Source organism: Rhodococcus sp. NPDC059179, assembly GCF_042754885.1.
Classification (GTDB): domain Bacteria; phylum Actinomycetota; class Actinomycetes; order Mycobacteriales; family Mycobacteriaceae; genus Rhodococcus_G.
In genome coordinates this window covers 215,677-271,368 of sequence record NZ_JBHZBV010000004.1, presented here as the reverse complement: position 1 = coordinate 271,368, position 55,692 = coordinate 215,677, and the positions used below count along the sequence as shown (strand labels likewise).

56 protein-coding genes (2 of these 56 cut by a window edge) are annotated in these 55,692 nt (G+C 69.7%); 34 read left to right on the top strand and 22 right to left on the bottom strand.

What is annotated here, in order from left to right:
- The 5 genes from ACFXMV_RS11800 to proB form a co-directional block, all read left to right on the top strand.
- Positions 1 to 2,475, top strand: the 3' portion of a protein-coding gene (locus ACFXMV_RS11800) for a translation initiation factor IF-2 N-terminal domain-containing protein (protein ID WP_378499096.1). 540 nt of this gene lie to the left of the window's left edge; the window shows 2,475 of its 3,015 coding nt (coding positions 541-3,015); its start codon lies off the left edge, out of view; it ends in the stop codon at positions 2,473 to 2,475.
- 208 nt (positions 2,476 to 2,683) lie between these two features.
- Complete coding sequence (rplU, locus tag ACFXMV_RS11795) at positions 2,684 to 2,995, top strand: 50S ribosomal protein L21 (RefSeq protein WP_378499097.1); 312 nt, start codon at positions 2,684 to 2,686, stop codon at positions 2,993 to 2,995.
- A gap of 28 nt (positions 2,996 to 3,023) precedes the next feature.
- Positions 3,024 to 3,287 carry a 50S ribosomal protein L27 gene (rpmA, locus tag ACFXMV_RS11790; RefSeq protein WP_005248077.1) on the top strand — a complete coding sequence of 88 codons (264 nt, stop codon included), beginning with the start codon at positions 3,024 to 3,026 and terminating at the stop codon, positions 3,285 to 3,287.
- 131 nt (positions 3,288 to 3,418) lie between these two features.
- On the top strand, positions 3,419 to 4,879 hold the full coding sequence (obgE, locus tag ACFXMV_RS11785; RefSeq protein ID WP_378499098.1) for a GTPase ObgE: 1,461 nt from the start codon (positions 3,419 to 3,421) through the stop codon (positions 4,877 to 4,879).
- Positions 4,876 to 6,000 carry a glutamate 5-kinase gene (gene proB / locus ACFXMV_RS11780; protein ID WP_378503027.1) on the top strand — a complete coding sequence of 375 codons (1,125 nt, stop codon included), beginning with the start codon at positions 4,876 to 4,878 and terminating at the stop codon, positions 5,998 to 6,000. Before obgE ends, proB begins: the two co-directional genes overlap by 4 nt.
- Here proB and ACFXMV_RS11775 read toward each other — a convergent pair.
- Together ACFXMV_RS11775 and ACFXMV_RS11770 are read right to left on the bottom strand one after the other, a co-directional pair.
- Positions 5,997 to 6,842: an NAD-dependent protein deacetylase gene (locus tag ACFXMV_RS11775; RefSeq protein ID WP_378499099.1), complete on the bottom strand. Its 846-nt coding sequence runs from the start codon at positions 6,840 to 6,842 to the stop codon at positions 5,997 to 5,999. The two genes, proB and ACFXMV_RS11775, sit on opposite strands and share 4 nt — an antisense overlap.
- A gap of 40 nt (positions 6,843 to 6,882) precedes the next feature.
- Positions 6,883 to 7,050 carry a hypothetical protein gene (locus ACFXMV_RS11770; protein ID WP_378499100.1) on the bottom strand — a complete coding sequence of 56 codons (168 nt, stop codon included), beginning with the start codon at positions 7,048 to 7,050 and terminating at the stop codon, positions 6,883 to 6,885.
- Positions 7,051 to 7,122: 72 nt separating this feature from the next.
- On the opposite strand from ACFXMV_RS11770, the gene ACFXMV_RS11765 reads away from it, so the two are divergent.
- Both ACFXMV_RS11765 and ACFXMV_RS11760 read left to right on the top strand, forming a co-directional pair.
- Entirely contained in the window at positions 7,123 to 7,296 is a 174-nt protein-coding gene (locus ACFXMV_RS11765; RefSeq protein ID WP_378499101.1) for a hypothetical protein, read from the top strand.
- Between the two features lie 850 nt (positions 7,297 to 8,146).
- Positions 8,147 to 8,815: a M23 family metallopeptidase gene (locus tag ACFXMV_RS11760; RefSeq protein ID WP_378499102.1), complete on the top strand. Its 669-nt coding sequence runs from the start codon at positions 8,147 to 8,149 to the stop codon at positions 8,813 to 8,815.
- 37 nt (positions 8,816 to 8,852) lie between these two features.
- Here ACFXMV_RS11760 and ACFXMV_RS11755 read toward each other — a convergent pair whose 3' ends face one another.
- From ACFXMV_RS11755 to ACFXMV_RS11725, 7 genes are all read right to left on the bottom strand, one after another.
- Positions 8,853 to 9,776: a D-isomer specific 2-hydroxyacid dehydrogenase family protein gene (locus ACFXMV_RS11755; RefSeq protein WP_378503026.1), complete on the bottom strand. Its 924-nt coding sequence runs from the start codon at positions 9,774 to 9,776 to the stop codon at positions 8,853 to 8,855.
- 24 nt (positions 9,777 to 9,800) lie between these two features.
- Positions 9,801 to 10,199, bottom strand: a complete 399-nt coding sequence (locus ACFXMV_RS11750) for an ectoine synthase (protein ID WP_378499104.1) — start codon at positions 10,197 to 10,199, stop codon at positions 9,801 to 9,803.
- A 13-nt stretch (positions 10,200 to 10,212) separates the two neighbouring features.
- Positions 10,213 to 11,475: a diaminobutyrate--2-oxoglutarate transaminase gene (gene ectB, locus ACFXMV_RS11745; protein ID WP_378499105.1), complete on the bottom strand. Its 1,263-nt coding sequence runs from the start codon at positions 11,473 to 11,475 to the stop codon at positions 10,213 to 10,215.
- A complete protein-coding gene (ectA, locus tag ACFXMV_RS11740) occupies positions 11,472 to 12,008 on the bottom strand; it encodes a diaminobutyrate acetyltransferase (RefSeq protein ID WP_378503025.1) in 537 nt (178 codons plus the stop codon). Before ectA ends, ectB begins: the two co-directional genes overlap by 4 nt.
- Before the next feature lie 120 nt (positions 12,009 to 12,128).
- Positions 12,129 to 14,237, bottom strand: a complete 2,109-nt coding sequence (locus tag ACFXMV_RS11735; protein ID WP_378499386.1) for a DEAD/DEAH box helicase — start codon at positions 14,235 to 14,237, stop codon at positions 12,129 to 12,131.
- 34 nt (positions 14,238 to 14,271) lie between these two features.
- A complete protein-coding gene (locus ACFXMV_RS11730) occupies positions 14,272 to 15,138 on the bottom strand; it encodes a ribokinase (protein WP_378499387.1) in 867 nt (288 codons plus the stop codon).
- Positions 15,139 to 15,147: 9 nt separating this feature from the next.
- The gene (locus tag ACFXMV_RS11725; protein ID WP_378499388.1) at positions 15,148 to 15,822 is read right to left on the bottom strand and encodes a helix-turn-helix transcriptional regulator; all 675 of its coding nucleotides are present in this window, start codon (positions 15,820 to 15,822) and stop codon (positions 15,148 to 15,150) included.
- An 87-nt stretch (positions 15,823 to 15,909) separates the two neighbouring features.
- On the opposite strand from ACFXMV_RS11725, the gene ACFXMV_RS11720 reads away from it, so the two are divergent.
- Positions 15,910 to 16,344, top strand: a complete 435-nt coding sequence (locus ACFXMV_RS11720) for a hypothetical protein (protein WP_378499389.1) — start codon at positions 15,910 to 15,912, stop codon at positions 16,342 to 16,344.
- A complete protein-coding gene (folE, locus tag ACFXMV_RS11715) occupies positions 16,341 to 16,964 on the top strand; it encodes a GTP cyclohydrolase I FolE (RefSeq protein WP_378499390.1) in 624 nt (207 codons plus the stop codon). Before ACFXMV_RS11720 ends, folE begins: the two co-directional genes overlap by 4 nt.
- A 10-nt stretch (positions 16,965 to 16,974) precedes the next feature.
- Here folE and ACFXMV_RS11710 read toward each other — a convergent pair whose 3' ends face one another.
- Positions 16,975 to 18,369, bottom strand: a complete 1,395-nt coding sequence (locus ACFXMV_RS11710) for an amino acid permease (RefSeq protein WP_378499391.1) — start codon at positions 18,367 to 18,369, stop codon at positions 16,975 to 16,977.
- 71 nt (positions 18,370 to 18,440) lie between these two features.
- On the opposite strand from ACFXMV_RS11710, the gene ACFXMV_RS11705 reads away from it, so the two are divergent.
- From ACFXMV_RS11705 to ACFXMV_RS11655, 11 genes are all read left to right on the top strand, one after another.
- Positions 18,441 to 19,733: a glutamate-5-semialdehyde dehydrogenase gene (locus ACFXMV_RS11705; protein ID WP_378499392.1), complete on the top strand. Its 1,293-nt coding sequence runs from the start codon at positions 18,441 to 18,443 to the stop codon at positions 19,731 to 19,733.
- Positions 19,734 to 19,781: 48 nt separating this feature from the next.
- A complete protein-coding gene (locus ACFXMV_RS11700) occupies positions 19,782 to 20,660 on the top strand; it encodes an AAA family ATPase (protein WP_378499393.1) in 879 nt (292 codons plus the stop codon).
- 31 nt (positions 20,661 to 20,691) lie between these two features.
- Positions 20,692 to 22,134 (top strand): VWA domain-containing protein, encoded by a 1,443-nt coding sequence (locus ACFXMV_RS11695; RefSeq protein WP_378499394.1) that lies wholly within the window; start codon positions 20,692 to 20,694, stop codon positions 22,132 to 22,134.
- A gap of 107 nt (positions 22,135 to 22,241) precedes the next feature.
- On the top strand, positions 22,242 to 22,916 hold the full coding sequence (nadD, locus tag ACFXMV_RS11690; protein ID WP_378499395.1) for a nicotinate-nucleotide adenylyltransferase: 675 nt from the start codon (positions 22,242 to 22,244) through the stop codon (positions 22,914 to 22,916).
- Positions 22,916 to 23,350 carry a ribosome silencing factor gene (gene rsfS, locus ACFXMV_RS11685; protein WP_378499396.1) on the top strand — a complete coding sequence of 145 codons (435 nt, stop codon included), beginning with the start codon at positions 22,916 to 22,918 and terminating at the stop codon, positions 23,348 to 23,350. The genes nadD and rsfS overlap by 1 nt, the downstream gene beginning before the upstream one ends.
- Positions 23,347 to 24,015, top strand: a complete 669-nt coding sequence (locus ACFXMV_RS11680) for a histidine phosphatase family protein (protein WP_378499397.1) — start codon at positions 23,347 to 23,349, stop codon at positions 24,013 to 24,015. The genes rsfS and ACFXMV_RS11680 overlap by 4 nt, the downstream gene beginning before the upstream one ends.
- The gene (gene octT / locus ACFXMV_RS11675) at positions 24,005 to 24,778 is read left to right on the top strand and encodes a diglucosylglycerate octanoyltransferase (RefSeq protein ID WP_378503024.1); all 774 of its coding nucleotides are present in this window, start codon (positions 24,005 to 24,007) and stop codon (positions 24,776 to 24,778) included. The genes ACFXMV_RS11680 and octT overlap by 11 nt, the downstream gene beginning before the upstream one ends.
- Positions 24,779 to 24,782: 4 nt before the next feature.
- Positions 24,783 to 25,685, top strand: a complete 903-nt coding sequence (locus ACFXMV_RS11670) for a DegV family protein (RefSeq protein WP_378503023.1) — start codon at positions 24,783 to 24,785, stop codon at positions 25,683 to 25,685.
- 69 nt (positions 25,686 to 25,754) lie between these two features.
- Complete coding sequence (locus ACFXMV_RS11665) at positions 25,755 to 26,594, top strand: ComEA family DNA-binding protein (protein WP_378502120.1); 840 nt, start codon at positions 25,755 to 25,757, stop codon at positions 26,592 to 26,594.
- The gene (locus ACFXMV_RS11660) at positions 26,595 to 28,949 is read left to right on the top strand and encodes a ComEC/Rec2 family competence protein (RefSeq protein WP_378503022.1); all 2,355 of its coding nucleotides are present in this window, start codon (positions 26,595 to 26,597) and stop codon (positions 28,947 to 28,949) included.
- Between the two features lie 30 nt (positions 28,950 to 28,979).
- On the top strand, positions 28,980 to 29,720 hold the full coding sequence (locus ACFXMV_RS11655; protein WP_378501012.1) for a TetR/AcrR family transcriptional regulator: 741 nt from the start codon (positions 28,980 to 28,982) through the stop codon (positions 29,718 to 29,720).
- Between the two features lie 23 nt (positions 29,721 to 29,743).
- On the opposite strand, the gene ACFXMV_RS11650 is transcribed toward ACFXMV_RS11655, so the two are convergent.
- The gene (locus tag ACFXMV_RS11650; protein WP_378501013.1) at positions 29,744 to 30,742 is read right to left on the bottom strand and encodes a diiron oxygenase; all 999 of its coding nucleotides are present in this window, start codon (positions 30,740 to 30,742) and stop codon (positions 29,744 to 29,746) included.
- 138 nt (positions 30,743 to 30,880) lie between these two features.
- Between ACFXMV_RS11650 and holA the strand changes: the two genes are divergently transcribed.
- The gene (holA, locus tag ACFXMV_RS11645; protein ID WP_378501014.1) at positions 30,881 to 31,867 is read left to right on the top strand and encodes a DNA polymerase III subunit delta; all 987 of its coding nucleotides are present in this window, start codon (positions 30,881 to 30,883) and stop codon (positions 31,865 to 31,867) included.
- 43 nt (positions 31,868 to 31,910) lie between these two features.
- Here holA and ACFXMV_RS11640 read toward each other — a convergent pair whose 3' ends face one another.
- Positions 31,911 to 32,879 (bottom strand): helix-turn-helix transcriptional regulator, encoded by a 969-nt coding sequence (locus ACFXMV_RS11640; protein WP_378501015.1) that lies wholly within the window; start codon positions 32,877 to 32,879, stop codon positions 31,911 to 31,913.
- A 63-nt stretch (positions 32,880 to 32,942) separates the two neighbouring features.
- Here ACFXMV_RS11640 and ACFXMV_RS11635 point away from each other — a divergent pair, with 63 nt between their 5' ends.
- Complete coding sequence (locus ACFXMV_RS11635; protein WP_378503021.1) at positions 32,943 to 34,085, top strand: epoxide hydrolase family protein; 1,143 nt, start codon at positions 32,943 to 32,945, stop codon at positions 34,083 to 34,085.
- 233 nt (positions 34,086 to 34,318) lie between these two features.
- Here the strand turns inward: ACFXMV_RS11635 and rpsT are convergent, their stop codons facing one another.
- The gene (rpsT, locus tag ACFXMV_RS11630) at positions 34,319 to 34,579 is read right to left on the bottom strand and encodes a 30S ribosomal protein S20 (RefSeq protein WP_378502036.1); all 261 of its coding nucleotides are present in this window, start codon (positions 34,577 to 34,579) and stop codon (positions 34,319 to 34,321) included.
- A gap of 218 nt (positions 34,580 to 34,797) precedes the next feature.
- On the opposite strand from rpsT, the gene ACFXMV_RS11625 reads away from it, so the two are divergent.
- Entirely contained in the window at positions 34,798 to 35,571 is a 774-nt protein-coding gene (locus ACFXMV_RS11625; protein WP_378502037.1) for an aquaporin, read from the top strand.
- A 72-nt stretch (positions 35,572 to 35,643) separates the two neighbouring features.
- On the opposite strand, the gene ACFXMV_RS11620 is transcribed toward ACFXMV_RS11625, so the two are convergent.
- Positions 35,644 to 36,201: a type II toxin-antitoxin system PemK/MazF family toxin gene (locus ACFXMV_RS11620; RefSeq protein WP_378503020.1), complete on the bottom strand. Its 558-nt coding sequence runs from the start codon at positions 36,199 to 36,201 to the stop codon at positions 35,644 to 35,646.
- Positions 36,202 to 36,280: 79 nt separating this feature from the next.
- On the opposite strand from ACFXMV_RS11620, the gene lepA reads away from it, so the two are divergent.
- Together lepA and ACFXMV_RS11610 are read left to right on the top strand one after the other, a co-directional pair.
- Positions 36,281 to 38,164 (top strand): translation elongation factor 4, encoded by a 1,884-nt coding sequence (lepA, locus tag ACFXMV_RS11615; RefSeq protein ID WP_378503019.1) that lies wholly within the window; start codon positions 36,281 to 36,283, stop codon positions 38,162 to 38,164.
- An 82-nt stretch (positions 38,165 to 38,246) separates the two neighbouring features.
- Positions 38,247 to 39,176 (top strand): NAD(P)H-dependent flavin oxidoreductase, encoded by a 930-nt coding sequence (locus ACFXMV_RS11610; RefSeq protein ID WP_378499938.1) that lies wholly within the window; start codon positions 38,247 to 38,249, stop codon positions 39,174 to 39,176.
- A 531-nt stretch (positions 39,177 to 39,707) separates the two neighbouring features.
- Here the strand turns inward: ACFXMV_RS11610 and ACFXMV_RS11605 are convergent.
- The gene (locus tag ACFXMV_RS11605; protein WP_378499939.1) at positions 39,708 to 41,708 is read right to left on the bottom strand and encodes a glycoside hydrolase family 15 protein; all 2,001 of its coding nucleotides are present in this window, start codon (positions 41,706 to 41,708) and stop codon (positions 39,708 to 39,710) included.
- A 62-nt stretch (positions 41,709 to 41,770) separates the two neighbouring features.
- Between ACFXMV_RS11605 and ACFXMV_RS11600 the strand changes: the two genes are divergently transcribed.
- The 8 genes from ACFXMV_RS11600 to ACFXMV_RS11565 all read left to right on the top strand — a co-directional run bounded on the left by ACFXMV_RS11600 (position 41,771) and on the right by ACFXMV_RS11565 (position 47,936).
- Positions 41,771 to 41,977: a hypothetical protein gene (locus ACFXMV_RS11600; RefSeq protein ID WP_378499940.1), complete on the top strand. Its 207-nt coding sequence runs from the start codon at positions 41,771 to 41,773 to the stop codon at positions 41,975 to 41,977.
- 134 nt (positions 41,978 to 42,111) lie between these two features.
- On the top strand, positions 42,112 to 42,204 hold the full coding sequence (locus ACFXMV_RS11595) for an Ms4533A family Cys-rich leader peptide (protein ID WP_378499941.1): 93 nt from the start codon (positions 42,112 to 42,114) through the stop codon (positions 42,202 to 42,204).
- 172 nt (positions 42,205 to 42,376) lie between these two features.
- Positions 42,377 to 43,423: a sulfate ABC transporter substrate-binding protein gene (locus ACFXMV_RS11590; protein WP_378499942.1), complete on the top strand. Its 1,047-nt coding sequence runs from the start codon at positions 42,377 to 42,379 to the stop codon at positions 43,421 to 43,423.
- A gap of 43 nt (positions 43,424 to 43,466) precedes the next feature.
- The gene (gene cysT / locus ACFXMV_RS11585) at positions 43,467 to 44,345 is read left to right on the top strand and encodes a sulfate ABC transporter permease subunit CysT (protein WP_378499943.1); all 879 of its coding nucleotides are present in this window, start codon (positions 43,467 to 43,469) and stop codon (positions 44,343 to 44,345) included.
- Positions 44,346 to 44,371: 26 nt separating this feature from the next.
- Positions 44,372 to 45,148 (top strand): sulfate ABC transporter permease subunit CysW, encoded by a 777-nt coding sequence (gene cysW / locus ACFXMV_RS11580; protein ID WP_378499947.1) that lies wholly within the window; start codon positions 44,372 to 44,374, stop codon positions 45,146 to 45,148.
- Complete coding sequence (locus ACFXMV_RS11575; protein WP_378499944.1) at positions 45,145 to 46,137, top strand: sulfate/molybdate ABC transporter ATP-binding protein; 993 nt, start codon at positions 45,145 to 45,147, stop codon at positions 46,135 to 46,137. The genes cysW and ACFXMV_RS11575 overlap by 4 nt, the downstream gene beginning before the upstream one ends.
- A gap of 165 nt (positions 46,138 to 46,302) precedes the next feature.
- Positions 46,303 to 46,647, top strand: coding sequence for a YciI family protein (locus tag ACFXMV_RS11570; RefSeq protein WP_378499945.1), 345 nt, complete (start codon positions 46,303 to 46,305; stop codon positions 46,645 to 46,647).
- A gap of 5 nt (positions 46,648 to 46,652) precedes the next feature.
- Complete coding sequence (locus ACFXMV_RS11565; protein ID WP_378499946.1) at positions 46,653 to 47,936, top strand: RNA polymerase sigma factor; 1,284 nt, start codon at positions 46,653 to 46,655, stop codon at positions 47,934 to 47,936.
- On the opposite strand, the gene ACFXMV_RS11560 is transcribed toward ACFXMV_RS11565, so the two are convergent.
- From ACFXMV_RS11560 to ACFXMV_RS11530, 7 genes are all read right to left on the bottom strand, one after another.
- On the bottom strand, positions 47,927 to 48,844 hold the full coding sequence (locus tag ACFXMV_RS11560; protein WP_378503018.1) for an esterase/lipase family protein: 918 nt from the start codon (positions 48,842 to 48,844) through the stop codon (positions 47,927 to 47,929). The genes ACFXMV_RS11565 and ACFXMV_RS11560 overlap by 10 nt on opposite strands.
- Before the next feature lie 267 nt (positions 48,845 to 49,111).
- On the bottom strand, positions 49,112 to 49,912 hold the full coding sequence (locus ACFXMV_RS11555) for a sirohydrochlorin chelatase (protein WP_378503017.1): 801 nt from the start codon (positions 49,910 to 49,912) through the stop codon (positions 49,112 to 49,114).
- A gap of 4 nt (positions 49,913 to 49,916) precedes the next feature.
- A complete protein-coding gene (locus ACFXMV_RS11550; protein WP_378498441.1) occupies positions 49,917 to 51,200 on the bottom strand; it encodes a sulfate adenylyltransferase subunit 1 in 1,284 nt (427 codons plus the stop codon).
- Positions 51,200 to 52,135, bottom strand: coding sequence for a sulfate adenylyltransferase subunit CysD (gene cysD / locus ACFXMV_RS11545; RefSeq protein ID WP_378498440.1), 936 nt, complete (start codon positions 52,133 to 52,135; stop codon positions 51,200 to 51,202). Before cysD ends, ACFXMV_RS11550 begins: the two co-directional genes overlap by 1 nt.
- Positions 52,132 to 52,845, bottom strand: coding sequence for a phosphoadenylyl-sulfate reductase (locus tag ACFXMV_RS11540; protein ID WP_378498439.1), 714 nt, complete (start codon positions 52,843 to 52,845; stop codon positions 52,132 to 52,134). Before ACFXMV_RS11540 ends, cysD begins: the two co-directional genes overlap by 4 nt.
- Positions 52,842 to 54,539 carry a nitrite/sulfite reductase gene (locus ACFXMV_RS11535; RefSeq protein ID WP_378498438.1) on the bottom strand — a complete coding sequence of 566 codons (1,698 nt, stop codon included), beginning with the start codon at positions 54,537 to 54,539 and terminating at the stop codon, positions 52,842 to 52,844. The genes ACFXMV_RS11540 and ACFXMV_RS11535 overlap by 4 nt, the downstream gene beginning before the upstream one ends.
- A gap of 123 nt (positions 54,540 to 54,662) precedes the next feature.
- Positions 54,663 to 54,746, bottom strand: a complete 84-nt coding sequence (locus tag ACFXMV_RS11530) for an Ms4527A family Cys-rich leader peptide (protein WP_378498443.1) — start codon at positions 54,744 to 54,746, stop codon at positions 54,663 to 54,665.
- 171 nt (positions 54,747 to 54,917) lie between these two features.
- Here ACFXMV_RS11530 and hemW point away from each other — a divergent pair, with 171 nt between their 5' ends.
- Positions 54,918 to 55,692, top strand: partial view of a radical SAM family heme chaperone HemW gene (hemW, locus tag ACFXMV_RS11525; RefSeq protein ID WP_378498437.1) — the 5' portion only. 425 nt of this gene lie beyond the right edge of the window; 775 of the gene's 1,200 nt are visible here — the first part of the coding sequence; its start codon is at positions 54,918 to 54,920; its stop codon lies off the right edge, out of view.

The window sequence follows — 55,692 nt, the reverse complement described above, 5'->3', positions numbered from 1 at the left end:
GCCGACACCTCCGTGACCGAGGAGGTCGCGCAGGCCGAGGTCGAGACCGACGAGGAAGCCGAATCGCAGAGCCGTCGTCGTCGACGCGGCCGTCGCGGCCGTGGTCGTGGGCGGGGCGAGCAGGCATCCGACGACGAGCAGAACGAGTCCGACGAGGCGACCGAGCGCGGCGAGGCCGCCACCGAGGGCGCCGAGCCGGCCGAGCAGGCGGAGTCCGCCGAGCCGGAGACCGAGGCCGAAGCCGAGTCGGAGGAGGCGGAGGAGACCGGGGACGGATCCAGCCGTCGCCGTCGTCGTCGCCGACGTCGCAAGGGCAGCGGCGAGGGCGGAGAGGCAGCCGCCGAGGACGACGGCGTCACCACCGTCGTGCACGAGCGCGAGCCGCGCACCAAGGCCCGCGTCAAGGACGAGGTCCAGGGCATCTCCGGGTCCACCCGACTCGAGGCCAAGCGTCAGCGTCGCCGCGACGGGCGCGACGCCGGTCGCCGCCGCCCGCCGATCCTCACCGAATCCGAGTTCCTGGCGCGCCGCGAGGCCGTCGACCGGGTCATGGTGGTCCGGGAGAAGACCGGCGCACACGCCGAAGGACTGACCCAGGTCGCGGTGCTCGAGGACGGCATTCTCGTCGAGCACTTCGTCACCAGCTCGGCGTCCGCGTCGATGGTCGGCAACGTCTACCTCGGCCGCGTCCAGAACGTGCTGCCCTCGATGGAGGCCGCGTTCATCGACATCGGCCGCGGTCGTAACGGCGTGCTGTACGCGGGTGAGGTCAACTGGGAGGCCGCGGGTCTCGGTGGCAACAGCCGCAAGATCGAGCAGGCACTCAAGCCGGGTGACCAGGTCCTGGTCCAGGTCAGCAAGGATCCGGTCGGACACAAGGGTGCCCGCCTGACCACGCAGATCTCCCTGGCCGGACGATTCCTGGTGTATGTGCCCGGTGGCAGCTCCACCGGCATCAGCCGCAAGCTGCCCGACACCGAGCGCAAGCGACTCAAGGAGATCCTGCGCGAGATCGTGCCGCCGGAGGCGGGTGTCATCATCCGCACCGCGTCCGAGGGCGTGAGCGAGGAAGAGCTGGCCCGCGACGTCAAGCGCCTGCAGTCTCAGTGGGACGACATCGAGAAGCAGGCCGCGGCGGCGGACAAGGGCAAGGGGAGCAACCCGAAGGCCCTGTACGAGGAGCCCGACCTGCTGGTCAAGGTCGTCCGCGACCTGTTCAACGAGGACTTCGCGAAGATCGTCATCGAGGGCGAGAAGTCCTGGTCGACGGTGGAGACCTACATCAAGACCGTCGCCCCGGACCTGCTGCCGCGAGTCGAGAAGTACGAGGGCAACGGCGGCCCCGATGTGTTCGAGGCGAAGCGGATCGACGAGCAGCTGGCGAAGGCGCTCGACCGCAAGGTGTGGCTGCCCTCCGGCGGCACCCTGGTGATCGACCGCACCGAGGCCATGACCGTGGTCGACGTCAACACCGGCAAGTTCACCGGTGCGGGCGGCAACCTCGAGGAGACCGTCACCAGGAACAACCTGGAGGCGGCCGAGGAGATCGTGCGCCAGATGCGGCTGCGCGACATCGGCGGCATGATCGTGGTCGACTTCATCGACATGGTGCTCGAGTCGAACCGGGACCTCGTCCTGCGCAGGCTCACCGAGGCGCTCGGCCGCGACCGCACCCGGCACCAGGTGTCCGAGGTGACCTCGCTCGGACTGGTCCAGATGACCCGCAAGAAGCTGGGCACCGGTCTGGTCGAGGCGTTCTCCACCAACTGTGAGCACTGCCACGGCCGCGGCATCATCGTGCACGCGGAACCGGTCGAGGTGCGCTCCGGCGACGACGGTGCCCGCGCGGGCGCGCCGAAGGGCGAGTCAGGCGGCCGCAAGAAGCGTGGACGCGACAAGTCCGGTGCCGCGGAGACCGCCGCCCCCAAGAACGGCCAGGCACCCGCTGCCGAGGTCGATGCGACCGTCAAGCGCGCCCACCCGGTGGCGCTCGCGATGGCGGCGCATCACCACGACGACGACACCGCCGAGCATCAGCCGGAGCCCTCGGCCGCCGAGGCCGTGTCGGAGCCGACGGCCGCTGAGGTCGTGTCGGAGCCGGTCGTGGAGGTCGCGACGGCGCCGACGCCCGACGTGGCGCCCGAACCCGCCGAGGTCCCCGCGAAGGGCAGGCGCCGTTCCCGACGCGCGTCCCGTTCCTCCGCGGCCCCCGCCGCAGAGTCGCAGGAGGCGGCCGACGCCGGAACCGTGGTCGTGATCGCGGCTCCGGAACCGGTCGAGCAGAAGGCTGTCGAGCAGAAGGTCGTCGAGCCGAAGGTCGTCGAGCCGAGCGTGGTCGAGACGGTGCAGGCCGCCCCGACCGCCGCGGCGCCGGTGTCTGCCGAGGGGGACGGCGCACCCGCCGCACCCGCTCGGAGGCCCCGTCGACGGGCTGCGGCACGGCCGGCGGGACCGCCGGCGGACGTCGACGCCTGACCGAGGCCGGTCGGGTCGGGATCCGTGGGGCGCCAGTTTGACCCTACGGTTCTCCATCCCGTAACCTTGACCGGTCGCTACCCGGCGATATCGCTCTGCTGCGCCCGCGAGGGCGGCGGCGGGCGTACCCGAGGTAGCAAGCACACCAGACCAGTCGCGCGGCTCAAGCCGCGCGAGCACGTTCGAAGAAGCAAGGGGTAGCCCTCCGATGGCAACGTACGCGATCGTCAAGACCGGCGGAAAGCAGTACAAGGTCGCTGTCGGCGACCTCGTCAAGGTCGAGAAGATCGAGGGTGAGCCCGGCACTGCTGTCTCGCTGGTCCCGGTTCTCGTCGTCGACGGTTCCGAGCTGACCACCGATGCGGTCAAGCTGGCCAAGGTCTCGGTCACCGGTGAGGTCGTCGAGCACACCAAGGGCCCGAAGATCCGCATCCACAAGTTCAAGAACAAGACCGGGTACCACAAGCGCCAGGGCCACCGTCAGAAGCTGACGGTGCTCAAGGTCACCGGCATCAAGTAACCAGCTTTAGTACCCAGGAGGGTTCGACATGGCACATAAGAAGGGTGCATCCAGCTCCCGTAACGGTCGCGATTCGAACGCACAGCGCCTCGGCGTGAAGCGCTTCGGCGGCCAGTCCGTCAGCGCCGGTGAGATCCTGGTGCGTCAGCGCGGAACCCACTTCCACCCCGGCGTGAACGTCGGCCGTGGCGGCGACGACACGCTGTTCGCTCTCTCCGCTGGTGCGGTCGAGTTCGGCACCAAGCGTGGACGTAAGACTGTCAACATCGTTCCGGCCGCCGCAGAGGCCTGATTCTGCTGCGTCGCTCGTGTCACCGTCACGGTGACCGATGACAGTTCTAAGCTCCCAGTAGGGGCGGGCCAGGGTCTCATACCCTGCTCGCCCCTATTTGCTTTTCACCCTGAGGAAGGGATCCGGCAGTCATGTCCCGATTCATTGACCGCGTGGTGCTGCACGTCAGCGCCGGAAAAGGCGGCAATGGTTGCGCCTCCGTTCACCGCGAGAAGTTCAAGCCGCTCGGCGGGCCCGACGGCGGCAACGGCGGGCGCGGCGGTGACGTGGTGCTCGTCGTCGACGAGAACGTGCACACCCTGCTGGACTTCCACTTCCACCCGAACGCCAAGGCGAGCAACGGCACGCAGGGCGCAGGCAGCAACCGCGAGGGCGCGAACGGTCAGGATCTGATCCTCAAGGTCCCCGACGGCACCGTGGTCCTCGACTCCGAGGGCAATGTCCTCGCCGACCTGATCGGCACGGGCACCCGGTTCGACGCAGCCCCCGGTGGCCGCGGCGGACTGGGCAACGCGGCACTGGCCTCGAAGGCCCGCAAGGCGCCTGGCTTCGCGCTGCTCGGCGAGGAGGGCGTTGCGCGCGACCTCGTCCTCGAGCTCAAGTCGGTGGCCGACGTCGGACTGGTCGGCTTCCCGTCCGCGGGCAAGTCCTCCCTGGTCTCGGTGCTCTCGGCAGCCAAGCCGAAGATCGCCGACTACCCGTTCACGACGCTGGTGCCGAACCTCGGCGTGGTCTCCAGCGGCGACACCACCTTCACCGTCGCGGACGTGCCGGGACTGATTCCGGGCGCGAGCGAGGGACGCGGTCTGGGGCTCGACTTCCTGCGCCACATCGAACGCACCGCGGTGCTGGCGCACGTGGTGGACTGCGCGACCCTCGAACCCGGCCGTGACCCGGTCTCCGACGTCGACGCGCTCGAGGCCGAGTTGGCCGCCTACAAGCCCGCCCTGTCCGGCGACGCGAGCCTCGGCGACCTGGCCGACCGGCCGCGCATCGTGATCCTCAACAAGGCGGACGTGCCCGACGCGGCCGAGCTCGCCGAGATGGTCACCCCTGAGTTCGAGGCGCGCGGCTGGCCCGTGTTCACCATCTCGGCCGTGAGCCGAGAAGGGCTGCGGCCGTTGACCTTCGCGCTCGCCAAGCTCGTGGAGGAGTACCGCGAGGCGCATCCCAAGGCGGAGCCGAAGCGTCAGGTGATCCGTCCGGTCGCCTCCAACGCGAGCGACTTCAGCGTCATCGCCGATCCCGAGACCCCTGGCGGCTTCATCGTCCGCGGCGTGCGGCCCGAGCGCTGGATCCGTCAGACGGCATTCGACAACGACGAGGCCGTCGGCTACCTCGCGGACCGGCTCGCCCGGCTCGGCGTCGAGGACGCGTTGGTCAAGCACGGCGCGGAGCCGGGCTGCTACGTCACCATCGGCGACGTCAGCTTCGAATGGGAGCCGCAGACCCCGGCGGGCATCGACATGACCCGCACCGGTCGCGGCACCGACCCGCGACTCGATCAGGTGGAGCGCATCGGCGCCTCCGAGCGCAAGCATGCGCACCGGATCCGGCGGGGCCTCGAGGGCCTGGATCCCGAAGAGCAGTGAGCACCGAGCTAGGTGGCGCGCTCTCGGAGACGCGCGCCACCATCGCCGCTGCGCGCAGCGTGGTCGTGAAGATCGGGTCCTCCGCGCTCACCAGCATGGAATCGGGCATCGACCTGAGTGCGCTGAACGCCCTCGCGGACGCGATCGAGGCGAGGATGCGGGCGGGCTCGGACGTCGTGGTGGTGTCCTCCGGCGCGGTCGGGGCAGGCATCGCCCCGCTCGGGTTGACCAAGCGGCCAAGGGATCTCGCCACCAAGCAGGCCGCGGCGAGCGTCGGGCAGCTGGCGCTCGCGCACGCCTGGGGGACCTCCTTCGCACGGTTCGGCCGAACCGTCGGGCAGGTGCTGCTCACCGCCGACGACATCGCCCGGCGGACCCAGCACCGCAACGCGCAGAGCACCCTCGACCGGCTGCGCGCCCTCGGCGCCGTCGCGATCGTCAACGAGAACGACACTGTCGCCACCACCGAGCTGCGGTTCGGGGACAACGACCGGCTCGCCGCGCTGGTCGCACACCTGGTCGGGGCGGACGCGCTGGTGCTGCTCTCCGATGTCGACGGCCTGTACGACGGTGACCCCCGCAAGGGCGGCGCGACCCTGATCCCGGAGGTGACCAGCCCTGAGGACCTCGACGGCGTGGTCGCCGGGTCCGGCGGAGCGCTGGGCACCGGCGGCATGGCCTCCAAGCTGTCCGCGGCCCGGCTCGCGGCGGACTCGGGGGTGCCGGTGTTGCTGGCCGCCGCCACCGAGGCAGCCGACGCGCTCGCGGGCGCGGGCGTCGGGACCGCCTTCGCGGCGCGGCCGACCCGGATGTCCGCGCGCAAGTTCTGGGTGCGCCACGCCGCCGACACCCGGGGAGGGCTGCATCTGGATGCCGGGGCCGTGCGGGCCGTGGTGGACCGGCGGCGGTCGCTGCTGCCCGCGGGGATCACCGGCGTCGACGGGCGGTTCTACGGCGGGGACGTGGTGTCACTGTTCGGGCCCGACGGTTCGCCCGTCGCGCGCGGTGTGGTGGCGTACGACTCGACCGAGCTCGGCGAGATGCTGGGCCGGTCCACGGTCGAGCTGCCGTCCGAGCTGCAGCGGCCCGTGGTGCACGCCGACGACCTGGTCCCGCTCTAGCGGCCGGTGGGCAGGGCCTCGAGGGTCTGCGAGCAGCCGCCCTCGAGCTTGATGGTGGCGTACTCGTCGCCCCTGGTCGGACCGCGGTTGACGATCGCGACGGGGATGGCGGTCTTGGCTGCGCGGCGCACGAAGCGCAGACCCGACATGACGGTCAGCGAGGACCCGAGCACCAGCAACAGGTCGCAGTCGGCGACCATGTCGAAGGCCGCCTCGACCCGCTGCTTCGGGACGCTCTCGCCGAAGTAGACGATGTCCGGCTTGAGGATCCCGCCGCAGCGTTCGCAGCCAACCATCCGGAAGTGCGCGGTCTCCTCGATCACCGCATCGGCATCCGGAGCGATCTCGACTCCCGTTGCCGCGGAGACGGATTCGGCGAACCCGGGATTTGCGGCGTCGAGGCGTTGCGCGAGGGTGAACCGAGAGATGCGGGTTTCGCACCCCATGCACCGCACCTGGGCGTAGCTGCCGTGCAGGTCGATCACGTTTCGGCTGCCCGCCTTGGTGTGCAGCAGGTCCACGTTCTGGGTGAGGACGCCGCGGACCACGCCCGCCCGTTCCAGCCTGGCGAGCGCGCGGTGACCTGCGTTGGGCCGGGACGCATCCATGTACCGCCAGCCGAGGTGGTTGCGGGCCCAATAGTGCCTGCGAAACGCGGCGTCGCCCATGAACTGCTGAAAGGTCATCGGGGTGCGCGGCGGGGAATCGGGACCCCGGTAGTCCGGGATGCCCGAGTCGGTGGACATCCCCGCGCCGGTCAGCGCGACCACCCGGCGGCCGTCGATCATGTCGACCAGACGGTCGAGATCCTCCAGCGCGTTGTCGAGTGGGGGAGCGGACATGGCATCCAGGCTAACCCGGCGACCCGAGAGCGACGGCTGGTCAGTCGGTCCCTGGCTTGCGCTGCGGTTCGTCGACGACCTTCGGTGGTCCGTCGGGGTGCAGCGCACCGCCCTCGTTCACCCAGTCTGCGATATCCGCGGCGTCCTCAGTGGTGACGGGCTTGCGCCTGCTGAAGAGCGACTTCACCTTCTCGCTGAATTTCGACATGTCTGACTCTAGCCCCGCGGAACGACCCTGCGGATCGAGTGGAACCGGCGGGTCGCGAGTACGGTCGATCGCATGGGTGTTTTCGGTGAGCTGTTCCCAGGGAAGAAGCTGGAGAACGACGGAAGCGAGGACGGTGGCGGGCAGACATATCAGCCGCGCATCGAACTCGACCTGGACGCGGGCGTGATCCGGCTGTCGCCGGCGAAGCCCGCCGTCACTCCGGACGCGGAGTCAGGGGCTCAGTAGCGTTTGTGGCATCGGGCTCGAGTGATGTGCTTGCATCGCGACTAGCTTCGAATCAGCCTGTCAGACAGGCGAGTTTCATACGATGACCGGATCGAGGGATCGCATCGGTCCTGTCCTGTCGTGGTGTGCCGGTAGCAGTCGCGGTCCTTGTTGACGATCTGTCCGCAGTAGCGGCATTGATCACCGTGGGGGCCGAATCGGATGGTCTCGACCGTGGGGTAGGTGTTGGCGGTCATGGTTCTCGTTCCTTTGTGGTCATACGTATTCGGCGGTCGGGTTCACGGTGTGTGGCAGGTCATATCTTGTCCGGCCGTGGGCTGCGGGGCATCGGTCGAATCACCCGGGGGAATACCTGTTTTCTGGCTCACGTAGCCATTCAGGCCGGATCGGTGACCGGGGCACCGCCCGCACAGGTTCTGATCACTGCTCCCGCTGAGTGGGACCCACTTTCTGTGGCCCCGTGACCACGCGCGGGGTGCATCCTCTCGATCCAAGCGGGGGAGTCCGATCCGTCGCGACGGCCTCCGGGGCTTCGTCCTCGCGGGTTCCGCCGTTCCCCGCCCGGGGACGGCGAATGGGCAGGTCGCTGGCGGTTTTCCGGCCCCGGTGTGCCCATTGGACGATGCGGCCTGCACGACTGCGGTTGCGGCCCCAATTCACATTCCGTTATCTGCCGTGGGGCGATGGAAGCGCTCTGACGTGGGCATATCCAGTCAAGATCATATTCAAAGAAACGATTTGAACACATTGCGAGCATCGATATCGTTTTGTTACTTTCGTCCTCGGCGGGGGGACCGAGGCCGCGAATCTCAGGAGCGCGGGCCTAGCCAACGAAGATGAGGTAAGAACTGTGGCCAAGCACCGCAGGACGGAAGATCGTTCTAGTTCAATCACCAGCCGCCTGAAGATTGCGGCCGTCGCCGCTGCGACCGGCGCCACCCTGATCGGCGGCGCGCAGTTCGGCGCCTCGGCGGCGTCTGCCCGAGCGCTCGAGATCCCGCCGGGCCTGCTGCCCGCCGGCATCCAGGTTCCCGCGATCGAGGTGCCCGACCTCTTGACCGCCCCGCCGACGTCCGTCGCGGGGCCGATGAATACCGGCAGCTCCGCCCCGCTCAGGGCCGGCACCGTTCAACCGGTCTCCGGCACGTTGAGCTCTGGTTACGGCCCACGCTGGGGCGCGCACCACGGCGGTATCGACATCGCGGCCCCGATCGGAACCCCGATCTCCTCCGCGGCCGACGGCGAGATCGTCTCTGCCGGACCGGCTTCCGGCTTCGGACTATGGGTGCGGGTGCGGCATGACGACGGCGCCGTCACCGTGTACGGCCACATCAACGAGTTCGTCGTCCACGTCGGCCAGCGCGTCGCCGCAGGCCAGCAGATCGCCACCGTCGGCAACCGAGGCCAGTCGACCGGCCCGCACCTGCACTTCGAGGTGTGGGACGCCAACGGTAACCGGCTCAACCCGAGCCAGTGGCTGCGCGACCGCGGTGTCTCGGCGACCTGGGGCGTCGACTAGCGGTGTTCGCTTCCCTCCAGGATGCCGGCCCCGCGGATCAGTAGCCGGCGACCGGGTCGATCACGGCCAGTAGTTCCTCGCCGGCCACGAAGCGTCGCACGTTCGTCGCGACGTGGTCGGCGAACGCGGGCGGCCGGACCGCGGGCGGGTTCGAGCAGTGCGGGGTGATGATCGCGTTCGGCAGCATCCATAGCGGATGCCCGTCGGGCAGTGGCTCCGGGTCGGTGACATCGAGCCCCGCGCCGCCGATCTTGTTGTCCCGCAGGGCAGTCACCAGGGCGTCGGTGTCGACGAGCGAGCCGCGGGCGACGTTGATCACCCACGACCGCGGTCCCAGGCGGCGCAACTGTTCGGCGCCGACGAGGTGACGGGTGTCGACGGTCGCGGGGGCCGCGATCACCACATGGTCGATCTGGCCCCACATCTCGTCGGTGCGGTCTGCCGACAGGGTGGCGTCGGCGCCGGGAACCGGTGTGCCGGAACGGTTCACCGCGACGACGGCGGCGCCGACGGCGGTCAGCATCGGGATCAGCGCGCGCCCGATCCCGCCGGCGCCGAGGATTCCGACCCGGCTCCCGCGCAGCGTCCCGACCTTGCCGAAGAACTCCTGTTGGCGCCAGGTGGTGGCGGCGAGCTGCTCGGGCAGCGCCCGGACACCCGCCAGCAGCATCGCGAGGGCGTGCTCGGCGACGCTGGCCGAGAACGCCCCCGCGGCCGAGGTGAACACGACACCCGGATTCCGCTGGATGATCCCGGCACCGAACCAGTCCTCGACGCCCGCGGAGTACAGCTGCACCCAGCGGATCGACTCCGGCAGGTCGTCGGGGAACCGGTCGGGCTCCGCCGCCCAGACCAGCGCCTGGGCGTCGACCATCGGCGCCCACTCGCCCCCGCCCCGCACGAGGGCCTCCATCAACAGGGGATCGGCGTGGGGGCCGAGGGCGATGGGCACTGGCGTCATGACTGTCTCCTCGGGCGGTCCCCGTCAGCCGGGGACCTCGATCAGCGGATAGACGCCATTCTCGTCGTGGACCTCGCGACCGGTGACCGGGGGGTTGAACACGCACAGCATGCGCATCTGCGTGACCGGCTCCACCCGGTGCCGCTCGTGGCCGTCCAGCAGGTACATCGAGCCGGGCCCGAGTTGATGGACGACGCCGTTGTCCAGGTCGGTGAGGATGCCGTCGCCCTCGATCAGCCAGACCGCCTCGATGTGGTTGGCGTAATGGAACTCGTTGACCGACCCGGCCCGAATGGTGGTCTCGTGGAACGAGAATCCGACGCGATCCGCGCCGAGCACGATGCGCTTGCTGCGCCAGTTCCCGTCGGCGCTGGTGATGTCGCGCTCGGTGCCGGTGATCTCTTCGGTGGTGCGGACGATCATCTTCGGGCCCTCCTCAGGCGCAGACTTTGGCGGTGGCCTCGGCGAGAATGCTCAGGCCGTGGTCGAGTTCGGCCTCGGTGATGGTCAGCGGCGGCAGAAGCTTCACCACCTCGTCGGACGGACCGGAGGTCTCGGCGAGCAGGCCCTCGTCGAAGGCGAGCCCGCACACCTTGACGGCCCGGCCCGGATCGTCGAACACCAGGCCCTGGACCATCCCGCGGCCCCGGGTACTGACCCCGTCGAACCGGTCCGACAGGTTGGCGAAGATCTGCGAGATGCGTTTGCCCTTCGCGGCGGTGGAGCGCGCCAGCGCATCGTCGGTCCAGTACTGCTCGATCGCGGCGGTCGCGGTCACGAACGCGGGGTTGTTGCCGCGGAAGGTGCCGTTGTGCTCGCCGGGTGCCCACACATCGAGCTCGGGCCGCATCAGGGTCAGGGCCATCGGCAGGCCGTATCCGCCGATCGACTTGGACAGCGTGACGATGTCGGGCGTGATGCCCGCGACCTCGAAGGAGAAGAACGGACCGGTACGCCCGCAGCCCATCTGGACGTCGTCGACGATGAGCAGGATGTCGCGGCTCCTGCAGAGTTCGGCGAGCGCGCGCAGCCACTCGGGCCGTGCGACATTCACCCCGCCCTCGCCCTGTACGGTCTCCACGATGACGGCGGCGGGGCGGTTCAGCCCGCTGCCGGAATCGTCGAGTACCCGCTCGAACCAGTGGAAATCCTCGGTGGCGCCGTCGAAGTAGTTGTCGAAGGGCATCGGGGTGGCGTGGACCAGCGGAACCCCAGCCCCCGCACGCTTCATGGAGTTGCCGGTGACCGAAAGGGCGCCCAGGGTCATGCCGTGAAAAGCGTTGGTGAAGTTGATGATCGACTCGCGGCCGGTGACCTTTCTGGCCAGTTTGAGTGCGGCCTCGACGGTGTTCGCGCCGGTCGGGCCGGGGAACTGGACCTTGTAGTCGAGTCCGCGCGGCTCGAGGATGTATCGCTGGAAGGTCTCGAGGAACCGCCGCTTCGCCACGGTCGACATGTCGAGGCTGTGGGTGATGCCGTCGCCGACGATGTAGTCGACCAGGGCCTGCTTGAGCGCCGGATTGTTGTGGCCGTAGTTGAGCGCACCCGCGCCCGCGAAGAAGTCGAGGTAGTCGCGGCCGTCCTCGGCCCGCATCCAGGAACCTGACGCGGAACTGAACACGGTCGGCCAGTTCCGGCTGTAGCTGCGGACCTCGGACTCGAGTGTGGCAAAGATACTGGTGTCTTCCAGGGTGGTCATTGCTCTCCTCCGGTGTTGTCATCGCCGATGATGTAGAGCTCTTCGGATTCGTGCTGGTCGGGAAAATGATTGTTGGTGAACAGTTTTCGACTCGTGATTGCGGCGTATCGCATCCGCGCCAGCGAGGTGAACAGGGCCTTGGATGCGGCGTTGTCCGGACTGATCGTGGTCTCGAGCCTGGTGACGCCCTGGTAGGCGAGGTGATCGAGCAGGTCGCTGAGCATCGTTGCCGCGACGCCGCGGCCGCGCAGCGATTCGTCGACGGCCACCTGCCAGACGAAAACCGTCCGGGGATCTGCAGGCCGGACGAACCCGGTGACGAAGCCGCCGACGCGGCCGTCCTGCTCCGCTACCACCGACGTGTCACGAAAATCCCTGCACCACAACAGGTATGAATAGCTTGAATTCAGATCGAGCACCTGCGAATCGCGGGCAATCTCCCACATGCGCACGGCGTCATCGATATCGGGCTGCCTTGTCGTCACCGCTCCGGGAGCGGTGGTTGGGGTCGCGCTCTTTGTAACGGGTGTCATCTGTCGAACGAACGTAACAATGGGGGCAATGGATTTCAGCTGCCTCCACCGATGACGGCGGAAGAATCATGCTCCCGCACTGGTGAGCACTGCTAAGTGATGCTCGTCACATCGGCGTGCTCAGTTGACGCTCGCCAGGGCAAAAGGCAGGACGGCCGGAGCCCCTGCCGCGCGGAGTTCGCGGGCCGCCATGGTGAGCGTCCAGCCGGTGTCGGCGAGGTCGTCGAGCAGCAGGATCGGGCCGTCGGCGCCGCCGAGATCCGGTGCCAGCCAGGCCCCAGCGAGTCCGGCGACGCGATAGGCGGAGTTGGCCGCGGACACCGGTGGGCGCTCGGGGTTCCGGGCGAGGGTGCCGAGGTTGCGGAGCCTGCCGACCTGCGCGAGCCGATCGCCCAGCGACGAGACCAACTGCGGGCGGGTCGCCGATTCGAGGGCCATCACCGCGGTCGGCCGCTGCCGCCAGTCCCAGGCGGCGAGCACCTTGACGCAGGCGTCGACGATCGCGTCCGGCACCGGCGCGTCGGGCTCGTCGAACAGCGCGCGCAGGCGCTGGCCCCAGCCGAGGTCGGACAGGCGGCCGAGCACCCGGCCCGTCTCGGGGCCGTCGGTGATCTTGCCGGACAACGGGACACCGAGCTTGGCGAGGCCGGTGGGCCACTGCTTGCGCGGTGCCAGGTCGACGCCGGGCCGGTCCAGTCGGGCCCGCGCCCGCGCGATGGCCTCGTCGTCCACCTCGGCGGTGTGCGCGGGGCCTGCGCAGTTGTCGCAGCGCCCGCACGGCTGCGGGTCCGCGGTCAGACCGGGGTCGTCGAGCTGACGGCGCAGGAACTCCATGCGGCACATCGGTGTTCGCTGGTACTCGACCATCGCCTGTTGCTCGGACTCGCGGGCCTGCTCGAGCCGCTCGTAGCGCTGCGCGTCGTACTCCCACGGCTGCCCGGTGCTGATCCAACCGCCGCGAACGCGCTTCACGGCACCGTCCACGTCGAGCACCTTGAGCACCATCTCCAACCGATTCCGGCTGAGTTCGACCAGCGGTTCGAGCGCCTGGGTGGACTGCGGTCGCTCGGGGTCGAGCACCTCGATCACCTTGCGCACCAGATGCTCGCGCGGGAAGGCGACGCTGGCGAAATAGCTCCAGATCTGCCGGTCCTCGAACCCGGGCAGCAGCACCACCTCGGCGCGGTCGGTGGAGCGGCCTGCGCGGCCGACCTGCTGGTAGTAGGAGATCGGCGAGGAGGGCGCTCCGAGGTGGACGACGAAACCGAGGTCTGGCTTGTCGAAACCCATCCCGAGCGCCGACGTCGCGACCAGGGCCTTGACCCGGTTGCCGAGCAGGTCGGCCTCGAGGCTCTCGCGTTCGGCCGGGTCGGTCTGACCGGTGTAGGCGGCCACCTGGTGGCCCTGCTCGGCGAGCAACCCGGCCAGGTCGCGGGCCGCGGACACGGTGAGGGTGTAGATGATGCCGGAGCCGGGCAGGCGATCGAGCTGCTGGCCGAGCCAGGCGGCGCGCTTGCTCGCCTCGTCGATGTGCACAACCGACAGCCGCAGCGACTCCCGTTCGAGGCCGCCGCGCAGCACCAGGGTCTCTGACCCGCCGACCCCGAGCTGGGCGGAGACGTCGGCGACCACCCGGTCGTTCGCCGTCGCGGTGGTGGCCAGCACGGGGATGCCCTCGCCGAGCTCGCCGATCAGGGTGCGGATCCGTCGGTAGTCCGGACGGAAGTCGTGGCCCCAGTCGGAGACGCAATGCGCTTCGTCGACCACGACCAGGCCCGCGTCCGCGGCGAGCGAGGGCAGCACCTGGTCGCGGAAGTCGGGATTGTTCAGCCGCTCCGGGCTGACCAGCAGCACGTCGACCGTGCCGTCCGCGATGGCGGCGTGGATCTCGTCCCACTCGGTGACGTTGCCGGAGTTGATCGTCGCGGCGCGGACCCCGGCGCGTTCGGCGGAGGCGACCTGGTTGCGCATCAGGGCCAGCAGGGGGGAGACGATGACGGTGGGTCCGTGCCCGCGTGCCCGCAGCAGCTTGGCGGAGATGAAGTACACAGCGGACTTGCCCCAGCCGGTCCGCTGCACCACCAGCGCGCGTTTACGCTGCACCACCAGCGCCTCGATCGCCGTCCACTGGTCCTCGCGCAGCGTGGCGTCGGGTCCGGCGAGCTCGCGCAGCAACCGTTCCGCGTCGGCACGAAGGTCTAGGGCTGCGGGCTCCGTGGCTGTGGTCATGGCGTCCATGGTGCCCGACGGCTACGACATCGGGTCACCGTCGCCCGAGGACCGCGTCCACCTCGGCGCTGGTCGGCGACGAACCCGCGCCGTGCCTGGTGGTGGCGAGCGCCCCAGCCGCACAGGCCCGCGCCAGCGCGACGCCCATCCCGAGGTGCCAGGACGCGGCGAGAGTGCCCGCAAAGGCGTCGCCCGCCCCTGTGGTGTCCACGACCTCGACGACCGGCGGCTCGGCTCGCAGCACCACGCCGCCGTGACCGCGCGCGGTGGCGCCGCGCGCGCCGAGGGTGGTGACGACGTGGGCCGCCCGGTCCAGGGTCGCGGTGCCGAGCTGCGTGGCCTCGGTCTGGTTGACGATGAGCACGTCGACGCACTCGAGCAGCCCGTCAGGAAGCGGCCGCACCGGTGACGGGTTGAGGATCACGGTGGTCCCGTTCGCGCGCGCGTGCCGAGCGCCTGCCGTGACGACGGTGAGGGGCAGCTCCAGCTGGGCCAGCAGCACGTCGGCGCCCGCGATCGCGGCCAGCTCGTCGTCGGTGAGCCCGGCCACCGATGAATTCGCGCCGCCGACGACGATGATGGAGTTCTCGCCCGAGTCGTCGACCGAGATGAGCGCGACCCCGCTCGGCCCAGGGGCCTCGCGCAGCAGCGCGGTGTCCACCCCCGCGCCGACCAGGGCGGCGCGCAGCTCTGCCGAGAAGGCGTCGTCGCCGACCGCGCCCAGGAACCGCACCGCGGCGCCTGCGCGGGCGGCGGCGATCGCCTGATTGGAGCCCTTGCCGCCTGGCCCGGTGGAGAAGGTGTGGCCGAGGATGGTCTCGCCGGGCGCGGGCAATCGCGGCGTCGTCGTGACCAGGTCCATGTTGATGCTGCCGAGGACGGTGATCCGGGGAGCTGGCATGGGCCGAGACTAGTCGGGTGTGGGCTCGATCCGGACGCAGCAGTACCCGTCCGCGGGGGCCAGGCGTGCGCGGCGGCCGACGCATTCGGCGCCGGCGAGCAGCCCACCGATCAGCTCGAGGTTCATGCCGCACACCATCTCGGTGTGCTGCTCGGCGAGGGTGTGGAAGGGGCAGTTCACCAGGGCGATGTCGTCGCCCTCCTGGCGCGGTTCGTAGCCGCACCGCTCGAGCGCCGCGACGATCTCGTCGTCGGTCGGCCCGGCATCGGCACCGAGGGCGAGGCCGAGGTCCTTCGCCCGCAGGCCGAGGGTGGTGCGTGGCGATTCTCCCGTGCGTTCGGCGTCGTCGATGGCCTGGGCGAGCAGTTGCCCGGCGAGCTCGTAGGAGCGTTCGGGGAGCTGGACCGCCACCTCGCGGTCGGAGCGCCGGTACAGCTTGGCTGGGCGGCCCGCACCCGGGCCGGTTCGCCCGCTTCGCCGCGCGAACGCGACCGTCAACAGGTCCTCGTCGACCAGCTTGTCGAGGTGGAACGCGGCGGTCTGGCGCGCGAGCCCGAGCGCCTCGGCGGCCTGATCGCGACTCACGGGCTCCGGGTGCCTGCGGACGAAGTCGTACAGCCGTCGACGGGCCGGTTCGTCGAGTGACGAGACGGCCGAGATGTCCGAGTGCTTGGCCGGATCCATGCTCGCCATTGTAAAACCAATCGCCGTTGACGAAATTCTGCTCGGAGTTCTATAGTCAATCTACATTGATTTTAGAAGGAGGAAGTCATGTCTATCGACTCGACGGGCCAGGTGAGCGGTGTTTCGGCCCGGCTCGCCGACCCCGGCTATCAGGCCTTCCTGGCTCTGCGCACGGTCTTCACGGTGGCGCCGATCCTGTTCGGCCTGGACAAGTTCACGAATCTGCTCACCGACTGGCCGCAGTACCTGGCGCCGTGGATCGACGGAATCCTGCCGGGGACCGCGCAGCAGGGGATGTACGTCGTCGGTGTGATCGAGGTGATCGCGGGCATCGCCGTCGCGGTGGTACCGAGATTCGGTGCGTGGCTCGTCGCCGCCTGGCTGGCGGGGATCATCGTCAACCTTCTGACGCTGTCCGGCTACTACGACGTCGCGCTGCGGGACTTCGGGTTGATGGTCGGCGCGATCGCACTCGCGCGACTGGCCGTCAAGTACGCCGCTCCCGCCCGGGCGTCCCGATGAGCGCGTCGGTCGACGCACTGGCGACGGTGGTGCGCCCGACGACACAGGTCCGAGCCGGCCGTCTGCGGCCGGCCGTCGACCTGCCCGCGGCCGAGCGTGCGGTGGGCGACCTGCTGCGGGCCCTGGGGCGGGACCCGGACGGCGACCACCTGTCAGATACGCCGAGGAGGGTGGCCGCGTCGTACGAGGAACTGCTCACGCCCCGGGATTTCGACCTGACGACGTTTCCCAACGACGCCGGCTACGACGAGCTCGTCCTGGCCCGCGACATCCCGATGACGTCCCTGTGCGAGCACCACCTACTGCCATTCCGCGGCGTCGCGCACGTCGGCTACCTGCCCGGCGGGCGGATCCTCGGGCTGTCGAAGCTCGCCCGTGTGGTCGAGCTGTTCGCGCGCGACCTCCAGGTGCAAGAGCGGCTCACCATGCAGGTGGCGGACTGGCTCTCGGAGCACCTGGACCCGCGCGGGGTCGGCGTCGTGATCGAGGCGGAGCACATGTGCATGTCGATGAGGGGAGTGCAGGCGGCAGGCACCCGGACGGTCACCTCGGCGGTTCGGGGCACCCTGCGCGCCGATCCCGCGGCTCGTCGCGAGTTCCTCGACCTGATTCGCGGATGACCCGCGTCGCTCAGAGCCCTTCGGCTCGGCGCCGGGCGTTGAGCAGTGCGTACCCGCCGCACACCGCGGCCCCGAACACGGCGCCGACCACCAACGCGATCCGTCCGGTGGAGGTGAAGAAGAGCAGCACCACGACCATCGCGAGGAACGCGAGGGCGAGCCAGTTGGTGACCGGCGCCCCTGGCAGCCGGTAGTCCGCGGCGGGCAGCAGGCCGGCGCGGACCGCGGACCGGTACCTGAGGTGGCAGACGAGGATGGTGCCCCAGACGAAGATGATGCCTACCGTGGACACCGAGGTGACGTAGAGGAACGCGCGGTCGGGCGAGACGATGTTGACGATCACCCCGATCACCATCGCCGCGGCGGACAGGGTGATGCCTGCGAACGGGACCGCCCGCTTGCTCAGCGCGCCGAGCGCCGCCGGTGCCTCGCGGCGCAGCGACAGGCTCCGCAGCATCCGGCCAGTGGAGTAGATGCCCGAGTTGCACGAGGACAGCGCCGCGGTCAGCAGCACGAAGTTCATGATCCCGGCCGCCGCGGGGATGCCGATCTGCTGCAGCACCTCCACGAAGGGGCTCACGCCCGCGTGGAAATCGCGCCAGCTCGCCACCGAGAGGATCACCACCAGCGAGCCGATGTAGAACAGGCCGATCCGGAACGGCAGCGTGTTGATCGCCTTCCGCAGGGTCTGCCTCGGGTTCTTCGCCTCGCCCGCGGTCACGCCGACCAGCTCGACACCGACGTACGCGAACATCACGATCTGCAGGCTCATCAGCGAGGCCCCGAATCCGTTGGGGAACACCCCGCCGTCCGCCCACAGGTTGGTCACCGTCGGGTTGGTGGCGTGACCGAAGCCGAGGGTGAGCACGCCGATGCCGATCAGGATCATGCCGAGGATCGCGGTGATCTTGATTGCGGCGAACCAGAATTCGGCCTCCCCGAACAACTTGACCGAGATCAGGTTGGCGCCGAACAGCACGATCAGCACCACCAGCGCGGTCAGCCAGGTCGGCACGGACGGCCACCAGAACTCGACGTATTTGCCCGCCACGGTGATCTCGGCCATGCAGGTGGCCACCCACACCGCCCAGTACGTCCAGCCGGTGACGAAGCCGAAGAAGTGGCCGAGGAACTCCTCCGCATACTCGGCGAAGCTGCCCGAGACGGGTCGGTAGCTGAGCAGTTCGCCCAGCGCGCGCATGATCACGAAGATCACCAGCCCCGCCGCGAGATAGGCCAGGATCAGCGACGGCCCGGCGTCCTCGATCGCGCCGCCCGCGCCGTAGAACAGGCCGGTGCCGATGGCGCCGCCGAGCGCGATCATCTGGATGGTCCGAGAATTCAGTCCGCGGCTATAGCCCTCGGACGGTTCCTCGATGAGCGCCTCGGTGTGGGGCTGGATCATGGGACGTCGTTTCCTCTGTTAACTACTTGGGCGGAACGATTATGCGCCCGACCGGTCGCTACCCTGTACTCATGACCGCGGTGAGCAAGATGGTGGAGACAAACGGCGCTGCCCAGGGCGATGACGGTGCCCGCGAGGCCGTGCACGAGGCCGCCCGCCGCGCCCGCGTGGCGTCCCGGGTGCTGGCCCAGCTCACGACCGCGGCGAAGAACACGGCCCTGAACTCGGCGGCCGACGCCGTGCTCGCCGCGACCGATGCGGTGCTCGCCGCCAACGCCGCCGACATCGAGGCCGCCAGGGCGGCAGGCACCGACGAGAGCCTGCTCGACCGGCTGCGCCTGACCGCCGAGCGGGTCGGGGGCATTGCCGCTGGCCTGCGCCAGGTGGCAGGCCTCGCGGACCCGGTCGGCGAAGTGGTGCTCGGCGCGACGCTGCCAAACGGCCTGGAGATTCGGCAGGTGCGGGTGCCGCTCGGCGTGATCGGCATGGTGTACGAGGCCCGCCCGAACGTCACCGTCGACGCGTTCGGCCTCGCGCTGAAGTCCGGGAACGCGGCGCTGCTGCGCGGCTCGTCCTCGGCCGTGCACTCCAACGCCGCGCTGGTCGAGGTGCTGCGCGCGTCGCTCACCGCACAGGGCCTGCCCGCCGACGCCGTGCAGCTGCTCTCCAGCGAGGACCGCTCCAGCGTGACGCACCTGATCCAGGCCCGCGGCCTGGTGGACGTGGTCATCCCGCGCGGCGGCGCGGGACTGATCAACGCCGTCGTCCGCGACGCGACAGTGCCCACCATCGAGACGGGCGTCGGCAACTGCCACGTGTACGTGCACGCCGCGGCCGACCTCCCGATGGCCGTCAAGATCGTGCTGAACTCCAAGACCCGCCGCCCGAGCGTGTGCAACACCGCCGAGACCGTCCTCATCGACCGGGCCATCGCGGAGACCGCGGTGCCCGCCGTGACCCAGGCACTGCAGTCGCAGGGCGTGATCATCCACGGCGACCTGCCCGGGCAGGTTCCCGCCACCGAGGCCGACTGGGCCGAGGAGTACCTCTCGCTCGACGTCGCGCTGAAGGTGGTCGACGGGATCGACGACGCGATCGACCACATCAATCGCTACGGCACCGGGCACACCGAGGCCATCGTGACGGCCGACCTGGCCGCCGCCCGTGCGTTCACCGCCCGCGTCGACGCGGCCGCGGTGATGGTCAACGCCTCCACCGCGTTCACCGACGGTGAGCAGTTCGGGTTCGGCGCGGAGATCGGCATCTCCACGCAGAAGCTGCACGCCCGCGGGCCGATGGGCCTGCCCGAGCTGACCTCCACCAAGTGGACCGTCTGGGGCGACGGGCACACCCGACCGGTGTAGGACCAGCCCCGCAGGACCGACCGACACAGACGAGTACAAGGAGCGAGTGTGGACCGCGCACTTCCGACGACGCCGCCGATCTTCGCGAGCGTCGATGAGGTGATCACCCGGCTCGCCGAGACCGGCTACCTCTCCGACAAGGCCACCGCCACCGCGGTGTTCCTCGCCGACCGCCTCGGCAAGCCGCTGCTCATCGAGGGGCCCGCGGGCGTCGGCAAGACCGAGCTGGCCCGGGCGGTCGCGCAGGTCTCGGACGCGGAGCTGGTGCGCCTGCAGTGCTACGAGGGGGTGGACGAGTCCCGCGCGCTGTACGAGTGGAACCACGCCAAGCAGATCCTGCGCATCCAGGCCGGCAGCGACAATTGGGATTCGACCAAGCAGGACGTGTTCTCCGAGGAGTTCCTGCTGCCGCGGCCGCTGCTCACCGCGATCCGGCGCGAGGACCCCACCGTGCTGCTGATCGACGAGGTCGACAAGGCGGACGTCGAGATCGAGGGACTGCTGCTCGAGGTGCTCAGCGACTTCGCGGTGACCGTCCCCGAACTGGGCACCATCGTCGCGACCCGCAAGCCGTTCGCGGTGCTCACCTCGAACGCCACCCGCGAACTGTCCGAGGCGCTCAAGCGTCGCTGCCTGTTCCTGCACCTCGACTTTCCCGACGCCGAGCTCGAGCGCCGGATCCTGGCGAGCCGGGTGCCCGAGCTGCCGGAGGCGGTCGCCGAGCAGCTGGTCCGCACCATCCGGGTGCTGCGCGGCATGCAGCTCAAGAAGCTGCCGTCGGTCGCCGAGACGATCGACTGGGGTCGCACGCTGCTCGCGCTCGGCATGGACACCCTCGACGACGACGCCGTGCGCGCCACGATGGGCGTGATCCTCAAGCACCAGTCCGACCAGCAGCGGGCCGCGGCCGAGCTGCGGCTGAACTAGCTCCTGGCGAACCGAGAGGACGGAACCCGACGTGGCCGCAACGCCCCACACACCCGGTGCCCTCGCGTCGCCGCACGGGTTGCCCGGTCATCTCGTCGACTTCGTCGAGGCGCTGCGCAAGCGGGGGATCGCGGTCGGACCATCGGAGACCGTCGACGCGGGCCGGGTGATGGCGGTCCTCGACCTGCTGGATCGGGAGTCGCTGCGCGAGGGCCTGGCTTGTTCGCTGCTGCGCAGGCCAACCCACCGCGCGACCTTTGACGCCCTGTTCGACCTCTGGTTCCCCGCCGGGGTTGGCTTGCGGGCGGACGGCGGCGCCGAGGTGTCGGTGCCGCGCACCCCGGACGGCGAGGTGGATTACGACGCCCTGCGCGAGATGATCGCGGGGCTGCTCGCCGACGGATCGCCGGAGTCGCTGGCGCTGACCGAGCTGCTCACCGCGCAGATGGTCGAGGAGCTCGGCAAGTACGAGTCCTCCAAGGGGCCGTCGTTCTCCGCCTATCAGGCGCTGCGGGACGTGGCACCGGAACAGCTGCTGTCCCGGATCCTCGACGGCCTGATCGGGAACAGCATCGACGGGGAGCACCCGGACGGCGACTACGCCACCGAGGTCGCCAAGCGCACCGCGGCGCAGCGGATCGCGGACTTCCGCAAGATGGTCGAGGCCGAGACCCGCCGCCGCTCCGCCGAGCAGCTCGGCAAGGAACGGGTGGCCACCTACGGGGTCCCGAAGCTGGCCGAGGAGGTCGATTTCCTGCGGGCGTCGGACTCCGAGCTCGTCGCGTTGCGCCGCAGCGTCACCCCGCTGGCGCGCAAGCTGGCCAGCAGGCTCGCCGCCAGACGCAAGCGCAGCCGGGCGGGCGCGATCGACCTGCGCAAGACGCTGCGCAAGTCGATGTCCACCGGCGGAGTGCCGATCGATCTCGTGCAGCGCAAGCCGAGGCCCGCCCGGCCGGAGCTGGTGGTGCTGTGCGACGTGTCGGGATCGGTGGCGGGCTTCAGCAACTTCACCCTGCTGCTGGTGCATGCGCTGCGCGAGCAGTTCTCCCGGGTTCGGGTCTTCGCGTTCATCGACACCACCGACGAGGTCACCCGGTTCTTCGATTCGGGCGCGGACCTGGGCGCGGCGATGTCCCGGATGCTCCGCGAGGCGGAACTGATCACCTACGACGGACACTCCGACTACGGCAACGCGCTCGGGGTGTTCGCGGAACGGTTCGCGCACAGCCTGACCAGCAAGAGCTCGCTGCTGATCCTCGGCGACGCCCGCAACAACTACCGGGATCCGAACCTGGCCGCACTGACCCGTCTGGCGGCGATCGCAAAGCACACGCACTGGCTCAACCCGGAGCCGCGCGGACAGTGGGGCAGCGGCGACTCGGCTGCCTGGGTGTACGCGGACGCGGTGACAATGCACGAGTGCCGATCGGCTCAGCAGCTCGCCGCGGTGGTCGCGGGGCTGCTCCCCGTGTGAGCGGTGCACGGGGAGCGGAGCGGCAGACAGTAAGCTCGACACTCGTGCAGCAGGAACCAGGAACCGTGGGGGCAGGAGCGGCTCGGCGACCGCGTCGCCTCGGTGTGATGGGCGGCACCTTCGATCCGATCCATCACGGCCACCTGGTCGCGGCCAGCGAGGTCGCGGCCCGGTTCGCGCTCGACGAGGTGATCTTCGTTCCCACCGGGCAGCCGTGGCAGAAGGCCGCCCGCAGCGTCAGCCCGGCCGAGGACCGCTACCTGATGACCGTCATCGCGACGGCCTCGAACCCGAGTTTCTCGGTCAGCCGGGTGGACGTGGACCGCGAGAAGGCCACCTACACCGTCGACACCCTCCGTGACCTGCGCCGCCAGCATCCCGACGCCGAACTGTTCTTCATCACCGGCGCGGACGCGCTGGAGAGCATCCTGTCCTGGCAGGATTGGGAGGAACTGTTCGATCTCGCGAAGTTCGTCGGCGTGAGCCGCCCGGGCTTCGAGCTCGGCGTCGGACACCTGGCCGAGCACCTGGTGGGGCACCCGAAGGACGCGCTCACCCTGATCGAGGTCCCCGCCCTGGCGATCTCCTCGACCGAGTGCAGGCGCAGGGCCGCCGAGAACCGTCCCGTCTGGTACCTGGTGCCCGACGGGGTCGTGCAGTACATCTCGAAACGCAATCTGTACCGACCGCACGATTCCGAGCGCCTAGACGGCGCCGTCACCGTGTCGCAACCGGCACCGCACAAGATCAGTACCCATCCGCAGAACCGGGAGAACACGTAGTGAGCGCATCCGCCGAAGCCATCGAAATGTCGCGAATCGCGGCGCTGGCAGCAGACGAGAAACTGGCGACCGATGTGGTGGTGCTCGACGTCTCCGAGCAGCTCGTCATCACCGACTGTTTCGTCATCGCGTCCGCGCCGAACGAGCGTCAGGTCAACGCCATCGTCGACAACGTCGAGGAGAAGCTGCGCGAGGCCGGGCACAAGCCGGTCCGCAAGGAGGGCACCCGCGAGGGTCGCTGGGCGCTGCTCGACTACGTCGACATGGTCGTCCACGTGCAGCACACCGAGGAGCGGAACTTCTACGCCCTCGAGCGGCTGTGGAAGGACTGCCCGGTGGTCCCGGTCGACGGCATCGAGCCGCGTTCGAGGATCGCGGGCACCCCCGAGGACGAGGCCGTGGAGTCCCCCGACTACCCGGAGTCCGCTCAGTGAGCGAAAGCCCCACCGCCGGCCGGTCCGTCCGGCGCTTGATCCTGCTCCGGCACGGCCAGACCGAGTACAACGCCGGCGACCGGATGCAGGGTCAGCTCGACACCGATCTCTCGGAACTCGGTCGGGTCCAGGCGAAGTCGGCGGCCCGGGTGCTGGCCGATCGCCGCCCGATCTCCATCGTGTCCTCGGACCTGCGACGGGCCCGCGACACCGCGACCGCGTTGGGGGAGCACGCAGGCCTCGAGGTCGGGCTCGACGAGCGGCTGCGCGAGACACACCTCGGTCAGTGGCAGGGCCTCACCCATTCCCAGGTCGACGAGCGGGACCCGGGCGCGCGGGTGGCCTGGCGCGCCGATGCCCGCTGGGCCCCACCCGGTGGTGAGAGCCGGATCGACGTGGCCAGGCGCGCGACGCCGGTGGTGTCCGAACTGGTTGCCCGGCAGGAGCACTGGGGCGATGAGCCGATCGTGCTGGTCGCGCACGGCGGGCTGATCGCGGCCCTGACCGCCGCGCTGCTGGATCTGCCCGTCGACCGCTGGGCGGTGTTCGGGGGCCTGGGCAACACCAGTTGGGTGCAGCTGAGCGGGCACGGCGATCCCGACGCGCCGAGCTGGCGTCTCGACGTGTGGAACGCCTCGGCGACGGTGGCAAGCGATGTCCTCTGAACTCGCGGCCGAACTCCCCGCCGACTCCGGGCGGCCGGTCCTGTTGGTGCTGGCCGATTCGCTGTCCTACTTCGGTCCTAAGGGCGGGCTGCCAGCCGATCACCCGCGGATCTGGCCGAACATCGTTGCCGCCGAACTCGGTTGGGACGTCGAACTCGTCGCGCGAATCGGCTGGACGAGCCGCGACGCCTACTGGGCGCTGATCCAGGACCCGCGGGTGTGGGCGACCGTGCCGCGCGCGGGTGCCGTGGTCTTCGCCGTCGGCGGGATGGACTCGCTGCCGTCGCCGCTGCCCACCGCCCTGCGCGAGCAGATCCGGTACCTGCGGCCGCCCGCGCTGCGGCGCGTGGTCCGGTCCGCCTACGGCTGGCTGCAGCCACGTCTGGCGCCGCTGGGCTGGCCGGTCGCGCTGCCGCCGAAACTGAGCGTCGAGTATCTCGAGAGTGCAAGGAACGCACTGGAATACATGCGCCCCGAGCTCCCGGTCATCGGCACCCTGCCGTCCGTGCACGATTGTGATGCCTACGGCAAGGTGCATTCGGGCCGGCCGGGCGCCGTCAGTGCGCTCGAGGCATGGGGCGCCGAGAAGAACGTGCCGCTGGTCGACCTCGCCGATGCGGTACGCGAGAACGTCTTCTCGGAGCACGGCAACCCGGACGGCATCCACTGGGGCTGGGAGGGACACGAACGGGTCGCCGCGGCCATGTTGAGCACGATCCGCGCCGCGCATCCGGACCTGAATGCGGTGGAAGGCATACGGTAGCCCCGTGCCCGTCGTCGTCGTCACCGACTCCTCGGCCTGTATCGCTCCCGACGTGGCGCAGCGGTACGGGATTCGGGTCGTGCCACTGCACGTCCTCGTCGACGGCCGCGATATCCGGGAGGGCGTCGACGAGATGCCCCGCCCGCTCCCACAGGGTGCGACCGTCACCACGTCGGGGGCCTCGCCCGGCGAGCTGACCGAGGCGTACGCACGGGCACTGGAGGAGAGCGAAGGCGACGGCGTGCTCGCCGTACACATCTCACGTCAGCTCTCCGGCACCTGGGAGGCGGGACGTCAGGCTTCGCAGGGCTTCGGCGGGATGGTACGCATCGTCGATTCCCAGTCGACGGCAATGGGATTGGGATATCCGGTACTTGCCGCCGCGCGCGTGGCGAAGGCGGGGGGCGACCTGCGGGCCGTCTATCAGCGGGCGGTGGACGTCGCGCACCGTGGCCGACTGCTGATCATGGTCGACCGGCTCGATCACCTGCGCAGGGGCGGCCGCATCGGTACCGCGGCGGCGTTGCTCGGCACCGCGCTGGCCATGAAGCCGGTACTGCACCTGGTGGACGGCAAGCTGGTGCTCAAGGAGAAGACGCGCACCGCCACCAAGGCGTTGGCCAAGATCGTGGAGAGCGCGGCCGAGTACGCGGGCGACGGGCCCGCCGCGGTGGCTGTGCACCATCTGCAGGCGGCGGACCGCGCCGAGGAGATCGCGGCCGCGTTGCGTGAGCGGATCCCGTCGATCAGCGAGATGGTGGTCTCGGAGATCGGGTCGGTCATCGGCGCGCACGTCGGTCCTGGCGCGATCGGCGTGCTGGTGTGCCCGGGTGGCGCGGGCGGCGGGAACACCGGGGCGGACGACGCCGAGCAGGGCGAAACCGTTCATCCACAGCCCGAGAATTGATCCACAGGCGGCCCGGATTCGGGGCCGGGCGGCCGGATTCGGGCGGACGGCGGTCCTAACGTCGCTGCCATGCGCAGCACCGACGAGACCCGTGACCGGATCAGGCAACGACTCGACGCGATCGCTGCCGGGGGGCGGGCCGGGCAGGCGGACCCCGGGGGAGACGGCGATCCGGGCCTGCGCACACCGGAGTGGCTGACCGAGCAGGCGACCCCGGTGCGGCCGCGGCTGGCACCGGGGCGCCGCGGGGTCGCGGCGCTGGCCGCGGTCGCGCTCGTCGCGGCGGTGGTCGGGGTGCTGGGCGCCTGGCGGGACCGGCCCGTCGCGCAGGCGGTCGAACCGCTGACGGCGGCGTCGGCCCCGGCGTCGGGGTCGGGGCAACCGGAGGTGACGCCGCCGCCCGCCTCGACACCGACGGAACCCGCCGGTGCGCCGCCAGCCGAGCTCGTGGTCAGCGTCGTCGGACTGGTGCGGACCGCGGGCCTGGTGCGCCTGCCCGCAGGCGCACGCATAGCGGACGCGCTCGCGGCGGCGGGCGGCGCCCGCGACGGCGCCGACCTGCTGGGGCTGAACCTGGCGCAGCGCCTGAGCGACGGCGACCAGATCCTGGTCGGGCTTGCGCCGCAGGACGGGGCACCCGTCACGGTGGGCAGCGCCACCATCGGGGCGGGCGCTGCCGGGGCAGGCGAGGGACGCCCGCCCGATGCGGTGGGGCCGGGCCGGGTGAACCTGAACACCGCGTCCGAGGCCGAGCTGGACGAGCTGCCGGGGGTCGGACCGGTGACGGCGGCCGCCATCATCGCGTGGCGGCAGTCCAACGGGCCGTTCACCGACGTCGAACAGCTCGGCGAGGTGGACGGGATCGGACCCGGGCGGCTGGAGAAGCTGCGCGAGCTGGTGGCCGTGTAGATGGCGGCACCCGAAGCCTCGATTTCCGACGGCCGAGCCCTCGACCTCCGGCTGTTGCCGTCGGCTGCAATGTGCTGGGGCGCAACGCTGGTGGGGATCGAGCTGGGCTGGCGGGCCGCGTTGTGGACGGCGCTCGGTGCGCTGGCCGCGGTGGTGGCCGCGGTGGTGGTGGCGGTGGCGAGCACTCGCAGGTCCGCCGCGGGTGTGCTGATCGCGGCGCTGCTGATCGGTGCCGGTTTCGCGGTGGCGGTCGCGGCCCGCGAACGCGCGGTCGCCGAGCATCCCCTGGCCGCGGTGGCGTCGCGCGGGGGATACGCGAGCCTCACCGTCGTGCCGGTGGACGATCCCCGGCGGGTGAGCTCCCCGGCGGGCGACACCGTGATGGTCCGGGCGTCGCTGCGGTCGATCGATGCGGGCGGTGGGGCCGGCGGGCATGCGGTCGGCGGTTCCGTGCTGATCTTCGCGCCTGCCCACGGCTGGCAGGACCTGCTGCCCGGACAGCAGGTGAGCCTGCGGGGGAAGGCGAGCCGACCGCACCACCGCGACCTCACGGTCGCGACGGTCCGCGCGACCGGGGCGCCCCTGCGCGTGGAGGGGGCGCCGTGGACGCAGCGGGCCGCGGGCGCGGTCCGGGATCGCTTCGCAGCCGCGGCGCAGTCGGCGCTGCCGCCCGACGCCGCCGGGCTGCTGCCGGGACTGGTGGTGGGGGACACCTCCGCGCTGCCGGGCGGGGTCAGGGACGACTTCACCGCGGCCGGGCTCTCGCACCTGACCGCGGTCTCCGGTGCGAACATCTCGATCCTGATCGGCGCGGTGCTGTTGCTCATGCGGGCGCTGGCGTTGGGACCGCGCACGTCGGCGGTGGTGGCGGCGCTGGCGTTGGCGGCCTTCGTCGTGCTGGCCCGGCCGTCGCCGAGCGTTCTGCGGGCCGCGGTGATGGGCTCGATCGGGTTGCTCGCCCTGATGACCGGCAGACGCAAGCAGGCGATGCCTGCACTCGGGGCGGCGGTGATCGTGCTGCTGGCGTTGTTTCCGGCGCTGGCAGTGGATTTCGGGTTCGCGTTGTCCGTGGCGGCGACCGCGGCGCTGGTGCTGGTCGCGCCCGGGTGGGTGCGGTGGTTGCGGGCGCGTGGGTGGCCGCGGGCGCTGGCCGAGGCGGTCGCGGTGGCCGCCGCCGCGTACGTGGCGACGGTGCCGATCGTGGCGGCGATGTCGGGGACCCTCAGCACGGTGGCGGTCGTCGCGAACATCGCGGTCGCCCCGGTGATCGCGCCGGTCACCGTGATCGGCGCGGTCGGTGCCGTGGGCGCGGCGGTGTGGCTCCCGCTCGGAGAACTGACGGTGCGGGCGACCGGGCCGCCGCTGTGGTGGCTGCTGCGGGTCGCCGAGTGGGCGTCGGGGGCGCCAGGCGCCACGGTCTTTGTTCCCTCCGGGTTTGGCGGCGCCGCGGTGGTGGCGGGGATCGCCGCGGCGCTGCTGCTCGCGGTGCGGTCGCGGTGGCTGCGGCGGGTGCTCGCGGCGGCGGTGCTGGGGCTGGCGCTGGTGTGGGTGCCTGCCCGTGTGCTGTGGCCGGGCTGGCCGGTGCGGGACTGGGTGCTGGTGGCCTGCGACGTCGGGCAGGGCGACGCGATGGTGCTCGCCGCGGGCGACGGCACCGCGGTGGTGGTCGACGCGGGCCCGGAGCCGCGGCTCGTCGACGGCTGCCTCGATCGGCTGGGCGTGCGTTCGATCGAGGCGGTGGTGCTGACCCACCTGCACGCCGATCACATCGACGGACTGCCGGGGGTGCTGCGGGGACGCCGCGTGGCTGCGGTGATGCTCGGCCCGATGCGGTTGCCGGAGCGCGGTTTTCGTCAGGTACGCGAGCAGTCTGCGGCCTCCGGCGTGCCGATCCGGGAGGCGCGGGCCGGACAGGAGTTGCGGCTGGGGACGCTCACGTTTCGGGTCCTCGGCCCGACGCTTCCGGTGCCGCGCGGCCCGGCGGCGGGAGCCGAGATGTCGAACGACCAGTCGCTGGTGCTGTCGGTGGACACCGCCGCGGGCCGGGTACTGCTCACCGGCGACGTCGAGGCGGAGGGTCAACGGGATCTGCTGCGCGATCGGATCCCGGTCGCGGCGGACATCCTCAAGCTGCCGCACCACGGCTCGCGCACCACGGCACCGGAGTTCCTGCGGTCGGTCGGGGCGCGTCTGGTGGTCGTCTCGGTCGGGGCCGACAACACCTTCGGGCACCCGCATCCCGCGGTGCTGCGGACGATCCGGGAGACCGGTGCCACCCTCGCCCGGACCGACCGGGGCGGCGACGTCGCGGTGAGCAGGTCCGGCGGCGGGGCCACCGCCGTCGGACGGCCATGATGGCCCGGCCCCGATCGTTAGACTCGGCCCATGTCGATCACCGCGAAGCGGCCCGAGGAGTCGCCGTCTCCCAGCGGTCACGAGGCCCGCTGGGAGCAGCACAACCTCGAGCGGCAGACGCGGATCCTCGAGGCGGCGGTCGCCATGATCGAGGAGGGTCCGGCGGGCGCAGACATTCCGGTGCAGCAGATCGCGAAACGCGCCGGACTCGCCAAATCGGTGGTGTACCGGCAGTTCGACGGCCGCGAGGATCTGGATTGCCGAATACGGTCGCACCTCATCGACGAGTTCTCCCGCACCCTGGACGCGCAACTGGACATTTCCACGGGGTCCGTCGAGGAGATCCTCGTCCGGACCATCCGCGCGGTGGCGGACTGGATGACCGACCACCCGCGCCTGAACGAGTTCGCCCGCACCGGGCCGATAGCGCCCGAGGCGGACATCGACGCGGTCAGCAGCCTGAAGGCGCGGATGTCGGTGCGGGCCAGGGAGCTGATCTCGTCGATCGCGACGCAGATCGACGTCGACGACAGTGCCTTCGACTCCGTGCCCCTCGCGGTGGTGACCATGGTCGAGGGCACCCTCACCCAATGGGTGAGCGATCCGACGCCCGCGCGCGACCGGGAAGAGATCGTGGCCGATCTCGCGAGGTTCGCCTGGTTCGTGTTGGACGGCGCCGCACGCTCGGCCGGGGTGACCGTCGACCCGAAGGCTGACCTGGTCTCCGTGATCGCGCAGTTGTCGGGAGCGGGCGGCGACGTGGCGGTCTGACCGCGGCCGGCGGCGTCCGGCAGTCAGGCGGCGTGGTGAGCTTGACGGTCGGGCTCACTGCGGTAGCGAGAGGGCGGACCGTCGATGTGCAGCCGTCGCCACAACCGCCTGGTGGCGGCGTTCATCAGGCCCAGCTCCTCGGCGAGCGCCCGCATGTCGCCGAAGTAGCCGCGCAGGATTGTTCGCGAGTGTGCGCTCCGCCAGAACGCCTCCTTCATCACCGAGCGCGGGATCCCGAATTCCGTGGCCAAAGCCTTTGGCGGAGTCATGATCTCGCCGGCGAGCCACCGCATCGCGAGGGGGAAGGTGACCGCACACACCGCCCTGGAGGCGGTGCCCATCCTGCCGACGTGTGCTTTGAGGAACTCGCCCGCGAACGAGATGTGCCGCGCCTCCTCGGCGATGTGGATCTCCATGGTGCGCAGCACGGCGGGCGGGATGTCCACGCCCCGCCGGATCAGCGCCTTCTGGTAGTGGTCGATCGGCTCCTCGCCGCCCAGGATGCCGATGAACAGGATCACGTGCGCGTAGCCGCCCGCCACTCCGATCAACGGGGACAGGGCCCGGAACGGCTTCCGCATGCCGGGGACGTCGACGCCGATTCGGTTGACCAGTTCCTGGAACATCTGGATGTGGTTGCACTCCTCGGTCATCTCGTGGAGGCAGTAGCGGAACTCCGGCGACTGGTTCGGGAGCTTCATGATGTACTGCATCATTCCGCGGATCAGGATGCTCTCGAACGCGGCGCCGACCTTGATCGAGTTGGCCTGGCGCCACCTCCCGATCGCGATCTGCCGGTCGAGCGGCTGCTCCCGGTACCACGCGGTAGCGCCGAGTGGGTCGATCTCGGGGGAGAGGACCCAGCGCGGGTCCGCGGGGTCGAGGGCGAACTCCGGTGCGTCCCAGTCGATGTCGAGGTACGGGTCGAAGCGTCGGTGCACCGATCCCTCGGACAGCGTCTGCAGCAGATCGCGGTAGGCGGGATCGAGCAACTCGGAAGTGGGTGTCGTAGACGGCGCCATCGATGCTCTCCGTGGTCGTGGCCCGGCGCGGGTCCGGGCACTGCGGTGGTGTCTCAAATTTACTGAGACACCGCGTCCCATGCAAGACCCTTCGGAGGTGACGGGACGCGTGTCGGCGGAGCGTGGGACCATCGTCTGGTGAGTCCCGCATCCCCCGCGCCCGCGCCGCTCCACCTCGTGCTCGGTGACGAAGAACTCCTGGTCGAGCGAGCGGTCGCCGCGATCGTCGCCGCGGTCCGCGCGAACTCGGCGAACGCCGACGAGCTGCCCGTGACCCGGCTCCGGGCAGGCGACGTCAGCGTGTCCGAATTCGCCGAGCTGCTCAGCCCCTCGCTGTTCGCCGAGGACCGGGTGATCGTGCTCGAGGCCGCAGCCGAGGCAGGCAAGGATTCGGTCGCGCTGGTCCTCGATGCGGCGGCGGCACCCCCCGAGGGGTTCGTCCTGGTGATCCTGCACTCCGGCGGCGGCCGCGCCAAGGCGATGGTGGGAGCGCTGCAGAAGTCCGGCGCCGTCGTGCACGAGTGCGCGAAGTTGGCCAAGAACGCCTCGGGCGACCGCGCCCGCGCAGACTTCGTGCGCGCGGAGTTCCGGAACGCGGGCGTCCGGGTCGCACCCGAGGTCATTCAGGTCGTGCTGGAGTCGGTCGGCTCCGAACTGCGTGAACTGGCTGCGGCCTGCTCACAGCTCGCCGCGGACACCGGCGGACTGATCGATGCGGCCGCCGTGCAGAAGTACTACACGGGCAGGGCCGAGGTGTCGGGGTTCGACGTGGCGGAGCTGGCGGTGACCGGGGACCGGACCGGTGCGATGGAGGCGCTGCGGTGGGCGATGCTGCGCGGGGTCCCGCACGTGCTGCTCGCCGACGCCCTCGCCGACGCCGTGCACACCGTTGCCCTCGTGGGGTCCGCCAGGGGTGGCAACGAGTTTCAGCTGGCCTCCGAGCTGGGCATGCCGCCCTGGAAGGTCAAGAAGGGGAAGGCGCAGTCCCGCGGCTGGGGTCCCGAGACGATCGGTGAGGCGCTCGGGGTCGTGGCCCAGCTCAACGCCGACGTCAAGGGCGCGGCCGCAGACCCGGACTATGCCGTGGAGTTCGCGGTGCGACGGGTCGCCGAGCTGCACAGGTGAGCCCGGCCCTCGACGACATCGTCGAATGACCGACGGCCGAGATTCACTTCGTCGAAGCGCCACCCGCCGCGCGGCGGAATCTCGTCGCGAGGCGATCGAACGCCACCGCGAGCTCGTCTCCGTCGATCACCTCGATGTCGACGTCGAGTTGTGTCAGCGAAAGCGCGAGCCGGTCCGGGTCGTCGGAACCCAGCTCGACACGGCACGTTGACTCGTCGACGACCTCGATATCGACCGGGATGGGGACGGGGATCTTTGCGGCGACCGTGGCGGCGGGAGCATGCACGAGTACCCGGGCGCGGTACTTCCAGGCCGCCTTGCTGACGCGTCCGACTACGTACTCGACGACTTTGTCCTCCGGGATCACGCGCGGCTGGAACCGTGCACCCGTCGGTGCGTGCGGAACCATGCGGTCGACACGAAAGATCCGCCAGTCGTCACGGTCGAGATCCCACGCGAGCAGGTACCAGATCGGCCCCCAGCTCACCAGCCGTTGCGGTTCGGTGTGGCGGGCCCCTTCACCGCCCCCTGGCTTCGTATATCCGAACCGGAGCCGTTCGTGGCCGCGGATCGCGGCAGCGACCGCGCCGAGAACCGAGAGATCAAGCGGCGGCTGCGCCCCTGGAACGACGCTCGTCGCCTCGCGTACCGCCTCGACGCGCCGACGCAGGCGCGAGGGCAGTACTTGCTCCAGCTTCGCGAGCGCGGTGAGCGATGTCTCTTCGACTCCGAGCCTTTGGGTCGCGACCGCACGCAGTCCGACCGCGACGGCGACGGCCTCGTCGTCGTCGAGCAGGAGTGGGGGCATCGCCGTCCCGGCGGCCAGCCGGTACCCGCCCGCGACGCCGGGGCGCGCGTCCACGGGATAGCCGAGCGACCGCAGCTTGCCGATGTCGGCGCGCACAGTCCTCGTGCTCACATCGAGCCGGCAGGCGAGCTCGGAGCTCGTCCAGTCCCGCTTGAGCTGGAGTAACGACAGCAGTTCGAGCAGGCGGGCCGAGGTCTCCAACATGTTCTCGATCATTCCAGCAATTGCGGAAGCTAACCTGCCGCATTACCCGGGAACGTGGGTGTCATGAACGAGAACAACGCACTCGCACCTTTCCGCATCGACATCCCGCAGGCCGACGTCGACGACCTTCGCGACCGGCTGACACACACGCGCTGGCCGATCCCCTTGCCGGGCCGAGACGATCGCACCGACTTCAGCCGCGGCATCCCGCTGGTGTACCTGAAGGAGCTCGCCGATTACTGGCGCGACGGGTTCGACTGGCGTGCGCAGGAATCGAAGCTCAACGAGTACGAGCAGTTCACGACGGTCGTCGACGGACAGACGTTCCACGTCGTCCACGTGCGATCGGCGAACCCGGACGCCACCCCGCTGATCCTGAACCACGGCTGGCCGGGCTCGTTCGTCGAGTACCAGCAACTCATCCCGCTGCTGACCGACGAGTTCCACGTGGTCATCCCGTCGCTGCCCGGCTTCGGGTTCTCCGCCCCGCTGTCGGCGCCCGGTTGGGAACTGGCGCGGACGACGGAGGCCTACGCCGAGATCATGACGCGTCTGGGCTACGAGCGGTTCGCGGCTCACGGCACCGACATCGGTTCGGGCACCACCGGCCGCCTCGCGGCGCTCTACCCAGAGCGCGTCATCGGCACGCACATCGGCGCAGACCCCCGGTTGCTCGGGTTGGTCGGCGACAAGTTCCCTCTCCCCGACGGCCTGTCCGACGACGAGATCGCCCAGCTCGAGGCAGTGCGCACCGAGGATGCGGCCGATCTCGGATATCTCCTGATGCAGAACCACCGACCCGACACGATCGGCCCGGCACTCACCGACTCGCCGGTCGGTCAGCTCGCGTGGATCGCCGAGAAGTTCAAGACCAGGGCCAGCGGCGACGACCGGACGCCGGACGAGTCGGTCGACCGCGACCAACTCCTCACCAACATCAGCCTGTACTGGTTCACCCGCAGCGGCGCGTCGAGCGCGCAGTTCTACTACGAGGCCGAGCATTCCGGGCTCGACCTCGTCATGGCCGCCGGTGTGCCGTCCGGCTGGGCCGTGTTCGACACCCACCCGCTCGTGCGCCGCACGATGGACCCGTGGAAGGCGATCGGCCACTGGAGCGAGTTCGCCGAGGGCGGTCACTTCCCCGCGATGGAGGAGCCCAAGCTGCTGGCGGACGACATACGCACCTTCTTCCGCGGCATTTCCTGACCTCGCGTCAGGGCCGCCGGGCCGCGAGACCCCACTCACGGCCCGGCCGGCCCTGCGCGTCCAGGATCTCGTCGACCTCGAACCCTGCGGCGCTGCGCGACGCCTCGATCTCGTCCCGCTCGTCAACCGCAGGGTCGAGACCGAGGTGACCACGTCGCCGCCACCGACGTTGACCGGGAAACGCGAAAACCGCCCGGTCGAGGACCGGGCGGTTTCTGCTGAGACGGTTTACGTCAGAGCTTGTTGGCGGCCAGCGCGAGGGCCGACTTCTTGTTGGCTGCCTGGTTGGCGTGGATGACGCCCTTGCTGGCTGCCTTGTCGAGCTTGCGGCTCGCGACCAGGAGGAGCTCGCCGGCCTTCGCCTTGTCGCCCGCGGACGCAGCCTCACGGAAGGAACGAATCGCGGTACGCAGCGAGGACTTCACCGACTGGTTGCGCAGTCGCTGGCGCTCGTTGGTAGCGATCCGCTTCACCTGGGACTTGATGTTGGCCACGCGTAGAATCCTGTCGTTTTCGCTCGGTTTCTTGTCTAAGAAGCTTTGGGCGCACTTGGGCGCCGACGCTCGAGATTACCAGGGATGCCGGTGTGAACCCAAACTGGCGCGCGTTCCCCGAAACGGCCTCGATGTCGTTGTGCACTGTACCGGCCTCGCGTAGCGTCCGGCCCGAGTCCTCTATGTACGCCCTGAACCGATCTCATCGAAGGTGGCACATGTCTCCAACTGCGCAGGAAATCGCCGAGAAGGAACCGATCTCGGACGCCAAGAAGTACATCGCCGAGGGCATCGGCACCTTCGTCCTGGTGTTCGCGTCCGTCGGCACCGCGGTGATCGCGGGCGACAAGGTCGGAAACCTCGGCGTTGCCCTGGCGTTCGGCCTCACGCTGCTTTTCCTCGTGTATTCGATCGGACCCATCTCGGGCTGCCACGTGAACCCGGCGGTCACCTTCGGCCACTTCCTGCTCGGCAGGATCGGCGCGGCCAAGGCAGGCCTGTATGTGGTTGCCCAGTTGCTCGGCGGACTGCTCGCGGGCGTCGTGCTCTACGCGGTCGCGAAGTCGCTGCCGTCCTACGACCGCGCGGCGTCCGGACTCGGCGCGAACGGATGGGGTGCGCACAGCCCGTCGGCGATCAAGGGTCCGCTTGGCGGCGTCCTGGAGAACGGGTACGGCCTCGCCGCGATGATCATCATCGAGGTGCTGCTCACCGCGCTGCTGGTGTTCGTGGTCATGGCCTCGACCGACCAGATCTCGGACGTGCCGCTGGCGGGCATCTCCATCGGTTTCACCCTCGCGGTGATCCACCTGGTGTCGATCCCGATCGACAACACCTCGGTGAACCCGGCCCGCAGCATCGCGGTGGCGCCCTATCAGGAGGGCGCGCTCCCTCAGCTGTGGGCGTTCATCGTGTTCCCGCTGATCGGCGGCGCGCTCGGCGCGCTGGCGTACCGCGGGGTGTTCGGTCGATACGACCGGATCAACATCTAACGGAGTCCGACAGCAAAGTTCCGAGGGACCCCCTGGCGCGCATCGCGGCAGGGGGTCCTTCCCTTCTGCCGCTCAGCTCCAGCTGAAGTCGGACCGCAGGCGGGCGGCGACCTGATCGAACCGCCGCTGGTCGAGGATCGCGCCCTCGCGGCGAATGCCGGCCTCCGGGACGTCGAGCACCCGGTCGAGGCGCACCCAGCTCGGGCGGCCGTCGCCGTCCCAGGCGCCGGAGCCGACTCCCAGCCAGTTCCGGTCGCCGTCCCGTTCGGCGTTCGAGGACAGCATCAGCCCGAGCAGGGTGTCGCCGTCCCGGCCGACGACAAGGACCGGTCGGTCCTTGCCCTTGTGGGCGTCCTCCTCGTAGGTCACCCAGGTCCACACCACCTCGCCCGGATCGGCCCGGCCGTCCAGGTCGGGGGAGTACTCGACCCGCCGGGCGCGGTGCGCGGTCGGCACCGCGGTGGACGCGACCGGCCGGCCGGGGGTGATCGTCGACGGCTTCGGCTTCGCAGCGGTGCGCGCCTTGCCGGGCAGCACGCCGGACTTCTGCAGTTCCTTGAGAAGTCGCGGTGCCTGCGCCAGCGCCAGGGTGCCGAGTTGCTTGCCGATCGAGGTCCAGCTTCGTGACATGCGCTCAAACCTAGGCGCGGCGCGCAGCCCGGGGCCACTTGGATATCCTCAGTGGTGACAGTGACCCGAATTCGGGTCGGTGCCAGTCCAGCTAAGGGGCCCCGAAATCAGCAGCTTCGCCGACACGACGTTCACGGATCCCGCACGGATCCGGAACTTCTGCATCATCGCGCACATCGACCACGGCAAGTCGACTCTCGCGGACCGGATGCTGCAGCTCACCGGAGTGGTTGATCCGCGGCAGATGCGCGCCCAGTACCTGGACCGGATGGACATCGAACGTGAGCGTGGCATCACCATCAAGGCGCAGAACGTGCGGCTGCCCTGGGTCGTCACGAACGAGGACGGCACCGAGGAAGAGATCGTCCTGCACCTGATCGACACGCCCGGTCACGTCGACTTCACCTACGAGGTGTCCCGCGCGCTGGAGGCCTGTGAGGGCGCCGTGCTGCTGGTGGACGCCGCGCAGGGCATCGAGGCGCAGACGTTGGCGAACCTGTACCTGGCGATGGAGAAGGACCTCACCATCATCCCGGTGCTCAACAAGATCGACCTGCCCGCGGCCGACCCGGACCGCTACGCCGCGGAAATCGCGCACATCGTCGGCTGTGAGCCCGGCGACGTGCTGCGGGTCTCCGGTAAGACCGGGGTCGGGGTCAAGGAACTGCTCGACGAGGTCGTCAAGCAGGTGCCCGCGCCGGTCGGCGACGCCGACGGCCCGGCGCGCGCGATGATCTTCGACTCGGTGTACGACGCGTACCGCGGCGTGGTCACCTACGTGCGAGTGGTGGACGGCAAGATCCGTCCCCGCGAGAAGATCACGATGATGTCGACCGGCACCACGCACGAACTGCTCGAGGTGGGCATCATCTCGCCCGAACCCAAGCCCACCGTCGGGCTTGGCGTCGGCGAGGTCGGCTACCTGATCACCGGCGTCAAGGACGTCCGCCAGTCGCGGGTCGGTGACACCGTCACCACCTTCCGCAACGGCGCGACCGAGCCGCTGGTCGGCTACCGCGACCCCAAGCCGATGGTGTACTCGGGCCTGTACCCCATGGACGGCTCCGACTACCCGGTGCTGCGCGACGCGCTCGACAAGCTGCGGCTCAACGACGCTGCACTGGCATACGAGCCGGAAACCTCTGTGGCCCTTGGCTTCGGCTTCCGCTGCGGCTTCCTCGGGCTGCTGCACATGGAGATCACCCGGGACCGGCTCGAGCGTGAGTTCGGCCTCGACCTGATCTCGACGGCGCCGAACGTGGTGTACCGCGTGACGATGGAGGACGGCACCGAGCACGAGGTGACCAACCCGTCGTACTGGCCGGAGGGCAGGGTGCGCGAGGTGTACGAGCCGATGGCCAAGTGCACCGTCATCGCTCCGAGCGAGTACACCGGCGCGATCATGGAACTGTGCCAGTCCCGCCGCGGCGAGCTCGGCGGCATGGACTACCTCTCCGAGACCCGGGTCGAGCTGCGCTACACGCTGCCGATGGGCGAGATCATGTTCGACTTCTTCGACGCCCTCAAGTCGCGGACCAAGGGCTACGCCAGCCTCGACTACGAGCCGACGGACGAGCAGCAGGCCGCGCTGGTGAAGGTGGACATCCTGCTGCAGGGCGAGGCCGTCGACGCGTTCAGTGCGATCGTGCACAAGGACGCGGCGTTCGCCTACGGCAACAAGATGACCACCAAGCTGCGCGAGCTGATCCCGCGCCAGCAGTTCGAGGTGCCGATCCAGGCGGCGATCGGCGCGAAGATCATTGCGCGCGAGAACATTCGCGCGATCCGCAAGGACGTGCTCGCCAAGTGCTACGGCGGCGACATCAGCCGCAAGCGCAAGCTGCTGGAGAAGCAGAAGGAGGGCAAGAAGCGGATGAAGACCATCGGTCGGGTCGAGGTCCCGCAGGAGGCCTTCGTGGCGGCGCTGTCGAACGAGTCGGTGACGGACAAGCCCAAGAAATAGGCGCTGCGCGCCCGTGAGTCCTTGTGGTCCCCATGCGGGCCAGAAGGACTCACGGGCGGCGTAGCCGCAGAATGGAGACGGCGTGCTCGAGACCTGGTTGACACGGGAACTGCGGATCGAGGTGCCGATCCTCGGCGCGCCGATGGGCGGCCGGGCCGGCGGCGAACTGACCGGCGAGGTGTCCAAGGCGGGCGGGCTCGGGTTGCTCGGCGCGGCCCGGTACGCGACCCCGCAGTGGGTGGCGGACGAGGCGGCGGTGGCCCGCCGGATCGGCGGACGGTTCGGCGTCGGGCTGATGACGTGGGCGCTCGACGACGACGACACCCTGCTCGACGCGGCGCTGGCGGAGCAGCCGGCGCTGGTGTCGCTGTCCTTCGGCGATCCGGCTGCCTATGTGCCGCGGGTGCACGCCGCGGGCATCCCGGTGGTGTCTCAGGTGAACACCCTCGACGACCTGAGGGTGGCAGAGCGGGCCGGGGTGGACCTGGTGATCGCGCAGGGCGGCGAGGCGGGCGGGCACACCGGCCGGATCGGCACCCTGCCGCTGCTGCAGGAACTGCTCGACGCGACGGACCTGCCGGTGGTCGCGGCCGGCGGGATCGGGACCGGCCGCGGGCTGGCCGCGGTGATCGCGGCGGGCGCGGAGGGCGCGCTGATCGGCACCGCCCTGCTCGCCAGCCCGGAGACCATCGGGCCCGGCTACGCACGCGACCGGGTGGTCGAGGCAGGCAGCGCGGACACCGTCTACACCTCCGTCTTCGACCAGGCGCGCAGCCAGCCGTGGCCGAGCCGCTGGGGAGGTCGGGCGATCGTGAACGAGTTCACCGACACATGGCACGGCGCGGACGGCAACGACGAGACCCTCGCGGAGGCGTACGACCCGGCGGACCCGCAACTCGGAGTGGTGTATGCGGGCGAGGCGGTCGGTCTGGTGCACGCGGCGCGGCCCGCCGGTCAGATCGTCCGGCAGATCGCGGACGACGCCGAGCGTCTGCTCCGCCGCTTCGGCTGAGCAGCTCAATTCTCCGCGGGCGGGTGGTTCAGGGGCCGACGGCGACGGCGAAGATCGCCCTGTCCCCGTAGTTGCAGGCGGCGATCGAGCCCAACAGCGTCGACCCGTCCTCGACGAGGCGCCCGTCGCGGTAGTAATCGGGCGACCACGGCGTGAACGCGATATCGCAGGCGACCCGGACCGAATGGTAGACGCCCTTCTCCTTGGTGCAATATGGCCGAACCGGCTCCTCGGCCGTCCTTGGAGTACACGACCGAGGTTCGGCACGGTCTCGCCTCCGCGGGCGCGGTCGTCACAGCGATCGCCACTCCCATGGCCGCCGTGGTCAGCAGTCCGGCTGTGATGCGGCGCAGTGTTGTGTTCATCTCGATGTCCCGTCCTCGTGTCGCCGATCGGCCGGCCGTGAATCCTGACAACCCAAGGGTGGCAGGACGATTGGCGCTCGGTAAGAACACAAGGAGTGAACGTTCACCCCACTGGGGCGGATGAATTTCATCCGTCGGTGTGAGCGTATCTCGTGTCGAGAGCCGGTCAGGTGGGGCCGTGCGCGGGCTGGAACGCGCCGGTGTCGCCCGCCTCCTCGGCCCGGATCACGTGCACCACGGCGTTGATCAGCGCCAGGTGCGTGAACGCCTGCGGGAAGTTGCCCAGGTGTCTGCCGGTCCGCGGGTCGATCTCCTCGGCGTAGAGCTTGAGCGGGCTGGCGAACCCGAGCAGTCGCTCGCACAGCCGCTTGGCGCGGGGCAGTTCACCGATCTCGACCAGCGCCGACACCAGCCAGAACGAGCAGATCGTGAACGTGCCCTCCTCGCCGGTCAGGCCGTCGTCGGTGGTGTCCACCCGGTATCGCAGCACCAGGCCGTCCTCGGTCAGCTCATCGGCGATGGCGAGCACGGTCGCGCGGACCCGACGGTCATGCGGGGGCAGGAAGCGCAGCAGCGGGACCAGCAGCAGCGAGGCATCCAGTGAATCGTCGCCGTAGCGCTGGGTGAAGACCCCCCGAGCGTCCACCCCGTGCTCGAGGATGTCGGCCTTGATCTCCTCGGCGATCTCCGCCCACTGCCTGGCGTACGCCTTCTCACCGTGCAGGATGGCCAGCTTGCAGCCCCGGTCGAGGGCGACCCAGCACATCACCTTCGACGACGTGAAGTGCTGGGGTTCGCCGCGCACCTCCCAGATGCCGCGGTCCGGCTGACGCCAGTGCTTGATCGCCTCCTCGACCTGCCGCTTGAGCAGCGGCCACAGCGATTCGGGGACCCGGTCGCGCGAGCGCACATGCAGGTACACCGAGTCGAGCATGGTGCCCCAGATGTCGTGCTGGTTCTGGTTGTAGGCGCCGTTGCCGATGCGTACCGGTCGAGCCCCGTCGTATCCGGACAGGTGGCTGAGTTCCTCCTCCTCGAGGGTCTTCTCGCCGCCGATCCCGTACATCACCTGCAGCGGGTTCGGGTGACCGTCATCGGACTTCGACACGTCGGAGATGAACGAGAAGAAGTCGTTCGCCTCCCGGTCGAGGCCGAGGGTGTACAGGCCCCACAGTGCGAAGGTGGAATCGCGCACCCACGCATACCGGTAGTCCCAGTTGCGCTCGCCACCGGGGGTTTCCGGCAGGGAGGTGGTGGACGCGGCGAGCAGGGCACCGGTGGGGCTGTAGGTGAGACCCTTGAGCGCGAGCGCGCTGCGCTGGAGGTATCCGCGCCACGGATGGTCGGGGAAGCGGCCGATGGTGATCCACTGGCGCCAGCATTCGGCGGTCTTCCACATCTTGTCCGTGGCCTCCTCGAAGGTGCCAGGCGCGGGCACGTCCGCCCAGGACAGTGCGATGAAGCCGTTGTCGCCCTCGCGCATCCGGGTGCGTACCCGGGCCTCGCGGCCCTCGAGGCCGAGCTTGAAGTTGGTGGTCAGCCGCAGGGTGGGATGCGCGCCGAGGACGCTCCCGTCGCAGGTGGCGGTGGCCTCCTCGTACACCTTGCCGGTGTACTCCCACTTCGCGGGGGCACGGTGGTAGTCGAAGGCCGGCTCGCAGCTCATCTCCAATTCGATGGTCCCGCTCACGCATTTGATCGTGCGCAGCAGGATGCCCTCCGCTTCCCAGTCGGTGGGGGTGCGCCGATAGGTCCGCGAGCGCTGTTCGGTGTTGTGCCACGGTCCCATCACCAGGGCGTCGCGCACGATCAGCCAGCCGGTCTCGGTCTGCCAGGTGGTCTCGACGATCAGCCCGCCGGGCAGGTAGCGTCTGGCCGCGGGCACGTTCTGCCCGTAGGGGCCGATCCGGAAATGACCCGCGCTCCGATCGAGGATCGCGCCGAAGACGCTCGGCGAATCGGGCCGGGGCACGCACATCCACTCGACCGAGCCGTTGCGGGCGATCAGGCAGGTGGTCTCGCAGTCGGAGAGGAAGGCGTAGTCGTCGATCGGCGGGAACGTGCTGCGATGGTCCGTGTCGATGAGTGCCGGCAGGTTCACCGGCACCACCTCGTTGTCGGGGAGCTTCTCGGTATCCAGGTTCTCGAGGTCGCTGCGGGGGCCCATCTGATCATCATCTGCCCGACGGGCGTGGGCGTCCACCGCAACGAGGGCGATAGGGTGGGCTGGTGACGCAGATTGCCAGTTGGTGGGACGGACTCGAGCTCTGGGTGATCGGGCTGCCCTTCATCCCGCAGCTGATCCTGGTGATGGCGGTGATGATGCCGCTCGCGATCGGGATCGCCAGCGGAATCGATCTGCTGCTCGCCCGAATCTTCGTGCTGCTCGGCCGGGACCGCGTCGCGGCGGCCGCGCCGGTGGACGGTGCCCGCTGATGCCCCGCTCACGAGTGACCCTCGCCCTGATCGCACTGATGATCCTGATCCTGATCGGCTGGCTGCTGACCAGGTAGGCGGCCGGTGTCCGCTCCGTTTCGATCCGGGCCGACAGCTCTGATACATTCGTCCGCGTGTCTGCAACCGTCGCGCACCAGGTCCGCCATGAACTGGCGTTGATCGCTGTCGGCATGCTTGCAGTCGCCGACATCGACTGTTGTCGATAGCGGAAGCCGCGCGAGCCATCTGAGCCGCGGCCGGACCGCCCCACGTAGCGGGCGACAACCCAACTTCTGTGTCACGCGAGACCACGCCGTCGTCGGCGGTGGTCCTGCGCTGCGGTCTGACGACCGGACACCACCTCTTGCCCTTGTGGCACACCTGTGAAAGGTATTCCCAATGAGCGCGCGCTCCCGATTCACTCGTTCCGGCCTCCTGCTGGCCGCCGCCGTCACCGCCGGGTCGGTCGCCCTGACCGCGTGCAGCGGCGGATCGAGCGACACCGTCGGCGCCGAGGGCGGGTCGGGTGACGGCAGCGGCGGCACCGTCAGCCTGTTCGCCTACGCGGTCCCCAAGCCCGGCTTCGACAAGCTGATCCCCGCCTTCAACGCCACGGAGGCGGGCGATAACGTCGAGTTCCTGCCGTCCTACGGTCCGTCGGGCGACCAGTCCCGCAAGGTCAAGGACGGCGCGCAGGCCGACTTCGTCAACTTCTCCGTCGAGCCCGACATCACCCGCCTCGTCGACGCAGGCCTGGTCAGCGAGGACTGGAACAAGGACGCCTACAACGGAATCCCGTTCGGCTCCGTCGTGACCGTGGTGGTCCGCGAGGGGAACCCGAAGGGCATCAAGGACTGGGACGACCTGCTCCAGCCCGGCCTCGAGGTGGTCACGCCCAACCCGTTCAGTTCGGGCTCGGCGAAGTGGAACCTGTTGGCGCCGTACGCCGCCAAGAGCGACGGGGGCAAGAACCCGCAGGCCGGTCTCGACTACCTCAACGCCCTCGTCACCGATCACGTGAAGGTGCAGCCGAAGTCCGGCCGCGAGGCCACCGAGACCTTCCTGCAGGGCACCGGCGACGTGCTGCTCAGCTACGAGAACGAGGCCCTGTTCGCCGAGCGCAACGGCGACCCGGTCGAGCACGTCACCCCGCCGATCACCTTCAAGATCGAGAACCCGGTCGCGGTGATCAACAGCAGCAAGAACCTCGAGAAGGCCAACGCGTTCAAGGACTTCCTCTTCACCACCGAGGGCCAGAAGCTGTGGGCCGAAGCCGGATTCCGTCCGGTCGATCCCGGCGTCGCCGCCGAGTTCGCCGCCGACTTCCCGGCGCCGGCCACGCTGTGGACGATCGCGGACCTCGGCGGCTGGAAGGCCGTCGACGAGAGCCTGTTCAAGAAGGACACCGGTTCCATCGCGGTGATCTACGACAACGCCACCAAGTAATCTGACCGTGATCACCACTACTGAAACGACGACGGGGGGACTGGTGTCCGAGACCGTAGGACAGCAGTCGACCGAGGCCGGTCCCCCCGCTCGGCCGGCCCGCGCGAAGAAGCGCAGGTGGACCGCCGTCACCGGCACCGTCGGCCCCCTTGGTATCGGCGTCGCGATGCTCTGGCTCAGCGTCATCGTGCTGCTCCCGCTCGCGGCGCTCACGGTGACCTCGTTCGAGGACGGCATCGCCGGGTTCTGGGATGCGGTGACCAGTCCGGTCGCGCTGGCCTCGCTCCGGGTGACAATCCTGGTCTCCGCGGTCGTCGCGGTGATCAACGTTGTGATGGGCACCCTGATCGCCTGGGTGCTGGTCCGTGACGAGTTCCCCGGCAAGCGAATCGTCAACGCGCTCATCGATCTCCCGTTCGCGTTGCCGACCATCGTGGCGAGCATCGTGCTGCTGGCGCTGTACGGGCCGAACAGCCCGATCGGTGTGCAGCTCAACGCCACCCAGCCCGGTCTGATCGTCGCGCTGGCGTTCGTCACGCTGCCGTTCGTGGTCCGGTCGGTGCAGCCGGTGCTGATCGAGACCGACCGGGAGGTGGAGCAGGCGGCCGCCTCCCTCGGCGCGAGCAACTGGACCATCTTCCGGAAGGTGGTGCTGCCGATCCTGTCGCCCGCGATCATCAGCGGCGCGGGCCTGGCGTTCGCCCGGGCCATCGGCGAATACGGCTCGGTCGTGCTGATCGGCGGCAACATTCCGCGCGAGACGCAGGTGACCTCGCAGTACATCCAGCAGCAGATCGAGATCGACCGGCCGGTCGATGCCGCCGCGGTGTCGGTGGCGCTGCTGGCGATCGCGTTCGTCACCCTGTTGGTGTTGCGGCTGCTCTCGAGCCGCAATCAGCGCCGCGAGGAGCAGGCCCAGTGAACCTCTCGACCGGATCGAAGATCGGCATGCGGGTGGTCGCGCTCGGCTACCTGTTCCTGCTGCTGCTGGTGCCGATCGGCGTCATCCTGTGGCGCACCTTCGAGCGGGGCATCGGCGCGTTCATCGATTCGATCTCCACCCCGGCGGCGATCTCCGCGCTGAACCTGTCGCTGCTGATCGTGGCGATCGTCGTGCCGATCAACGTGATCTTCGGCGTCGTCACCGCGCTGGCGTTGGTGCGGGGCAGGTTCCCCGGCCGCGGCCTGGTGCAGGCGGTGGTGGACCTGCCGTTCGCGGTCTCGCCGATCGTCGTCGGCGTCTCGCTGATCCTGCTGTGGGGCGTCAACGGGTGGTTCGGCGCGCTGGACTCGATCGGTTTCCGGGTGATCTTCGGCCTGCCGGGCATGGTGCTGGCCACCATCTTCGTCACCCTCCCGTTCGTGGTCCGCGAGGTCGAACCCGTGCTGCATGAGATCGGCGACGAACAGGAGCAGGCCGCCGCGACCCTCGGCGCGTCCAAGTGGCAGACCTTCTGGCGGATCACGCTGCCCGCGATCCGCTGGGGCCTGACCTACGGCGTGGTGCTCACCGTGGCGCGTTCGCTCGGCGAGTTCGGCGCGGTGATCATGGTGTCCTCCGGATTCCCCGGCGTCTCCCAGACGCTGACCCTGCTCGTGCATTCGCGCTACATCGACGATCACAACACCTACGGGGCCTACTGTGCGGCGACCCTGCTGATGGGGATCGCACTGGTGACCCTGCTGCTGATGACGCTGCTTGACCGCAAGAGGAGCAACACATGATCACGGTGATCGGCGCCAACAAGAACTTCGGGGACTTCGCCGCCCTCGACAACCTGTCGCTGGAAATCCCGTCGGGCTCCCTGACGGCGCTGCTCGGCCCGTCCGGCTCCGGCAAGTCGACGCTGCTGCGGTCGATCGCCGGGCTGGAGAACCCCGACTCGGGGACCATCACCATCGCGGGCAAGGACGTCACCGGCGTGCCCCCGCAGAAGCGCGACATCGGCTTCGTGTTCCAGCACTACGCGGCGTTCAAGCACATGACCGTCCGGGACAACGTCGCGTTCGGGCTGAAGATCCGCAAGCGGCCGAAGTCGGAGATCGACAAGAAGGTCAACGAGCTGCTGGAGATCGTCGGCCTCGACGGCTTCCAGCACCGCTATCCGGCCCAGCTCTCCGGCGGGCAGCGGCAGCGGATGGCGCTGGCCCGCGCGCTCGCCGTCGACCCGCAGGTGCTGCTGCTCGACGAGCCGTTCGGCGCGCTCGACGCCAAGGTGCGCGAGGACCTGCGGACCTGGCTGCGGCGGCTGCACGACGAGGTGCACGTGACCACCGTGCTGGTCACCCACGACCAGGAGGAGGCGCTGGACGTCGCCGACCGGATCGCGGTGCTGAACAAGGGGCGGATCGAGCAGGTCGGCACCCCGCGCGAGCTGTACGACAGCCCCGCGAACGACTTCGTGATGTCCTTCCTCGGCCCGGTGGCGAAGCTCAACGGCCAGCTGGTGCGTCCGCACGACATCCGGGTCGGACGCGACCCGAGCATGGCGGTCGCGCAGAAGGCGGGCACCGCGGAGTCCGCAGGCGTCACAAGGGCGACGGTCGAGCGGGTGGTGCACCTCGGTTTCGAGGTGCGGGTGGAGCTACGCAACGCGGCCACCGGCGACCTGTTCGCCGCGCAGGTGACCCGCGGCGACAGCGAGGCCCTGCAGCTCAAGGAGGGCGAGACCGTCTACGCCCGCGCGACCCTGATCCCGAACATCCCGGCGTAGGCGGCTTCGCCGCCCGTGAGTCCTTCTGGCCCGCGCAGGGACCAAAAGGACTCACGGGCGCCGGAGGCGCATAAAATCTTCGTGGACGTGTCGATTCGACCGGATCCCGTTCGTCGTCATTGAGTACGGCAATCCGCCGCACGATGAAACGACAGGAGTCGAACCATGAAGTACATGATGCTGATCAACGCAGCCTCCACCGATCCCGTCGCAAACGGGTGCACCCCCGAGGACTGGATGGTCTACGACAAGCAGGTCAGCGAGGCGGGGATCTTCGTCTCCGGGGAATCGCTTGCGGACCTGACCACCGCCACGGCGGTGCGGGTCGGCCCGGACGGCGAGCGGACCGTCACGGATGGACCCTTCGCCGAATCCCGGGAGGTGCTGGGCGGCTTCTACGTGATCGACGTGCCGAACCTCGACGTCGCGCTCGACTGGGCCGCCCGCTGCCCCGGTTCGCGTGGCGGCGGGTCGGTGGTGGTGCGGCCGATCGCCGACTTCGGGGAGTGACCGCGATGGCCGAGCGGGCTGCCGCGGAGTCGTCCGTGGAAGCGGTGTTCCGGGAGGAACGCGGCCGCCTGCTCGCCGCCCTCGTCCGGCGTTTCGGTGACCTCGACCTGGCGGAGGAGGTCACCTCGGAGGCCATCGAGGCCGCTCTGGTGCACTGGCCGGTCGAGGGTGTGCCTGCCAAGCCCGGCGCCTGGTTGATGACGACGGCGCGGCGGCGGGCCGTCGACCGGCTGCGACGGGACCAGGCGTATGCGGCGCGGCTCGCCGTCCTTCAGGTGGAGGCGGACCGGGCGGACCCGGCGCCGCCCGCGGATGCGCTCGGTGACCTTCCCGACGAACGGTTGCAGCTGTTCTTCACCTGCACCCATCCCGCGCTCGCCGCCGAGGATCGCGCCGCGCTGACCCTGCGCTGCCTGGCGGGCCTGACGACGCCGGAGGTGGCGAGGGCGTTCCTCGTGCCGACCGCGACGATGGCGCAGCGGATCGTGCGGGCCAAGAAGAAGATTCGCGAGGCCCGGATCCCGTTCCGGGTGCCAGGGGCAGACGAGCTGCCGGAGCGCCTGCCCTGGGTGCTCCAGGTGATCTACTCGATCTTCACCGAGGGCTACGCGGCCAGCTCGGGCCCGGAGCTGCAGCGGCTCGATCTGGCCGAGGAGGCCATCCGGCTGGCGCGGATCCTGCGACGGCTGCTGCCGGCCGAGCGGGAGGTCGCGGGTCTGCTCGCTCTGATGCTGTTGGTGCATGCGCGGCGCGAGGCACGGACTGATCCGGGCGGCGAGATCGTGCTGCTCGACGATCAGGACCGCACCCGCTGGGACCGCCCGGCCATCGAGGAGGGCAGCGACCTGGTGGTCGCCGCGCTGACCGGCGGCCCGCCAGGCGTCAATGGCGTGCAGGCCGCGATCGCGGCCCTGCACGACGAGGCCGCGGACGTCGCGACGACGGACTGGCCGCAGGTGGTGGCGCTCTACGACGTGCTGCTCGCGCTCGCGCCGTCGCCGGTGGTCGCGCTGAACCGGGCAGTGGCGGTGGCAATGCGGGACGGTCCGGCGGCCGGCCTGGTGCTGCTCGAAGGGCTGGCGGGGGAGCCGCGGCTGCGCGGCTACCACCCGTTCTTCGTTGCCCGGGCGGACCTGCTGCAGCGGCTCGGCCGGCTGCCCGAGGCGGCGGCGGCCTACCGGAAGGCGCTCGAGTCGGTCGGCACGGAGCCGGAACGGATGTACCTGAGGCGCAGGCTGAACGCAGTGGGGCCGCCCGGCTCGGACGGTTCGACCGACCTCTACGAGTAGAGCTGCTCCACAACCCAGTTCGCGGCATCCGGGCTAGACCGAAGGCTGGAATGGTCCACGGCGGGACTGCCGGGGAAGACGTCTTCGTAGAAGACGTTCGTGACGCCGGGCTCGGTGATGAACGAGCATGTGCCTGGGGGAGTGGCGATCGCGTCGTTCTTCGTCGCGATCACCGCGTAGCGCACCCCCGGCTGGGTGAGGGACCCGTCTTCCATCACTGCCCGATAGACCTCGGAGACCGGGGTCAACTGCAGCGCGGGGCCCATGTCGGGCATCAGAGTCGTCAACACCGGCAACAGGAATGGAGCCGATTGCAGGACCTGCACCGGCGTGACCGGCAGGTCCTTCAAGCCGTACTGGGCGAGGAAACCCGCGCCGTCGCAGCCGCGCGCCTCGGGTGCCAGCAGGGCCACGCTGTGTACGGCCGCGCCGCCGCCGAGCACCTTGAGGAAGTAGTTCGCGACGAAGGATCCCGCCGAGTGCGCGACGATATCGACCTTGGCGGCCCCGGTGGTCGCCTTGACCTTCGCAACGAACTGTTCGAGCTGCCGAGCCGAGGCGGGCATGTCGCCCGCCCACCGCTTTCCGTTCACGATCCCGCCCTGGAACACCAGGGTGCACGCGCCCTGCTGGCGCAGTGACGAGACCACGACCTCCCACTGGGATGCCGTGTCGGCGGTGGTGCCGTCGGCCCCGGGCAGCACGATCACCGGATTCGGTCGGGAGCTACTGGGCAGGCAGTCGACAGCGGGCTCGACCACCGTTCCGGCCGGCACCACCGGGTCGGCCGAGCCGGTCCCGGGATCTGCACCTGCGGGTGCCGTTGAGATCGAGAGGGCACCGAGGAGTGCGACGCCCAGAACCCCCACCCGCATCGACGTGGAACGCCAGGATCGCTTGATCGCCATGTGCTGCAAAGCCTTTCGTCAACGCTCCAGCGAACGGAGACCGCCGACCGTACCGGCCACGCGACATCCCCCACGAGAAGAGCGAACCAACCGAATCTTGACTCCCCGCCAACACCCTTCGCCTGCTATGCCAACAGACCACGCGGGCGATGTCAACGCGGGCGCGCAGGGACTCCTGGGTGCAGCCATTGGACGGACCAGCTTCGCCGCCCGTGCGCGGTCAGCGGGTCTCTGGACCCGTCAACCGCGCACGGGTGCCGCAGGCGCCTAGGCTGAGAGTTCGACTCGCGTGCAGGAGAGCAGTTCGGCTTGGACGCGGTACCGGTCGAGCGCGACCTCCGCGAGCAGGGGATGGTCGCCGATCACGTCGGCGCGCAGGGACCCGGGGGCGCAGCCATCGGCGGATCGGCCGATTCGATCGGTGAGCAGGCCGGGGGCCAGGAACCACGGGGCGACCACGATCGACCGCGCACCGCGGGAACGGAGCGTCGAGACGGCCTGCGGCAGTCCGGGTTCGGTGGTGGCGAAGCAGACCTCGACGCCTGCCCACGCGGTGCCGGAGTGCAGGCGCGGACCGATCCGCGTCGTCAGCTCGTTGGCGGCGGCGGACGACGACCCGACCGCGGCCAGGACAACACCGATCTCGGGATCGCCGAGCGCGACACCGGTGTCGGCGACACGATCACGCACGGCCGACACCAACCGGGCGTCGTCACCGAGCACATCGGCCTGGATGAGAGAGAGTCCGGGGTGCCTGCGGCTGCCCGCCGCGAGCAGCGCGGGCAGGTCCACTCGCGCGTGGAATGCGCTGCCGAGCAGCAACGGGACCACGACAGCGGACGAATGTCCGTCGGCGGCAACCGAATCGATCGCCTGGTCCACCGAAGGGGCGGACAGGTCCAGGAAGCAGAGCCGAACGTCCAGGTCGGGGCGCTGTGCCCGGATCACGTCCACGGCCGCCGCGACCGCCCGCGCGGAGCGGGGGTCACGGCTGCCGTGCGCCACCGCGATCAGCGGCGCCGGGACGGAAATCGGGGACGCGTGAGCCCCGACCTGGACGTCGAACACGACGCTAGACGCGCTCGAGTTCGACGGCGGCGATCGCGTCGCCGACCAGGCCGGCCGCGAGGGTGTTGCCACCCGCCGGGTCGATCAACAGGAAGCTGCCGGTGTGCCGGTTGACGGTGTAATCGTCCGCCACGATCGGCTCCGCGACGCGCACCGAGATCTTGCCGATCTCGTTGAGCTCGAGGGTGTCCGGGCTCTGCTCCGTGGTGAGGTCCTGCTCGTCGAACCGCTCGACGATGCCGCCGACGATCGCCTGCGTGGTGCGGGTGCCGTGCTTGAGCAGCAGCCGGGCGCCGGGGCGCAGTGGCTTCTCGGCGAGCCAGCAGACGGTGGCGTCGAACTCGCCGATCGGCTCCGGCGCGTCCTCGACCGAGGCGATGGTGTCGCCGCGCGAGACGTCGACGTCGTCGGCCAGGATCAGCGTGACGCTGCGTCCCGCGTTCGCGATGTCGAGTTCACCGTCGGCGGTGTCGACGCGCTCGACGGTGGTGCGGGTGCCGGACGGCAGGATCACCACCTCGTCGCCCGGGCGGACCGAGCCCGCGGCGACCTGACCGGCGTAGCCGCGGTAGTCGAGGAACTCGGCGGTGCGCGGACGAATCACGTACTGGACCGGGAAGCGCAGGCCCACCCGGTGCGGCTCGGCATCCACCGGAATCGACTCGAGATGCTCGATCAGGGTGGGGCCGTTGTAGTACGGGGTCTTCTCGGACCGGACGGCCACGTTGTCGCCGTGCAGCGCGGAGACCGGGATCTCCACGACGTCCTCGGATGCCCACCCCAGTGAGGTGGTCAGCGCGTTGAACTCCTCGGAGATGTCCGCGAACACCTGCGCGGGGTCGTCGACCAGGTCGATCTTGTTGACCGCGAGCACCAGCTTCGGCACGCCGAGCAGCGCGAGCACGGCGGCGTGTTTGCGGGTCTGCGAGATGACGCCCTTGCGCGCGTCGACCAGCAGGATCACCAGCTGCGCGGTGGACGCGCCGGAGACGGTGTTGCGGGTGTACTGCACGTGGCCGGGGGTGTCCGCGAGCACGAAGGTGCGGTTGGGCGTCGCGAAGTAGCGGTACGCCACGTCGATCGTGATGCCCTGCTCGCGCTCGGCGCGCAGGCCGTCGACCAGCAGTGAGAGGTCCGGGGTGTCGAGCCCACGGTCCACCGACGCGCGGGTGACTGCGTCGATCTGGTCGGCGAGAACGGATTTCGTGTCGTACAGCAGCCGGCCCACCAGGGTGGACTTGCCGTCGTCGACGCTGCCCGCGGTGGCGAGTCGAAGGAGGTCGCTCATCAGAAGTAGCCCTCTCGCTTGCGGTCTTCCATGGCCGCTTCGGAAACTCGGTCGTCGCCGCGGGTGGCGCCGCGCTCGGTCAGTCGGGACGCGGCGACCTCGGCGAGGATGGCCTCGTTGTCGGCCGCATCGGAGAGCACGGCTCCGGTGGTGGAGCCGTCGCCGACGGTGCGGTAGCGCACCGACAGCGTCTGCAGCTCCTCGCCGTCGGCCGGGCCGCCCCAGACGCCGGGGGTCATCCACATGCCGTCGCGCTGGTACACGGGACGCTGGTGGGCGTAGTAGATGCTGGCCAGTTCCACGTTGTCGCGGGCGATGTAGCGCCAGATGTCGAGCTCGGTGAAGTTGCTCAGCGGGAACACCCGGACCTGCTCACCGGGGGAGTGCTTGCCGTTGTACAGGTTCCACAGCTCGGGCCGCTGCTTCTTCGGGTCCCACTGGCCGAACGCGTTGCGCAGCGAGAAGATCCGCTCCTTGGCGCGGGCCCGCTCCTCGTCGCGGCGGGCGCCGCCGAACACCGCGTCGAAGCGGTTCTCGGAGATGGCGTCCAGCAGCGGCACCGTCTGCAACGGGTTCCGGATGCCGTCGGGCCGCTCGGTGAGCCGGCCGTCGGCGAGGTAGTCCTCCACCTTGGCCACGTGCAGGCGGAGGTTGTACTTCTCGACCACGTGGTCGCGGAAGTCCAGCACCTCCTGCAGGTTGTGGCCGGTGTCCACGTGCAGCAGCGCGAACGGCAGCGGCGCAGGCCAGAAGGCCTTGATCGCCAGGTGCAGCAGCACCGTGGAGTCCTTGCCGCCGGAGAACAGGATCACCGGGCGCTCGAACTCGCCCGCCACCTCGCGGAAGATGTGGATGGCTTCGGACTCGAGCGCAGCGAGAGTGTCGAAGTCGCTGCCGTCGAGTTGCGGTCGGAGGTCGGTCAATTCAGCAGTCATGAGGCGTGCAACCCGCATTCTGTCTTGGCGTTACCGGCCCACCGTCCGCTGCGCGGATCGGAGCCGGGGGCTGGCTTGGCGGTGCACGGCGCGCACCCGATTGATGGATAGCCTTCGTCGACAAGTGGATTCACCAGAATGGAGTGCTTGTCGATGTAGGCCTGCATGTCGTCGTCGGACCACGCGGCGATCGGGTTGATCTTCACGAGCCCGAACGCGTCGTCGAACGAGATCAGCGGGGCGTTGGCGCGGGTGGGGGATTCGACCCGGCGGATGCCGGTCACCCAGGCCTTGTAGCCGGCCAGGGACTTCTTCAGCGGCGCCACCTTCCGCAGCGCGCAGCACCGGCCCGGGTCGCGGGCGAACAGGTCCTTGCCCTCGGCGGCGTCCTGCTCGGCGACGCTGGCCTCGGCCGCGACGTTGATCACGTTCACCCCGTACACCGCCTCGACCGCGTCGCGGGTGCCGATGGTCTCCGCGAAGTGGTAACCGGTCTCGAGGAACAGCACGTCGACGCCGGGATGCACCTGGGCGGCCAGGTGCACCAGGACGCCGTCCTGCATGTTCGACGCGACGATGTAGTCGGTCCCGAACGTGTCCTCGGTCCACTGCAGGAGTTCCTGCGCGGTCGCACCCTCGAGACTTGCCGCCCCCTGCACGGCAAGTGCCCGGAGGTCGTCCGCGGTGGCCGTGGCCAGATCAATGCTCATCGCAAGTCTCCCTCGTCTGCCCGAACGGCCCATTCGGCGAAGCGCTCGCCCGCATTGCGGTGCTTGACGAACTGCCGGACCACCCGGTCGATGTAGTCGCCCATCTCGGTGCTGGCGACCTTGTGCTGGCGCAGCTTGCGGCCGAACGCCACGTCGAATCCGAGGCTGCCTCCCAGGTGAACCTGGAAGCCCTCCACCTGATTCCCCTCGCCGTCGTCGATGAGCATGCCCTTGAATCCGATGTCCGCGACCTGCGAGCGGGCGCAGGAGTTGGGGCAGCCGTTGATGTTGATGGTGATGGGAACGTCGAGCTGCGCGTTGATGTCCGCGAGGCGCTGCTCGAGCTCGGGCACCAGCACCTGGGACCGCTTGCGGGTCTCGGCGAAGGACAGCTTGCAGAACTCGATGCCGGAGCAGGCCATCAGGTTCTGCCGCCAGTGCGAGGGCCGCGCGGGCAGGCCGAGCTCGTCGAGGTCCGCGATCAGCTGATCGAGCTTGTCGTCGGCGACGTCCAGGATGATCAGCTTCTGGTACGGCGTGAACCGGATCTTGTCGCTGCCCGCCCTCTCGGCGGCGTCGGCGACCTTCGCGAGGATGGTGCCGGAGACCCGGCCGGCGATCGGCGCGAAGCCGACGGCGTTGAGGCCGTTGCGGGTCTTCTGCACGCCGACGTGGTCGATGGGCCGCTTGGGCTGCTCGGGCGCGGGGCCGTCGATCAGCTTCCGCTTGAGGTACTCGGTCTCGAGCACCTCGCGGAACTTGTCGATGCCCCAGTCCTTGACGAGGAACTTCAGCCGCGCCTTGGAGCGCAGTCGGCGGTAGCCGTAGTCGCGGAAGACCGAGACGACGGCCTCCCACACGTCCGGCACCTCGTCCAGCGGCACCCACACGCCGACTCGCTGCGCGAGCATCGGGTTCGTGGACAGGCCGCCGCCGACCCACAGGTCCAGGCCGGGTCCGTGCTCGGGATGGTTGACGCCGATGAACGCGACGTCGTTGATCTCGTGCACGACGTCCTGCTGGCCGGAGATCGCGGTCTTGAACTTGCGCGGCAGGTTCGAGTACTCGGGCTTGCCGATGTATCGCCGGACGATTTCGTCGATCGCCGGGGTCGGGTCGAGCACCTCGTCGAGCGACTCGCCCGCCAACGGGGAGCCGAGGACGACGCGCGGGCAGTCGCCGCACGCCTCGGTGGTCTTGAGTCCGACGCCTTCGAGGCGCTTCCAGATCTCCGGGACGTTCTCCACCTCGATCCAGTGGTACTGGACGTTCTCGCGGTCCGAGAGGTCCGCGGTGTCGCGGCCGAACTCGGTGGAGATGCCCGCGATGGTGCGCAGCTGCTCGACGTTCAGGGCGCCGGCGTCGCAGCGCACCCGCATCATGAAGTACTTGGCCTCGAGCAGGTCGATGTTCTCGTCGCCGGTGAAGGTGCCGTCGTAGCCCTGCTCACGCTGGGTGTAGAGGCCCCACCAGCGCATCCGGCCTCGCAGGTCGGACTTGTCGATGCTGTCGAATCCCTGCTTCGAGTAGATGTTCTCGATGCGGGCGCGGACGTTGAGCGGGTTGTCGTCCTTCTTGGCCTGCTCGTTGGCGTTCAGCGGCTCGCGGTAGCCGAGGGCCCACTGGCCTTCGGCGCGGCGCTTGGCCGGCCGCGGCGCGCGGGCGGGCGGAGGAGTGTCGACACTTTGCGACATCGGAGGCGCTCCAGAATCTTCTTCGGTGCGCCGGTCTGTGTATGGCATCGCCGACGGGGAGGGCTGTCCCCGCAGGCACATCCGAGACCGGCCGGGACTGAGAGGGGGCTGGCGGAATGGCGTCTACGCAGGAAAGGGCAGACAGCTACAGACGCGCTTGAGATCCACATGGCGTCGAGCCACGAGTGCAATCCCAAGTCCGGTCACGCGGCCAATTGTGCCAGATCACCTCGCCGATTCCGACACCCGGTGGCTATTTCCCCTGAATCCGGGGGAAATGTGCAGGCAGGGCCGATGTGTGGTGCTCGTCACGTCGTCGTGTAGTGGGACACTGGTCGGGTGAGTGGATCGATGACCGAGTCGAGTGGAGCCAGCGGAATGAGCGGAAGCGCGGTGGCTGCTGCCTTTGCGCTGCCGGACCATGCCATGGCAGGAGTGGGGTCGCGTCCGTTCGGCATCTACATCCATGTCCCGTTCTGCGCGACGCGCTGCGGGTACTGCGACTTCAACACCTACACGGCGGGGGAGCTGGGCACTTCGGCATCGCCGCAGTCCTGGCTCGAGGGTCTGCGCCGGGAGCTGGACGCTGCCGCATCGATGCTCGACGCCGCGGGGGTGGTGCCCGCGGCGGAGACCGTGTTCGTCGGCGGCGGAACCCCGTCCCTGCTCGGCGGCGACGGGTTGGCCGACGTTTTGGGTGCGGTCCGCTCCAGCTTCGGCCTGGCCGCGGGCGCCGAGGTGACCACCGAATCGAACCCCGAGTCGACCTCGCCGGAGTTCTTCGGACGGCTTCGTGAGGCCGGGTTCACCCGCATCTCGCTTGGCATGCAGTCCGCGGCGCAGCACGTGCTCAGGATCCTCGATCGCACCCACACCCCCGGCCGCCCGGTCGCGGCGGCTCTCGAGGCGCGTCAGGCGGGCTTCGAGCACGTGAACCTGGACCTGATCTACGGCACGCCGGGCGAGCGGGACGAGGACCTCGACGCGTCCCTGGATGCGGTGCTCTCCGCGGGCGTTGACCACGTCTCCGCGTACGCGCTGATCGTGGAGGACGGCACGGCGCTGGCCAGGAAGGTGCGGCGTGGGGACCTGCCCGCACCCGACGACGACGTCCTGGCGGCCCGGTACGAGCTGATCGACGCGCGCCTCGCAG

Bases quoted from the DNA above. Each gene is read 5' to 3' on its own strand.
- ACFXMV_RS11640 (WP_378501015.1), bottom strand. From the start codon at position 32,879: ATGTTGGAGACCTCGGCCCGCCTGCTCGAACTGCTGTCGTTACTCCAG.
- ACFXMV_RS11540 (WP_378498439.1), bottom strand. From the start codon at position 52,845: ATGAGCATTGATCTGGCCACGGCCACCGCGGACGACCTCCGGGCACTT.
- ACFXMV_RS11765 (WP_378499101.1), top strand. From the start codon at position 7,123: ATGGGTGTTTTCGGTGAGCTGTTCCCAGGGAAGAAGCTGGAGAACGAC.
- nadD (WP_378499395.1), top strand. From the start codon at position 22,242: ATGGGCGGCACCTTCGATCCGATCCATCACGGCCACCTGGTCGCGGCC.
- ACFXMV_RS11605 (WP_378499939.1), bottom strand. From the start codon at position 41,708: ATGGGCCCCCGCAGCGACCTCGAGAACCTGGATACCGAGAAGCTCCCC.
- ACFXMV_RS11565 (WP_378499946.1), top strand. From the start codon at position 46,653: ATGGCCGAGCGGGCTGCCGCGGAGTCGTCCGTGGAAGCGGTGTTCCGG.
- ACFXMV_RS11770 (WP_378499100.1), bottom strand. From the start codon at position 7,050: ATGTCGAAATTCAGCGAGAAGGTGAAGTCGCTCTTCAGCAGGCGCAAG.
- ACFXMV_RS11750 (WP_378499104.1), bottom strand. From the start codon at position 10,199: ATGATCGTCCGCACCACCGAAGAGATCACCGGCACCGAGCGCGACATC.
- ACFXMV_RS11575 (WP_378499944.1), top strand. From the start codon at position 45,145: ATGATCACGGTGATCGGCGCCAACAAGAACTTCGGGGACTTCGCCGCC.
- rpmA (WP_005248077.1), top strand. From the start codon at position 3,024: ATGGCACATAAGAAGGGTGCATCCAGCTCCCGTAACGGTCGCGATTCG.
- ACFXMV_RS11655 (WP_378501012.1), top strand. From the start codon at position 28,980: ATGTCGATCACCGCGAAGCGGCCCGAGGAGTCGCCGTCTCCCAGCGGT.
- ACFXMV_RS11710 (WP_378499391.1), bottom strand. From the start codon at position 18,369: ATGATCCAGCCCCACACCGAGGCGCTCATCGAGGAACCGTCCGAGGGC.
- obgE (WP_378499098.1), top strand. From the start codon at position 3,419: ATGTCCCGATTCATTGACCGCGTGGTGCTGCACGTCAGCGCCGGAAAA.
- ACFXMV_RS11560 (WP_378503018.1), bottom strand. From the start codon at position 48,844: ATGGCGATCAAGCGATCCTGGCGTTCCACGTCGATGCGGGTGGGGGTT.
- ACFXMV_RS11590 (WP_378499942.1), top strand. From the start codon at position 42,377: ATGAGCGCGCGCTCCCGATTCACTCGTTCCGGCCTCCTGCTGGCCGCC.
- ACFXMV_RS11625 (WP_378502037.1), top strand. From the start codon at position 34,798: ATGTCTCCAACTGCGCAGGAAATCGCCGAGAAGGAACCGATCTCGGAC.
- ACFXMV_RS11775 (WP_378499099.1), bottom strand. From the start codon at position 6,842: ATGTCCGCTCCCCCACTCGACAACGCGCTGGAGGATCTCGACCGTCTG.
- ACFXMV_RS11660 (WP_378503022.1), top strand. From the start codon at position 26,595: ATGGCGGCACCCGAAGCCTCGATTTCCGACGGCCGAGCCCTCGACCTC.
- ACFXMV_RS11665 (WP_378502120.1), top strand. From the start codon at position 25,755: ATGCGCAGCACCGACGAGACCCGTGACCGGATCAGGCAACGACTCGAC.
- ACFXMV_RS11635 (WP_378503021.1), top strand. From the start codon at position 32,943: ATGAACGAGAACAACGCACTCGCACCTTTCCGCATCGACATCCCGCAG.
- cysW (WP_378499947.1), top strand. From the start codon at position 44,372: ATGCGGGTGGTCGCGCTCGGCTACCTGTTCCTGCTGCTGCTGGTGCCG.
- ACFXMV_RS11725 (WP_378499388.1), bottom strand. From the start codon at position 15,822: ATGGATCCGGCCAAGCACTCGGACATCTCGGCCGTCTCGTCACTCGAC.
- cysD (WP_378498440.1), bottom strand. From the start codon at position 52,135: ATGACTGCTGAATTGACCGACCTCCGACCGCAACTCGACGGCAGCGAC.
- ACFXMV_RS11755 (WP_378503026.1), bottom strand. From the start codon at position 9,776: ATGACGCCAGTGCCCATCGCCCTCGGCCCCCACGCCGATCCCCTGTTG.
- ACFXMV_RS11730 (WP_378499387.1), bottom strand. From the start codon at position 15,138: ATGCCAGCTCCCCGGATCACCGTCCTCGGCAGCATCAACATGGACCTG.
- rplU (WP_378499097.1), top strand. From the start codon at position 2,684: ATGGCAACGTACGCGATCGTCAAGACCGGCGGAAAGCAGTACAAGGTC.
- ectA (WP_378503025.1), bottom strand. From the start codon at position 12,008: ATGACACCCGTTACAAAGAGCGCGACCCCAACCACCGCTCCCGGAGCG.
- folE (WP_378499390.1), top strand. From the start codon at position 16,341: ATGAGCGCGTCGGTCGACGCACTGGCGACGGTGGTGCGCCCGACGACA.
- ACFXMV_RS11570 (WP_378499945.1), top strand. From the start codon at position 46,303: ATGAAGTACATGATGCTGATCAACGCAGCCTCCACCGATCCCGTCGCA.
- ACFXMV_RS11650 (WP_378501013.1), bottom strand. From the start codon at position 30,742: ATGGCGCCGTCTACGACACCCACTTCCGAGTTGCTCGATCCCGCCTAC.
- ACFXMV_RS11550 (WP_378498441.1), bottom strand. From the start codon at position 51,200: ATGAGCGACCTCCTTCGACTCGCCACCGCGGGCAGCGTCGACGACGGC.
- ACFXMV_RS11735 (WP_378499386.1), bottom strand. From the start codon at position 14,237: ATGACCACAGCCACGGAGCCCGCAGCCCTAGACCTTCGTGCCGACGCG.
- octT (WP_378503024.1), top strand. From the start codon at position 24,005: ATGTCCTCTGAACTCGCGGCCGAACTCCCCGCCGACTCCGGGCGGCCG.
- ACFXMV_RS11720 (WP_378499389.1), top strand. From the start codon at position 15,910: ATGTCTATCGACTCGACGGGCCAGGTGAGCGGTGTTTCGGCCCGGCTC.
- ACFXMV_RS11535 (WP_378498438.1), bottom strand. From the start codon at position 54,539: ATGTCGCAAAGTGTCGACACTCCTCCGCCCGCCCGCGCGCCGCGGCCG.
- ACFXMV_RS11705 (WP_378499392.1), top strand. From the start codon at position 18,441: ATGACCGCGGTGAGCAAGATGGTGGAGACAAACGGCGCTGCCCAGGGC.
- ectB (WP_378499105.1), bottom strand. From the start codon at position 11,475: ATGACCACCCTGGAAGACACCAGTATCTTTGCCACACTCGAGTCCGAG.
- ACFXMV_RS11620 (WP_378503020.1), bottom strand. From the start codon at position 36,201: ATGTCACGAAGCTGGACCTCGATCGGCAAGCAACTCGGCACCCTGGCG.